General features: G+C 73.8%; 37 protein-coding genes and 1 pseudogene (2 of these 38 cut by a window edge). 18 read left to right on the plus strand and 20 right to left on the minus strand.

What is annotated here, in order from left to right; all coding sequences use genetic code 11:
* The 5 genes and pseudogenes from AOM46_RS17580 to AOM46_RS17600 form a co-directional block, all read left to right on the plus strand.
* Positions 1-1,909, plus strand: the final stretch of a protein-coding gene (locus tag AOM46_RS17580; protein ID WP_370592742.1) for a type I polyketide synthase. The gene continues 8,168 nt to the left of window position 1, outside the view; the window shows 1,909 of its 10,077 coding nt (coding positions 8,169-10,077); its start codon lies beyond the left edge, outside the window; its stop codon occupies positions 1,907-1,909.
* 75 nt (positions 1,910-1,984) lie between these two features.
* Entirely contained in the window at positions 1,985-8,569 is a 6,585-nt protein-coding gene (locus tag AOM46_RS17585) for an SDR family NAD(P)-dependent oxidoreductase (protein WP_370592733.1), read from the plus strand.
* A gap of 57 nt (positions 8,570-8,626) precedes the next feature.
* A pseudogene (locus AOM46_RS17590) lies at positions 8,627-15,862 on the plus strand (SDR family NAD(P)-dependent oxidoreductase); the annotation flags it as partial.
* A gap of 82 nt (positions 15,863-15,944) precedes the next feature.
* Positions 15,945-16,868 (plus strand): SDR family NAD(P)-dependent oxidoreductase, encoded by a 924-nt coding sequence (locus AOM46_RS17595; RefSeq protein ID WP_062212869.1) that lies wholly within the window; start codon positions 15,945-15,947, stop codon positions 16,866-16,868.
* 220 nt (positions 16,869-17,088) lie between these two features.
* Complete coding sequence (locus AOM46_RS17600; protein ID WP_062212872.1) at positions 17,089-17,532, plus strand: nitroreductase/quinone reductase family protein; 444 nt, start codon at positions 17,089-17,091, stop codon at positions 17,530-17,532.
* A gap of 28 nt (positions 17,533-17,560) precedes the next feature.
* Here the strand turns inward: AOM46_RS17600 and AOM46_RS17605 are convergent, their stop codons facing one another.
* From AOM46_RS17605 to AOM46_RS17615, 3 genes are read right to left on the minus strand one after another with little or no spacing between them, the layout of a single operon-like run.
* Positions 17,561-19,045, minus strand: coding sequence for a hypothetical protein (locus AOM46_RS17605; RefSeq protein WP_062212875.1), 1,485 nt, complete (start codon positions 19,043-19,045; stop codon positions 17,561-17,563).
* Positions 19,020-19,784: a hypothetical protein gene (locus AOM46_RS17610; RefSeq protein WP_062212879.1), complete on the minus strand. Its 765-nt coding sequence runs from the start codon at positions 19,782-19,784 to the stop codon at positions 19,020-19,022. Before AOM46_RS17610 ends, AOM46_RS17605 begins: the two co-directional genes overlap by 26 nt.
* Before the next feature lies 1 nt (position 19,785).
* Positions 19,786-20,427: a hypothetical protein gene (locus tag AOM46_RS17615; protein WP_062212882.1), complete on the minus strand. Its 642-nt coding sequence runs from the start codon at positions 20,425-20,427 to the stop codon at positions 19,786-19,788.
* 301 nt (positions 20,428-20,728) lie between these two features.
* Here AOM46_RS17615 and AOM46_RS17620 point away from each other — a divergent pair, with 301 nt between their 5' ends.
* The gene (locus AOM46_RS17620; RefSeq protein ID WP_067226320.1) at positions 20,729-21,862 is read left to right on the plus strand and encodes a macro domain-containing protein; all 1,134 of its coding nucleotides are present in this window, start codon (positions 20,729-20,731) and stop codon (positions 21,860-21,862) included.
* Between the two features lie 16 nt (positions 21,863-21,878).
* Here AOM46_RS17620 and AOM46_RS17625 read toward each other — a convergent pair whose 3' ends face one another.
* Positions 21,879-22,586, minus strand: coding sequence for a 4Fe-4S single cluster domain-containing protein (locus tag AOM46_RS17625; protein ID WP_062213698.1), 708 nt, complete (start codon positions 22,584-22,586; stop codon positions 21,879-21,881).
* 152 nt (positions 22,587-22,738) lie between these two features.
* Here AOM46_RS17625 and AOM46_RS17630 point away from each other — a divergent pair, with 152 nt between their 5' ends.
* From AOM46_RS17630 to AOM46_RS32070, 4 genes are read left to right on the plus strand one after another with little or no spacing between them, the layout of a single operon-like run.
* On the plus strand, positions 22,739-24,997 hold the full coding sequence (locus AOM46_RS17630; RefSeq protein ID WP_062212887.1) for a hypothetical protein: 2,259 nt from the start codon (positions 22,739-22,741) through the stop codon (positions 24,995-24,997).
* Complete coding sequence (locus tag AOM46_RS33250; RefSeq protein WP_062212890.1) at positions 24,994-26,622, plus strand: hypothetical protein; 1,629 nt, start codon at positions 24,994-24,996, stop codon at positions 26,620-26,622. The genes AOM46_RS17630 and AOM46_RS33250 overlap by 4 nt, the downstream gene beginning before the upstream one ends.
* Complete coding sequence (locus AOM46_RS17640) at positions 26,619-28,637, plus strand: AAA family ATPase (RefSeq protein WP_062212894.1); 2,019 nt, start codon at positions 26,619-26,621, stop codon at positions 28,635-28,637. Before AOM46_RS33250 ends, AOM46_RS17640 begins: the two co-directional genes overlap by 4 nt.
* The gene (locus AOM46_RS32070) at positions 28,634-29,200 is read left to right on the plus strand and encodes an FHA domain-containing protein (protein ID WP_062212897.1); all 567 of its coding nucleotides are present in this window, start codon (positions 28,634-28,636) and stop codon (positions 29,198-29,200) included. Before AOM46_RS17640 ends, AOM46_RS32070 begins: the two co-directional genes overlap by 4 nt.
* Here the strand turns inward: AOM46_RS32070 and AOM46_RS17650 are convergent.
* The 8 genes from AOM46_RS17650 to AOM46_RS17685 form a co-directional block, all read right to left on the minus strand.
* A complete protein-coding gene (locus tag AOM46_RS17650; RefSeq protein ID WP_199823994.1) occupies positions 29,191-29,835 on the minus strand; it encodes an RES family NAD+ phosphorylase in 645 nt (214 codons plus the stop codon). The two genes, AOM46_RS32070 and AOM46_RS17650, sit on opposite strands and share 10 nt — an antisense overlap.
* Entirely contained in the window at positions 29,835-30,485 is a 651-nt protein-coding gene (locus AOM46_RS17655) for a hypothetical protein (RefSeq protein ID WP_062212900.1), read from the minus strand. Before AOM46_RS17655 ends, AOM46_RS17650 begins: the two co-directional genes overlap by 1 nt.
* Positions 30,486-30,489: 4 nt before the next feature.
* Complete coding sequence (locus tag AOM46_RS17660) at positions 30,490-34,107, minus strand: CHAT domain-containing protein (protein ID WP_062212903.1); 3,618 nt, start codon at positions 34,105-34,107, stop codon at positions 30,490-30,492.
* A gap of 265 nt (positions 34,108-34,372) precedes the next feature.
* Complete coding sequence (locus AOM46_RS17665) at positions 34,373-35,041, minus strand: lytic polysaccharide monooxygenase (RefSeq protein WP_062212906.1); 669 nt, start codon at positions 35,039-35,041, stop codon at positions 34,373-34,375.
* A gap of 228 nt (positions 35,042-35,269) precedes the next feature.
* Entirely contained in the window at positions 35,270-35,533 is a 264-nt protein-coding gene (locus tag AOM46_RS17670; RefSeq protein ID WP_062212910.1) for a hypothetical protein, read from the minus strand.
* A 196-nt stretch (positions 35,534-35,729) separates the two neighbouring features.
* Complete coding sequence (locus AOM46_RS17675) at positions 35,730-36,452, minus strand: hypothetical protein (RefSeq protein ID WP_062212913.1); 723 nt, start codon at positions 36,450-36,452, stop codon at positions 35,730-35,732.
* On the minus strand, positions 36,418-37,005 hold the full coding sequence (locus AOM46_RS17680; protein ID WP_062212916.1) for a SigE family RNA polymerase sigma factor: 588 nt from the start codon (positions 37,003-37,005) through the stop codon (positions 36,418-36,420). Before AOM46_RS17680 ends, AOM46_RS17675 begins: the two co-directional genes overlap by 35 nt.
* Positions 37,006-37,025: 20 nt before the next feature.
* Complete coding sequence (locus AOM46_RS17685; protein ID WP_062212919.1) at positions 37,026-37,571, minus strand: hypothetical protein; 546 nt, start codon at positions 37,569-37,571, stop codon at positions 37,026-37,028.
* A 222-nt stretch (positions 37,572-37,793) separates the two neighbouring features.
* Between AOM46_RS17685 and AOM46_RS17690 the strand changes: the two genes are divergently transcribed.
* Positions 37,794-39,395, plus strand: a complete 1,602-nt coding sequence (locus AOM46_RS17690) for a serine/threonine-protein kinase (protein WP_267887811.1) — start codon at positions 37,794-37,796, stop codon at positions 39,393-39,395.
* Between the two features lie 16 nt (positions 39,396-39,411).
* Here AOM46_RS17690 and AOM46_RS17695 read toward each other — a convergent pair whose 3' ends face one another.
* From AOM46_RS17695 to AOM46_RS17705, 3 genes are all read right to left on the minus strand, one after another.
* The gene (locus AOM46_RS17695) at positions 39,412-40,380 is read right to left on the minus strand and encodes a D-alanine--D-alanine ligase (protein WP_062212925.1); all 969 of its coding nucleotides are present in this window, start codon (positions 40,378-40,380) and stop codon (positions 39,412-39,414) included.
* Between the two features lie 32 nt (positions 40,381-40,412).
* Entirely contained in the window at positions 40,413-41,672 is a 1,260-nt protein-coding gene (locus AOM46_RS17700) for a PLP-dependent aminotransferase family protein (protein WP_062212928.1), read from the minus strand.
* A 149-nt stretch (positions 41,673-41,821) separates the two neighbouring features.
* The gene (locus tag AOM46_RS17705) at positions 41,822-42,250 is read right to left on the minus strand and encodes a nucleoside deaminase (RefSeq protein ID WP_062212931.1); all 429 of its coding nucleotides are present in this window, start codon (positions 42,248-42,250) and stop codon (positions 41,822-41,824) included.
* A 142-nt stretch (positions 42,251-42,392) separates the two neighbouring features.
* Here AOM46_RS17705 and AOM46_RS17710 point away from each other — a divergent pair, with 142 nt between their 5' ends.
* Positions 42,393-42,848 (plus strand): Lrp/AsnC family transcriptional regulator, encoded by a 456-nt coding sequence (locus AOM46_RS17710; protein ID WP_062212934.1) that lies wholly within the window; start codon positions 42,393-42,395, stop codon positions 42,846-42,848.
* Between the two features lie 335 nt (positions 42,849-43,183).
* Here AOM46_RS17710 and AOM46_RS17715 read toward each other — a convergent pair whose 3' ends face one another.
* The 4 genes from AOM46_RS17715 to AOM46_RS17730 are packed head-to-tail and all read right to left on the minus strand — an operon-like array spanning position 43,184 to position 50,536.
* Complete coding sequence (locus AOM46_RS17715) at positions 43,184-45,391, minus strand: PQQ-binding-like beta-propeller repeat protein (RefSeq protein ID WP_062212937.1); 2,208 nt, start codon at positions 45,389-45,391, stop codon at positions 43,184-43,186.
* Between the two features lie 5 nt (positions 45,392-45,396).
* Positions 45,397-47,634, minus strand: coding sequence for a PQQ-binding-like beta-propeller repeat protein (locus AOM46_RS17720; protein ID WP_062212940.1), 2,238 nt, complete (start codon positions 47,632-47,634; stop codon positions 45,397-45,399).
* 55 nt (positions 47,635-47,689) lie between these two features.
* Positions 47,690-49,726 (minus strand): protein kinase, encoded by a 2,037-nt coding sequence (locus AOM46_RS17725; RefSeq protein WP_067226370.1) that lies wholly within the window; start codon positions 49,724-49,726, stop codon positions 47,690-47,692.
* Positions 49,727-49,762: 36 nt separating this feature from the next.
* Positions 49,763-50,536 carry a helix-turn-helix transcriptional regulator gene (locus AOM46_RS17730; protein WP_062212946.1) on the minus strand — a complete coding sequence of 258 codons (774 nt, stop codon included), beginning with the start codon at positions 50,534-50,536 and terminating at the stop codon, positions 49,763-49,765.
* Between the two features lie 53 nt (positions 50,537-50,589).
* Between AOM46_RS17730 and AOM46_RS17735 the strand changes: the two genes are divergently transcribed.
* From AOM46_RS17735 to AOM46_RS17745, 3 genes are all read left to right on the plus strand, one after another.
* Positions 50,590-51,843 carry an MFS transporter gene (locus tag AOM46_RS17735; RefSeq protein WP_370592734.1) on the plus strand — a complete coding sequence of 418 codons (1,254 nt, stop codon included), beginning with the start codon at positions 50,590-50,592 and terminating at the stop codon, positions 51,841-51,843.
* A gap of 92 nt (positions 51,844-51,935) precedes the next feature.
* A complete protein-coding gene (locus AOM46_RS17740) occupies positions 51,936-52,760 on the plus strand; it encodes an arylamine N-acetyltransferase (RefSeq protein ID WP_062212948.1) in 825 nt (274 codons plus the stop codon).
* Between the two features lie 97 nt (positions 52,761-52,857).
* Positions 52,858-53,964 (plus strand): DUF5954 family protein, encoded by a 1,107-nt coding sequence (locus AOM46_RS17745; protein ID WP_067226323.1) that lies wholly within the window; start codon positions 52,858-52,860, stop codon positions 53,962-53,964.
* Positions 53,965-54,030: 66 nt separating this feature from the next.
* Here AOM46_RS17745 and AOM46_RS17750 read toward each other — a convergent pair whose 3' ends face one another.
* Positions 54,031-55,509, minus strand: coding sequence for a ketol-acid reductoisomerase (locus tag AOM46_RS17750; RefSeq protein ID WP_062212951.1), 1,479 nt, complete (start codon positions 55,507-55,509; stop codon positions 54,031-54,033).
* An 88-nt stretch (positions 55,510-55,597) separates the two neighbouring features.
* On the opposite strand from AOM46_RS17750, the gene ilvY reads away from it, so the two are divergent.
* The 3 genes from ilvY to AOM46_RS17765 form a co-directional block, all read left to right on the plus strand.
* Positions 55,598-56,476: an HTH-type transcriptional activator IlvY gene (gene ilvY, locus AOM46_RS17755; protein WP_062212954.1), complete on the plus strand. Its 879-nt coding sequence runs from the start codon at positions 55,598-55,600 to the stop codon at positions 56,474-56,476.
* A 198-nt stretch (positions 56,477-56,674) separates the two neighbouring features.
* Complete coding sequence (locus AOM46_RS17760) at positions 56,675-57,199, plus strand: hypothetical protein (protein WP_158920465.1); 525 nt, start codon at positions 56,675-56,677, stop codon at positions 57,197-57,199.
* On the plus strand, positions 57,189-57,671 hold the 5' portion of the coding sequence (locus tag AOM46_RS17765; RefSeq protein ID WP_158920467.1) for an AAA family ATPase. 342 nt of this gene lie beyond the right edge of the window; 483 of the gene's 825 nt are visible here — the first part of the coding sequence; the start codon lies at positions 57,189-57,191; the stop codon falls past the right edge of the window. Before AOM46_RS17760 ends, AOM46_RS17765 begins: the two co-directional genes overlap by 11 nt.

A 57,671-nucleotide genomic window follows, 5' to 3' on the forward strand; every position in this document is an offset into this window, starting at 1 on the left:
ACTCCGTGTCCGCCTCACCCCGGTGGGCGACGACGGGCTGGCCATCCTCCTCGCCGACCCGGCGGGCGCGCCGGTCGCCACCGTCGAGACCCTGGTGCAGCGCACCGTGTCCGCCGACCAACTCGCCCGCACCGTCACGGCGGCGGCCGGCGCCGGCGCCGAACTCCTCACCCGCGCCTGGCAGTCGCTGCCCGACCGGCCCGATGCGGACGAGGAACCCGCCGGGCTCCGCTGGGCCGTGCTCGGCCAGGACGGGCTCGGCGCCGGCGCCGCCGTCCAGGACGCCGGGCACGCCGTCGACGCCTACGGCGACCTGGCCGCGCTGCGCGCCGTTCTGGACGCCGGCGTGCCGGCCCCCGACGTCGTCCTCGCCGTCCGGCCACCCGCCGCCAACACCCCGGAACTGCTGGACGGTTGGCACGCCGAGAGGCGGCTGGCCGGCTCGCTGCTGACGGTGGTGACCTGCGGCGCCGTGGCCACCACCCCGGGCGACCAGGTCACCGACCCCGAAGGGGCCGAGGTGCACCAGCTCGTCCGCACCGCGCCGGGCCGGGCGCTCCTCGTCGACCTCGACGACGAGTTCGCCGCCGACCAGCTGCCGCGCGCGGTGGCGGCCGCCGTCACCGGCGAACCGCGACTCGCCATCCGCAGCGAGGAGTTGCTGGCGCCCAGGATCACCGCGCAGCCCGCGCCCGCCCCGACGGCCGACCGGCTCACCGCCGACGCCACCGTGCTGGTGGTCGGCAGCGGACCGCTGGCCGCCGCCCTGGTCCACCGGCTGGCGCCCACCGGAGCCAGGCTGGTCGTCGCGGGGCCGGAGGCCGACCAACTCGTCGCCCAGGCAGCCGAGTCCACCGCCGAAACCACCGCTCCGGTCGCCGCGCCCGGCGACCCGGGCGATGGCGACCTCCTCGCCGAACTCGTCGCCGCCACCCCCGCCGACCGGCCACTGACCGCGATCGTCGACACCACCGGAAGCCGGGCGACCGTCGACCGGCTGGACCGGCTCACCGCCGAAACCCCGGACGTCACTCTCGTCTGCTGCGCCGAACTCCCCGACGCCGAACTGGACTTCATCGCCCATCGGCGCCACGCCCGTGGCCTGCCGGCCGCCGTCGTGACCGGCGCGGACTGGCCGGGGACGGCCGCCGCCCAGGGCGACCCCAGGTCGACCCAGTGGCTGGCCGACGGCGCCGCCCAGGCCATCAGGCACGACCGGACGCTCGCCGTCGCCACCCGCCTCGACCCGGGCGCCCTGCGCCGCGCCGCCGCCGAGGGCACCCTCCCCGCCGAACTCCGCGAGCTGGCCGCCGCGACCGCCGCCCCCGCCGGGCGCCGCGTCGCCGCCGGCACCACCGCCGACGCCCAGGCGGGCGCCGCGCTCACCCAGCGGCTCGCCGGACTGGACGACGCCGAACGGGAACGCGCCCTGACCCTGCTGGTACGCCAGCAGATCGCCGCCGTGCTCGGCCACTCCTCCGCGCGCGACGTCGAACCCGACCGGCTGGTAAAGGAGTTGGGCTTCGACTCCATGATGTCCGTGCAACTCCGCAACCGCCTGGTCGCCGAGACGGGGCTTGACCTGCCGACCACGCTGGCGTTCGCCCATCCGACGCCCGCCGCGCTCGCCCGCTATCTCGACAGCCGCCTCGCACCGGCCGACACCACGGGCAGCCGCATCCTCGACGAGATCGAACGGCTGGACAGCGCCCTGGCCGAACTCGACGCGGCGCACGAGGACCGCGCCCGCATCGCCAAACGCCTCCAGAACCTCGCCTGGCGCCTCGGCAACGAAGCCGCCCCGTCGGACGGAACCCCCGAGAGCACCGTCCTCACCGACGAGGTCCTCGACTCCGTCTCGGACGACGAGATGTTCGACCTGATCGACCGGGAGCTGGGTGAGCCCTGACGGGCGTGTCGGGCGCCGCGCCCCGGCGCCCGACCTTCCCTCCTGACCCCAGACGTTCCGCCCCGTTCCGTAGGAGTGCCGACCATGGCGACCACCGAAGACAAGCTTCGTGACTATTTGAAGCGGGTCACCGCCGACTTCAGCAAACTCCGCCGTCACACGGCCGAGTTGGAGGCGCGCCAGCACGAGCCGATCGCCATCGTCGGCATGGCGTGCCGCTTCCCCGGCGGCGCCGAATCGCCCGAGGACCTGTGGCGCCTGGTCGCCGACGGCATCGACGCCATCAGCCCGTTCCCCACCGACCGGGCCTGGCCCGACGACCTCTACGACGCCGAGGCCGACGGCCCCGGCAAGAGCTATGTGCTGGAGGGCGGCTTCCTTCACGACGCCGGCCACTTCGACCCCGAGGCGTTCGGCATCTCCCCGAACGAGGCCCTGGCCATGGACCCGCAGCAACGGCTGCTGCTCGAAGCCTCCTGGGAGGCGTTCGAACGGGCCGGCATCGCGCCGACCGCGCTGCGCGGCAGCCGCACCGGGGTCTTCGCCGGCGCCGTCTCCTCCGACTACGCCACCGGACGCGCCGTGCCCCCCGGAGTCGACGGGTTTGTCGCCACCGGCACCATGGCCAGCGTGATCTCCGGCCGGGTCGCCTTCGCGCTCGGCCTCCAGGGACCCGCCGTCACCATCGACACCGCCTGCTCGTCCTCGCTGGTGGCGCTGCACCTCGCGGTGCAGTCACTACGCCAGGGCGACTGCGATCTCGCCCTGGCCGGCGGCGTCAACGTGATGCCGACGCCCGCCCCCTTCACCGCCTTCAGCCAGCAGCGCGGCCTGGCCCGCGACGGCCGCTGCAAGACGTTCTCCGCCGCCGCTGACGGCACCATCTGGTCCGAGGGCGTCGGGATGCTCCTCGTGGAACGCCTCTCCGACGCCCAGCGCAACGGACACCGCGTCCTCGCCCTCGTCCGTGGCTCCGCCACCAACCAGGACGGCGCCAGCAACGGCCTGAGCGCCCCCAACGAACTGGCGCAACGCCAGGTCATCCAGGACGCGTTGGCCAACGCCGGGATCTCCGCCACCGAGGTGGACATCGTCGAGGCCCATGGCACCGGCACCACGCTCGGCGATCCGATCGAGGCCCAGGCGCTGCTGGCCACCTATGGCCAGGACCGGCCCGAGGGCCGGCCGCTGTGGCTGGGCTCCATCAAGTCCAACCTGGGCCACGGCGGCGCCGCCGCCGGCGTCGCCGGGGTGATCAAGATGGTTCTCGCCATGCGCGCGGGGACCATGCCGCGCAGCCTCCATATCGACGAGCCGACGCCCCATGTCGACTGGTCGAGCGGCGCGGTGGAACTCCTCACCGAGGCCAGGGAGTGGACGGAGAACGGTCACCCCCGCCGGGCCGGCGTCTCCTCGTTCGGCGTCAGCGGCACCAACGCGCACATCATCGTCGAACAGGCCCCGGCCGAGGACGCCCAGGGCCCGGTGGTTGTCGCCGCCGACCGCGAGCCGGTGTGGCGGACGCCCATGCTGCCCTGGGTGATCTCGGCCCGTGGCCCCGAGGCGCTGACCGGCCAGGCGGAACGCCTCGCGGCGGCGACGGCCGGCAGCGACCTCGAAGTGGCCGATGCGGGCTGGTCGTTGCTCTCCACACGGGCCGTGCTGGAGCACCGCGCCGTGGTCTGGGGCGACACCGTCGAAACCCTGGCCGCCGGGCTGCGCGCCCCGATCGTCTCGGGCGCCGTCGGCTCCGACGCGGCGGCCGGCACGGTGTTTGTGTTCCCGGGTCAGGGTGCGCAGTGGGTTGGTATGGGGCGTGGGTTGTTGGTGTCGTCGCCGGTGTTCGCGGCGCGGTTGGGTGAGTGTGAGGTGGCGTTGGCGCCGTTTGTGGAGTGGTCGTTGGTCGGGGTGTTGGAGGGGGAGGACGAGGGGTGGTTGGAGCAGGTTGATGTGGTGCAGCCGGTGTTGTGGGCGGTGATGGTGTCGCTGGCGGCGGTGTGGGAGTCGATTGGTGTGCGGCCGTCTGCTGTGGTGGGGCATTCGCAGGGTGAGATTGCGGCTGCTGTGGTGGCGGGTGGGTTGTCGTTGGAGGATGGTGCGCGGGTGGTGGCGTTGCGGTCGGCGGCGATCCGTGATCTTGCCGGGTCGGGTGGGATGGTGTCGGTCGCGGCTGGGCCGGAGCGGGTCGCCGAACTTCTCGGTTCTGTTGAGGGTGTGTCGGTCGCCGCGTTCAATGGGCCTTCGGCGACGGTGGTGGCGGGTGAGGTGGCCGGGCTTGAGAGGTTGATGGCGGCTGCTGAGGCGGCCGGTGTCAGGGCGCGTCGGGTTCCGGTGGACTATGCGTCGCATTCCGCTCATGTGGCGGCGATCGAGGATCGGATTCTGGCGGATCTTGCCCCGATCAGCCCGCGGACGGGCAGCATTCCGTTGATTTCGGCGGTGACCGGGGAGCCGTTGGACACGTCCGGGATGGACGCGGCGTACTGGTATCGCAACCTTCGCCAGCCCGTCCGCTTCGCGGATGCGATGAACCACGCGGTCGGTCAGGGCTTCCGTCGGATCGTCGAGGTCTCCCCGCATCCGGTGCTCACGGTGCCGGTGCAGGAGATCCTGGAGACTGCGGATGTCGCCGGTGTGGTCGTGGGCACGTTGCGCCGCAACGAGGATGAGGCGGCTCGACTGATCGCGTCGGCCGGCGAGTTGTGGGTGAACGGCACCTCGGTCGACTGGACCGCGTTCTACGCCGGCCGCGCCGTGCGCCGCGTCGATCTGCCGACCTATGCCTTCCAGCGCAAGCGCTACTGGCTGGAGCCGCAGCCGCTCGCCGGCGACGCCGCCGGGCTCGGCCTCGGCTCCACCGAGCACCCGCTGTTGGGCGCCGCCGTGACCCTCGCCGCCGACGGCGGAGTGCTGCTGACCGGCCGTCTCTCGCTGCGCAGCCACCCGTGGCTGGCCGACCACGCGGTGCGCGGCACCGTGCTGCTGCCCGGCACCGGCTTCGTCGAGCTGGCGCTGCGCGCCGGCGACCAGGTCGGCTGCGGTCAGCTGCGTGAACTGACACTGCAGGCACCCCTGTTGCTGCCCGAGCAGGGCGGCGTTCAGCTTCAGGTCGTGGTGGGTTCCCCGGACGAGACGGGGAGCCGTTCGGTGCGGGTGTACTCCCGCGCCGAGGACGCCGATCCCGAACTGCCCTGGACCAGCCATGGCGAGGGCGTGCTGACGAACGAGGCGCCCGTCCTGCCGGACGACGCGGATCTGGTGGTCTGGCCGCCGCAGGGCGCCGAGCCGGTCGATGTGGCCCCGTTCTACCCGGCCGCCGCCGAGGTCGGCTACGAGTACGGCCCCGTGTTCCAGGGGCTGCGCGCGGTCTGGCGGCGCGGCGACGAGGTCTTCGCCGAGGTCGCGCTGCCCGAGTCCGCCCAGACCGACGCCGCGCGCTTCGGGATCCACCCGGCCCTGCTGGACGCCGCCCTGCACGCCAACGGCCTGGGCGCCTTCGGCACCACCGACGAGGGCCTGTCGCTGCCGTTCGCCTGGACGGGCGTCTCCCTGCACGCCACCGGCGCCCACGCCCTGCGGGTGCGGATCGGCCGCGCCGGCAGCGGCGGCCTGGCCGTCCTGGTCGCCGATCTGACGGGCCAACCCGTCGCCCACGCCGAGTCGTTGGTGCTGCGCCCGGTGACGGCGGGACAGCTCGCCGCCGCCGGCCAGGTGCGGGACGGGCTCTTCCGCGTCGTCTGGACGCCCGCCGAACCGGACGCCGCCACCGCCGCCTCGGATGTGCCGCCGTTCGCCGACTGGGCCGTGCTGGACGAGGACCGGTTCGGCCTCGGCCTGGCCGCCTTCGACCCGACGGCCGACCGGGCGGGAGCCGCGCCGCCGCCGCTGGTCGTGTTCGCCCCCGCCCTCCCGACCGCGCGGGCCGACGAGTCGGCCGGCGCGGCGACCCGTTCCGTCCTGGACGTTCTCCACACCGTCCGGGAGTGGCTGGCCGACGAGGGGACAGCCAACGCGCGGCTGGCCGTGGTGACCAGGGGAGCCGTCGCCGCCGACGCCTCCCACGCCGACCCCGACCTCGCGCTGTCGGCGGTCTGGGGCCTGGTCAGGTCGGCCCAGTCGGAGAACCCCGACCGGCTGCTGCTGGTGGACCTCGACCCCGCCACCGAGGGCCCCGCCGCCGAAGACACCGAGGGCCCCGCCGCCGAAGACGCCGCCGCCGAACTGGCGCGGGCCGTCGAGGTGGCGCTGCGGAACGCCGAAACGCAGACCGTGGTACGTGCCGGCGTGGTGCTGGTGCCCCGGATGAACCGTCTCGGCGAGGGCGGCGGGCTGGTGCCCCCGCCGGAGAGCGCGGCCTGGCGCCTCGACGCGCTGGGCGGAGGCACCCTGGAATCGCTGGCGCTGGTGCCGGCCCCCGAGGCCGAGGCGCCGCTGCCGCCGGGACAGGTGCGGGTCGCCGTGCGCGCCGCGGGACTGAACTTCCTTGACGTGCTGCTCGGCCTCGGCATGGCGCCGGCCGATCGCGAGATGGGCATCGAGGCCGCCGGAGTGGTCGTCGAGATCGGTGAGGGAGTCACCCGACTCGCCGTCGGGGACCGGGTGATGGGCCTGGTCCCCAAGGGCTTCGGCTCCCTCGCGGTGACCGACTCCCGGGTTCTCGCCCCGGTCCCCGACGGCTGGACGTTCGAGCAGGCGGCCTCAGTGCCGGTCGCGTTCCTCACCGCCTACTACGGGCTGGTCGACCTGGCCGGGCTGCGCGCCGGCGAGTCCGTGCTGGTGCACGCCGCCGCCGGCGGCGTGGGGATGGCCGCCGTCCAACTGGCCAGGCACCTGGGCGCCGAGGTCTTCGCCACCGCCAGCGAACCCAAGCAGTCGGCCGTCCGCGCCCTGGGCGTGCCGGCCGAACGGATCGCGTCCTCCCGCGATCTGGACTTCCGCGACACCTTCCTGGCCGCGACCGACGGCGCCGGAATGGATGTCGTACTCGACTCCCTGGCCCGGGAGTTCGTCGACGCGACCCTCGAACTCCTGCCGCGCGGCGGCCGGTTCCTCGAGATGGGCAAGACCGATATCCGCGACCCCGAGCAGGTCGCGGCCGACCACCCCCATGTCCGCTACCGCGCCTTCGACATGGGTGAGGCAGGCCCGGACCGCATCGGGGAGATCCTGGCCGAGATCGTGCGGCTCTTCGAGGCCGGCGTGCTGCGGCCGCTGCCGGTCACCGGCTGGGACGTGCGGCGGGCGCCCGAGGCGTTCCGCTTCATGAGCCAGGCCAGGCACACGGGCAAGATCGTGCTGACCGTCCCGGCCGGCCCGGACCCGAACGGCACGGTGCTGATCACCGGCGGCACCGGCACGCTGGGCGCGATGCTGGCCCGCCATCTGGTGGCCGAGCGCGGCGTCACCTCGCTGCTGCTGACCAGCCGCACCGGGTTCGACGCGCCGGGGGCCGTTGAACTCGCCGCCGAACTCATCGCGTTGGGCGCCAGGGTGGAGATCGCCGCCTGTGACGCGGCGGAACGCGAACAGCTCGCCAAGGTCATCGACGCCATCCCGGCCGACCGTCCGCTGACCGGCGTGGTGCACGCCGCCGGCGTGCTGGACGACGGCGTTCTCGGCTCGCTCACCGAGGACCAGGTCCAACGGGTGCTGCGGCCGAAGATCGACGCCGCCGTCAACCTGCACGAGCTGACCCGCGACGCCGACCTCGCCCTGTTCGCGCTCTACTCGTCCGTGGCCGGCCTCTTCGGCGCCCCGGGACAGGGCAACTACGCGGCGGCCAACGCCTTCCTCGACGCGCTGGCCCAGCACCGGCACGCGCTGGGGCTGCCCGCCACCTCGCTGGTGTGGGGCTTCTGGGCCGACGCCAGCGGAATGACCGGCCACCTCGACGGGCGCGACCGGGCCAGGATCTCCGGCAACGGCCTGGTGCCGCTGACCCCCGACGAGGGCCATGCGCTCTTCGACGCGGCCGTGCGCACCGACGAACCGCTGCTGGTCACCGCGCGCCTCGACCTCGGCTCGGGGGCCGCCCCCACGGACCCGGCGCTGCTGCCGCCGCTGATGCGGGCCCTGGTCCGCACCGGCCCCGCCCGGCGCACCGCCCAGTCGACGGCCGCCACCGGCGGCGGCACGGCGCTGGCCGCCCGCCTCGCCACCCTCGGCGAGGCCGAACGGGACAAGGTCGTCCTCGACCTGATCCGCGGTCATGTCGCCACCGTGCTGGGACACACCAACGCCCAGGCGGTCGGCGCCGAACGGCCGTTCAAGGAGATGGGGTTCGACTCGCTGACCGCCGTCGAACTGCGCAACCGGCTCAACACCGCGACCGGGCTCAGCCTCCCCGCGACGCTGATCTTCGACCATCCTTCGCCGCAGGCGCTCGCCCGGCTGATCCGCTCCGAGCTCGTGGTGACCGACGCCGACACCACGCCGCCCCTCGTCGCCCAACTGGACCGGCTCGACGCGTCGTTGGACGCCGCCAGCCCCGACGACATCGCGCGCGACCGGATCGTCGACCGGCTGCGTGCCACCCTCGCCCGGCTCAACGACGCCTCGTCCGCGTCCACGCCGCTCCCCGACGACAACGACGACGATCTGGCGACGGCCACCGACGACGAACTCTTCGACCTCCTCGAAGACGAACTCGGCACTCCTTGATCCCCCTCTCACGACACGGCCTGAATAGGTGACCTAGGGATGAACAACGAAGAGAAGCTTCGGGATTACCTCAAGCGGGCGACGGCCGACCTGCGCCAAGTCCGGCGGAGGGTCAAGGAGCTGGAGGAGCACCAGCCGATCGCCATCATCGGCATGGCCTGCCGGTTCCCCGGCGGCGTCGAGTCGCCCGAGGACCTGTGGCGGGTGGTGCGCGACGGGGTCGACACGGTCGAGAAGTTCCCCACCGACCGGGACTGGGACCTGGACGGCCTCTACGACCCGGATCCCGACCAGCCGGGCAAGAGCTATGTGGTCGAGGGCGGGTTCCTACGGGACGCCACCTCGTTCGACCCGGCCCCGTTCGGGATAGCGCCGCGCGAGGCGCTGGCCATGGACCCGCAGCAGCGGCTGCTCCTCGAAACCTCGTGGGAGACCTTCGAACGCGCCGGCATCGCGCCCACCGCGCTGCGCGGCAGCCAGATCGGCGTCTTCACCGGCACCCTGCCGTCCGAGTACACCAGCCGGATCGTCAAGGCGCCCGACGAGATCGAGATATTCCTCGGCACCGGCAACTCGCCCAGCGTGGTGTCCGGCCGGATCGCCTACAGCCTGGGCCTTGAGGGCCCGGCCGTCTCCGTCGACACGGCGTGCTCCTCCTCGCTGGTGGCCATGCACCTGGCCGCGCAGGCGCTGCGCGGCGGCGAGTGCTCGCTGGCGCTGGCCGGCGGTGTCACCGTGATGTCGACGCCGACCAGCTTCGTGCTGCAGAGCCGGCTCAAGGGCGCCTCGTCCGACGGGCGCTGTCGGGCGTTCTCGGCGGCGGCCGACGGCTTCGGTCCTGGCGAGGGCGTCGGCATGCTGCTCCTCGAACGGCTCTCCGACGCGCGCCGCAACGGACACCGGGTGCTGGCCGTCATCCGCGGCTCCGCCGTCAACCAGGACGGCGCATCCAACGGGCTCACCGCGCCCAACGGTCCCTCCCAACAGCGGGTGATCCGGCAGGCGTTGGCCAACGCGGGGCTGTCGGCCGCCGAGGTTGACGTCGTCGAGGCCCATGGCACCGGCACCACGCTCGGCGATCCGATCGAGGCCCAGGCGCTGCTCGCCACCTATGGCCAGGACCGGCCCGAGGGCCGGCCGCTGTGGCTGGGCTCCGTCAAGTCCAACATCGGCCACGCGCAGGCCGCCGCCGGAGTCGCCGGCGTCATCAAGATGGTGATGGCGCTGCGCGCCGGCACCCTGCCGCGCACCCTCCATGTCGACGAGCCCACGCCCAAGGTCGACTGGACGGCCGGCTCCGTGGAACTCCTCACCGAGGCCAGGGAGTGGCCGGCCGACGGCCACCCCCGCCGGGCCGGCGTCTCCTCGTTCGGCATCAGCGGCACCAACGCGCATCTGATCGTGGAGGAGGCACCGGCCGAGGCGGCCGTCGACGAACCCCTGGTCCCCGGCGCGGGCGAGGGGCCGCGCGCCTGGACCGCGCCCACCCTGCCCTGGCCCGTCTCGGCCAGGGGCGCCGCCGCGCTGACCGCCCAGGCGGAACGGATCGCCGACCTCGCCGAACGCGCCGACGACACCGCGCCCGCCGACATCGGCTGGAGCCTGCTCTCCGGTCGCGCCACCCTCGAACACCGGGCCGTCGTCTGGGGCCGGGACGGCGACGAACTGACGGCGGGGCTGCGCGCCGTCGCCGGCGACAGCCCGGCGATCAACGCGACCCGCGGCGTCAGCGCCGACGACACCGATGTCGCGTTCCTCTTCCCCGGACAGGGCGGCCAGTGGATCGGCATGGGACGTGGGCTGCTCGCCTCCTCGCCGGTGTTCGCCGCGCGGCTGGGGGAGTGCGAGGCGGCGCTGGCGCCGTTGGTCGACTGGTCGTTGGCGGACGTGCTGCGGGGCGAGGACGAGGGCTGGCTGGAACGCGTCGACGTGGTGCAGCCGGTGCTGTGGGGGGTGATGGTGTCCCTGGCCGCCCTCTGGGAGTCGGTGGGCGTGTCCCCCTCGGTCGTGGTGGGCCACTCCCAGGGGGAGATCGCCGCCGCCGTGGTGGCCGGCGCGCTGACGCTGGAGGACGGCGCGCGGGTGGTGGCGCTGCGGTCGGCCGCGATCCGTGAACTCGCCGGCAGCGGCGGGATGGTGTCGCTGGCCGCCGGCCCGGAGAAGGTCACCGAACTGCTGTCCGACACGGACGGGGTGTCGATCGCGGCGTTCAACGGTCCTTCGGCGACGGTGGTGGCCGGCGATGTGGACGAGCTGGAGACGCTGATGGCGACCGCCGAGGCCGCCGGGGTGCGGGCCCGTCGGGTTCCGGTGGACTACGCCTCGCACTCCGTCCATGTCGCGGCCATCGAGGACCGGATCCTGACCGATCTCGCCCCGATCAGCCCACGCGCCGGAAACGTGCCGCTGGTCTCCGCCGTGACCGGGGAAACCCTCGACACCACGGGCCTTGACGCGGCCTACTGGTACCGCAACCTCCGCCAACCGGTGCGCTTCGCCGACGCGTTGACGACCGTGCTGGAGCAGGGCTACCGACGGCTGGTCGAGGTCTCCCCGCATCCGGTGCTCACCATGGGCGTCCAGGAGGTGGCCGAGGAACGCGACGCCGGGGGGCTGGTCGTCGTCGGCACGCTGCGCCGCGACGAGGACGAGACGGCCCGACTGATCGCCTCGGCCGCCGAACTCTGGGTGGCCGGCGGCCCCGTCGACTGGGCCGCGTTCTACGCCGGCCGCGCCGTGCGCCGCGTCGACCTGCCGACCTACCCGTTCCAGCGCCAGCGCTACTGGCTGGACAGCGGCGCCGACGACGCCGATGTCAGCGGCGCCGGCCTCACCGCCGCCGGCCACCCGCTGCTGGGCGCCGCCGTCACCCTCGCCGTCGACGGCGGGGTGCTGCTGACCGGCCGTCTCTCGCTGCGCAGCCACCCCTGGCTGGCCGACCACGCCGTGCAGGGCAGCGTGCTGCTGCCCGGCACCGGATTTGTCGAGCTGGCGCTGCGCGCCGGCGACGAGGTCGGCTGCGGGCAGCTGCGCGAACTGACCCTGCAGGCACCGTTGTTGCTCTCCGAACACGGCGGGGTTCAGCTTCAGGTCGTGGTGGGCCTGCCGGACGAGGTCGGGCGACGCTCGGTGCGGATCCACTCCCGCGCCGAGGACGCCGACCCCGAGCTGCCCTGGACCTGCCACGGCGAGGGCGTGCTGAGCGCCGAGACGCCCACCCCGGAGGCGGAGAGCGACCTGGCGGCCTGGCCACCGGCGGACGCGGAGCCGGTGGATGTGACCGCGTTCTACCCGACCGCTGCCGAGGCCGGATACGAGTACGGTCCGGTGTTCCAGGGCCTGCGCGCGGTCTGGCGGCGCGGCGACGAGATCTTCGCCGAGGTCGCGCTCCCCGAGTCGGCCCAGGCGGACGCCGGCCGGTTCGGCCTCCACCCCGCGCTGCTGGACGCCGCCCTGCACGCCAACGCGGTCGCCGCCACCGAGGCCGACCGTGGCACCCTGCTGCTGCCGTTCGCCTGGAGCGGCGTCTCCCTGCACGCCGGCGGCGCCGCCGCGCTGCGGGTGCGCATCCGCTCCGCCGGGCCCGAGGAGGTCTCGCTGGTCGCGGCCGACGCCTCGGGACAGACCGTGGCCCGGGCCGAGTCCCTGGTGCTGCGCCCGGTCACCCCGGGACAGCTCGCCACCGACGACCAGGCCGGCTCCGACTCGCTGTTCCGCGTCGACTGGACGCCGCTGGCCATCGACACCGACAGCGTCCCGTTCGGCGTGTGGGCGGTCCTCGGCGATGAGGCGTTCGGCATCGGCGCCGCCGTGCACGCCGCCGGCATGGCGGTGGACGCCTACCCCGATCTGGACTCCCTGCGCGCCGTGTTGGACGCCGGCGTCCCCGCGCCCGCCGTGATGCTGCTGCCCTGCGCGCCGGGCGGCCCCGACGCCGATGCGACCCCCGACGTCGTCGTGGAGCTGCTGCGCACCGCCCAGGAGTGGCTGGCCGACGACCGGCTCACCGCGTCCCGGCTGGTCGTGGTGACCCAGGGCGCGGTGGCCACCGGCCAGGGACAGGACGTCACCGATCTGCGCAACGCCCCGGTCTGGGGGCTGCTGCGCACCGCGCAGGCCGAACACCCCGAGCGTTTCGTCCTGGTGGACGTCGACCAGGACGCCGGCGCCCAACAGGAGCTGGTCGCCGCCGTGCTCGCCGCCATGGCCGGCGCCGAGCCGCAGGTCGCGCTGCGCGCCGAACAGGCCCTGGTGCCCCGGCTGGTACGGGCGTCCGGCGGTGGTGGCCTGGTGCCGCCGGTCGGCGTCGCCGAATGGGGGCTGCGCGGCACCGGCTCCGGCACCCTGGAGGATCTGGCGCTGGTCGCGACCCCGGAGGCCGCCGAGCCGCTGGGACCCGACGAGGTGCGGGTCGCGGTGCGCGCCGCCGGCCTCAACTTCCGCGATGTGCTGCTGGGCCTGGGCATGTACCCGGAGGAGGCACCGCTCGGCAGCGAGGCCGCCGGCGTGGTGGTCGAGATCGGCGCCGAGGTGACCCGACTCGCCGTCGGCGACCGGGTGATGGGCCTGATTCCGCGGAGCTTCGGCCCGCTGGCCAGCACCCCGGCCCTCGCCGTGGTCCGCATCCCCGACGGCTGGACGTTCGAGCAGGCCGCCGCCGTGCCGGTCGCGTTCCTCACCGCCTACTACGGGCTGGTCGACCTGGCCGATCTGCGGCCGGGCGAGTCGGTGCTGATCCACGCCGCCGCCGGCGGGGTGGGGATGGCCGCCGTCCAGCTGGCCCAGCACCTGGGCGCGACGGTCTACGCCACCGCCAGCGAACCCAAGCAGCGGGCCGTCGCCGAGCTGGGCGTGGCGCCGGAACGGATCGCGTCCTCCCGCGATCTGGACTTCCGCGACACCTTCCTGGCCGCGACCGACGGCGCGGGCGTGGATGTCGTCCTCGACTCGCTGGCCCGCGAGTTCGTCGACGCCTCCCTCGAACTCCTGCCGCGCGGCGGGCGGTTCACCTCCATGGGCAAGACGGACATCCGCGATCCCGAACAGGTCGCCGCCGACCACCCCGGCGTCGTCTACCGCGCCTACGACCTCGGGGAGGCCGGTGAACAGCGGGTCTTCGAGATCCTCACCGAGATCGTGCGGCTCTTCGAGGCCGGCGTGCTGCGGCCGCTGCCGCTCACCACCTGGGATGTGCGCCGCGCCCCCGAGGCGTTCCGCTTCATGAGCCAGGCCAGGCACACGGGCAAGATCGTGCTCACCGTGCCGGCCGCGCTCAGGCCCGATGGCACCGTGCTGATCACCGGCGGCACCGGGACCCTGGGCGCGCTGCTGGCCCGCCATCTGGTCGCCGCCCACGGCGTGACCTCCCTGGTGCTGACCAGCCGCACCGGTCTCGCCGCCCCCGGCGCGACCGAACTCGCGGCGGAACTCACCGAGTTGGGCGCGCGGGTGCAGATCGTCGCCTGTGACACGGCGGAACGTGACCAGATCGCGACCGTACTGGCCGGCATCCCCGCCGCGCACCCGCTGACCGGCGTCGTGCACGCCGCCGGCGTGCTGGACGACGGCGTGCTCGACTCGCTCACCGAGGAACAGGTGCGCCGGGTGTGGCGGCCCAAGGTGGACGCGGCCGTCAACCTGCACGAGCTGACCCGCGACGCGGATCTGGCCATGTTCGCGCTCTACTCCTCGGCCTCCGGCGTCTTCGGCTCCCCCGGCCAGGCCAACTACGCGGCCACCAACGTCTATCTGGACGCCCTGGCCCACCACCGGCGCGCCCGGGGGCTGCCCGCCACCTCCCTGGTGTGGGGCTTCTGGGCGGACGCCAGCGGAATGACCGGCCACCTCGGCGGCCGCGACCGGGCCAGGATCTCGGGCAACGGCCTGGTGCCGCTGACCGCGCAGGAGGGCAACGCGCTCTTCGACGCCGCCGTCCGCACCGACGAGCCGCTGCTGGTCGCCGCCCGCCTGGACCTCGCCGCCATCAGGGGGCTGGCCGCCGCGGCCGGCTCGACCAGCGCGCTGCCCGCGATGATGCGGGTGCTGATCCGGCCCCCGGCGCAGCGTCGCACCGTCGAACGGGCCGCCGTCGGCGCGGCGCCCGCCGGCGATCCCGGCTCGTTGGCCGGCCGGCTCGCCGGCCTGGGCGACGCCGAACGCGAGCAGGCCCTGCTCGCCCTGGTGCGCGACCATATCGCGGTCGTGCTCGGCTTCCCCGACGCCGAAGGCATCGACACCGGACGGGAGTTCCTGGCCCTGGGCTTCGACTCGCTGACCGCCGTCGAACTCCGCAACCGGCTCAACGCGGCCACCGGTCTCGAACTCGCCCCCACGCTGATCTTCGAGCACCCCACGCCGGTGGCGCTCGCCCGGCATCTGACGGAGCAGCTGCGCGACACCCTCGGCGCCGGGGTCGCGCCCAGCGCGCCGGCCCAGGCCGCGCCGCCGAAGCCGGAGTCGATCAGCGCGCTCTGGCAGAGCCAGTTCGCCATCGGCAAGGGCCCTCAGCTCCACGAGGTGATGCTGCGGCTCGCCGACTTCCGGCCGCACTTCACCTCGGCCCAGGACATCGAGGAGCTGCCCGGGCTGACCACGCTGTCCCGTGGCCCGCGCCGGCCACGGCTGGTCTGCGTGCCCACCTTCGCCTGGAAGCCCAGCCCCTACCAGTACTCCTCGTTCGCCGCCGGCTTCACGGAGAGCCGCACGCTCTCCGTGCTGGCGCTGCCCGGATTCAAGAGCGGGGAGCAACTGCCCACCGGGATAGACGCGTTGGTCGACGCCCAGGCGGAGGCGATCCGCCGCGCGGTCGGCGAGGAACCGTTCGTGGTGGTCGGCTACTCCATCGGCGGGTTCCTCGCCAACGCCGTCACCCACCGCCTGGAGCAGCTGGGCGCCGGCCCGTCGGCGCTGGTGATGATCGACACCCACTGGATGGACCTCGGCGACTACAACGAGGAGAACTCCTGGGTGAAGAACATCTCCAGCGGCGTCCTCGACCGGGGCGGCCAGCAGGACCAGCTCGGCGAGGACTGGGGCGACGCCTGGGTCACCGCCCGCGCCCGCTACATGGACCTGCGGTTCGAGGCCAGGGAGGTGGCCGCCGAGACGCTGGTGCTGCGGGCCGGCGACCGAATCGACCCCACCTCCGAGGGCGAGGACTCCATCGCCGACTGGAAGTTCCCGCACACGTCGATCGCCGTCCCCGGCAACCACTTCTCCGTGATGGAGGGCACCGGCGGCGCCAACACCGCCGGCGTCCTGGACGAGTGGCTGCGCGAACGGTTCGAGGCGTGAGCCGCCCGGGCCGGCCCGGCCGGGGCCCCGGCCCGTTCCGTCGACAGCAGCACAGCGACACAGCAGCAGAGAGGGGCACACCGTGCTCGACCTAGCCGGGCGCACCGCGTTCATCACCGGCGCCGCCCAGGGGATCGGCCTGGGCATCGCCCGCGCCTTCGCCCGGGAGGGCGTGAAACTCGCGATCACCGACATCGAACAGGAGGCGTTGGACAAGGCCGAGGCCGAGCTGTCCGCGCTCACCTCGGTGGCGGCGTTCGTCCTCGACGTGCGGGACCGCCCCGCGTTCGCCCGGATCGCCGACGAGGCGGAGGAACGCCTCGGCCCGGTCACCCTGGTGATCAACAACGCCGGCATCGGCGGGCCGCTCTCGCTGGCCGAGATGTCCTACGAGCTGTGGGACCTCTACCTGGGGATCAACATCGGCGGCGTGGTCAACGGGGTGCAGACCTTCCTGCCCCGGCTGATGGCGCGCGGCGAGCCCGCCCATCTGGTGAACACCGCGTCCGGTGTGGGGCTCGCCCCGGCCGGCGGCTCCACCATCTACGAGGCGTCCAAGGCCGGCGTCGTCGGCCTCTCCGAGGCCCTGGGCAAACAACTCGCTCTGGAGGGCCACCCCATCGGCGTCACCGTGCTCTGCCCGGGCGCGGTGGCGACCAACCTGGCCGCCACCTCACGCGCCGCCCGCGACCTCGCCGCCCCACGGCCGGACGCCACCGACGAGGACCGGGAACGCGACGACCGGCGCGAGCGGGACGAGACCAGCTTCCTGCGCAACCTCGGCGCCGACCCGGACGAGGCCGGGCCCGTCGTCGTCGAGGCGGTGCGAAACGGCGCCACGTACGCCATCACCGACCGCTCGACCGCCGGCCAACTCGCGCAGCGCGCGAAGGCGTTGTTCAGCGCTCTGCCGCCGGCCACCGAACGCGACCACAGGCTCGACGTGTTCATGGCCGCCCAGCGGCGCCGGATGGCCCAGGACGGCGACGGCCCAGGCGCCGGCTGACCCCACCGCACGGTGCGCGCCGGACCCTCGGGGCCCGGCGCGCACCGTGCGGGCCGAGCGGGACTTCGCGGACACGGACTGGCCAAAACGGATCGGTTCGGGCAACGTTCCGCAACTGAGCGGGCGGCCCGGGCGCGTTGACCGGAAAACGCCCGGGTCCCGCCGGCGGCATGACACCGTGAACGCCGACCGGCCCGCCGCCCGATGGGAGAGAGCCCCGATGACCAGCGTCCCGGACACCGTCAACAACAACCCGTTCAACCGGAACGTCATCCGGGAGTTCCGCGAACGAGGCGGCCAGGTAAGCGACTTCGGCGCCGTCTCGCTGCTGCTGCTCACCACCCGTGGCGCGCGCACCGGGCTGGAGCGGACCACCCCGCTGGTCTATCTGCCGGACGGTGACCGGCTGGTCGTCTTCGCCTCCAACGGCGGCTCGCCCACGGCCCCCGGCTGGTACCACAACCTGCGCGCCTCGACCGAGGTCGTGGTCGAGCTGGGCACCGAACGCTTCACCGCCCGGCACGCGTTGGTGCCGGAGGAGGAGCACGAGACGTTCTGGCAGCGGGCCATCGCGCAGGACGCCAACTTCGCCGGCTTCCGCCGGCGCACCAGCCGCTCCATCCCCCTCGTCGCCCTCACCCGCGTCCCGGCCGACGCCGCCTGACGCCGACCGGGCGCGGCTGGCGCGCCGTTCAGGCGGTGGTCGCCGGGCGGGGGAGGAGCGGCCAGGTGCCGGAGAGACGGATGGCTGCCTCGGTGACCGCCGGATCGCGGGCCGCCGAGGCCAACCCGTCGAGATAGGCGTGCGCCGCCGCCTCGTACAGGTCGTCCACCTCGCGCAGCGCGGCGTCCAACGCGTCCTGCCGCGCCGTCTCCTCGGCCGGTCGGGCGCTGGCCCGCGCTGCGGCGCGATGCGCCGTGGCCGCCGCCGTCCGCTCCGCGTCGGCCAGCCGCCGCCGCGCCTCGGCCGTCCGGCGGTAGGCCGCCAGATACGGGTGCGAGACGCCGAGGCCCAGCAGAAACGCCACCCCGCCGGAGAGCAGCAGCAGCGCGAAGAACATCAGGCTCATCGTCTGCTCGCCGATGTTCAACTGGGCCAGCACACTGGACGGTTCGCGCAGCTCCGGCGGGAGGAACGCGGCCTCGTCCGGATCGACGACCAGCGGCGCCCGCTCCTCCGCCAGCAGGCTGCCGCGCAGGCTGCCCAGCACCCAGCAGGCATAGGCCCAGACGGCGAGGAGCGCCAGCGCCGGCGCGGCCAGCAGCCGGTTGGCGCCGGTGGCCGGCAGCGTGCGCAGCAGCCGCCCGAGGATATGCGGGACGGCGATCATCACCGCGCCGACGGCCAGCGTGAAGGTCGCGGTGAGCAGGTTGGACGCCGCGTCCCCGGTGCCGTGCAGCCGCCGGAACGCCGTCCAGTAGATGGGGAGTTCCACCAGCGTCAGACAGACCAGCAGCGCGAGGGTGCCGCGCCGGGAGAGACCGCTGCGGCTCTCGCCCTCCCACTGGACCGGCGTCGGCTCGCCCCCGGCCGCCGGGGCCGCGTCCGCGTCCCGGTGCGGGTCCGGGTCCAGGTCCCGCTCCCCGTCGGGATCCGGCGGCAGGTCCCTGGCGTCGGCGTCGTCCCCGGCGGGCGGTTCGCGGGTGCCGCGCCGCTCCAGCCAGCGGGCCGCCGCCTCCCTGGCCGCGCGCCGACCCGCCGCCTCCCTGGCCAGCCGGTCCAACTGGGCCCGGGTGACCGTCAGATGGGCGTCGCGCTCGGCCCGCTCCTCCGCCGTATGCCGCGCGGCGTCCTGGGCCGCCTCCGCCTCGGCCCTGGCGCCGGCGGAGGCCCGTTCGGCCGCGCCCCGCCGCTCGGCGGCCCGCCGCAGCAGCGCCTGCCGCCGCCGGTCGCGCTCCGCCGCCAGCGACGCCAGCCGGGGCAGCAGCCCGTCGGCCGACAGCACCCACGGGTCGTACAGCCGCCGGCGCGCCGCCCGCCGGCCCTCGCGTCGGCAGCGGGCCAACAGCGCGGACCCGTCGAGCGCGTCGCGCCCCCCGCGCTCGCGGCGCTCGCCGCCCGGCAGCGGCGCGCGCCGCTCCCCGCGGCCGTCGCCCGGGGCGCGCGCCCGGCCGGGCAGCGGGCGGCGGAGGCGTCGTCCGCCGCCCGGATCAGTGTTGGTAGCCGGTGTCGACATCGGCGCCCACCCGCCCTTCCAGCAGCTCCGTCCAGAACGCGTCGAAGTCCTCGTAGGCGTCGGAGTCCTGGCTCAGCCGCATGCCGTACCCGGTCGGGTAGACGGTGGTCGCGGGCAGCTCCGGCAGCCGGCCGCGGTCGCCGAGACCGTCGATCACCTCGGCGCGGGACTCCGGCGTCGTCAGATCCTCCCCCGGCAGCACGAACGAGCCGTCGCGCTGCACGAAGTCGCTGACCACCAGGACATGGAACGGTTCGCCGTCGTCCGGCGCCGACCGGGAGACACGGTCCAGGGCGCCCAGCACATCGGAGCCCGGGCTGTGCTCCCTTGCGCAGTCCAGCAGTTCGACCGCGCGGCCCCCGGCCACCGCCCGCTGGGCGGCCCGCACATCGTCCCGCTCCAGCGTCGAGTCGGCGTCCGGATCCAGATCGATGGGCTCGGCCTGGCAGATCGAGCCCTCCGAGGCGCGGGTGATGGGCGCGTACGCCAGGGTGCGGCACTCCAGGTCGGCCAGGAAGGCCGGCAGCGCCGTCTCCAACTTGGCCAGCGCGTCGAACCCGTCGGGCGCGTCGCCTCCGGACCCCGAGCCGTCGACCAGCAGCGCGCAGGCCGTGTCATAGCGGTCCACCCTGGTGCCCAGGGCCTCGCCGACGGCCCCGCAGCCGCCGACGCCGACGATCGCCGTCGCGGCGAGCGCGCCGGCCAGCAGTCGGCGCCTTCCGTGCTCGATCCCGGCCATCTCAACGACCCCCCTTCGGATCGGTGCCGCCGTGCGTGTCCAGCAGCCACAGCGCGCGGCCGGTGGCGGACGCCGAGGTGCCGTCCGCCGTGGTCAACCAGCTGTCGGGGCGCAGCCAGCCGGCGTCCAACTCGACGGGGGCCGGGGCCCAGTGCGCCAGATAGGCGGGCGCCGGATCGGGTACGTCCCGGTGGTTGTGGCGCACCGCGTCCCAGTAGCAGGCGATCCGCTGGTTGAAGTGCTCGGTCACGGCGGTGGCCCGGTAGCGGCACAGATCCGCCTTGGTGCGCCACTCGCCGACCCGCTGCCCGAACCTGGCCAGCGCCGCCGGCGCGGTGAGCCCGCGCTCGTCGTAGTGCGTCACCACCTGCACGGCCTGGTATCTGATCTCGGTCACCAGCCGCCACTCCCGGCGCAACAGCCGGGACCGCAGCTGCTCCACCGCGCGCTGCGCGGTCGCCCGCTGCTCGGTCACATAGGCGCTGACCGCGCTCCCCGGCGACACCGACCGGGGCTCGGGCGCCGGAACATGCGGCAGCCCGCGCGCCCCGTCGCGCAGCCCCTGGGCGCGCGCCTTCCGCAGCGCCCTGTGGCCCGCCGCGGCCTGCCGGGCGACCCGGTTGACATTCTCCGTTCTGATCATGGTGCCTCCCCCTCTCTCGTTTCCCTCGTTCACATAAAGGCTCCGACGGATATGCCACGACGGCGGATTTCGCCGCCCGCATTCATGTCTGCTAATGAAGCCTTAACACGGTTGGGCCCGGCGGAATTCGGAGAACGGAAAGAGCCCGGTAATCGACCGGGGTTCGCCCCGAAGGCGGCCGCCCCGGGCGCCGGGGACGGCCCGGAGCGGGCTTCGAAGCGGCGCCGGGGCGGGGCGCCGAGCCACCGGGATCGCGTCCGGTGACGCGCCGGAGGCGCGCATACGCTCTATGTTGGTACGCATGGGTCAGGAAACGGTGTCCGATGTCCCCGCGCACGCCGAACTCGTCGACGATCTCCGCGCGTTACGCCGCCCCGGGCTCGCCGGGCTGCGCAGCCTCCCGCTGCCCGCGCTACGCGCCTCCGCCGTGGCCTGCGGCCTCTCCACCGGCCCTGACGACGCGCCGGCCGGCGTCGAGGCACTGCTGCGGCAGGCCGCGCGGCGCCTCGGCGACCAGGACGCGCTCGGCCGGGCGGCGGCCCGCACCTATGGCCTCGTCCCCGGATACCGGGGCGCGACCGCCTTCGACCGCAGGAAGGCCGCCGCCGAGGTGTACCGGGTGAGCACCGAGACCTTCCGCAAACGGCAGGAGAGCCAGGTCTTCGACCAACTGGCGGAGGCGGTCCTCGCGCTCTGCCGGGAGCACGGGCGACGTTCCGCCGCCGGGGCGACCCCCGCCGCCGGGCCGCCCGCGCGGCGGCCGTCCGAATCCCAACGGGACGACGCCGCACCGCCGTTCACCGTCGAGACCACCATCGCCGACGCGCCGGTGCCGTTTGTGCTGCATGTCTCCCCGGTCGACCTGCTGCGGAACGTGGACATCATCGTCTCCTCCGAGAACGTCTATCTGGAGATGTCCAAGACCTTCTGGCCCAACGTCTCCGCCGCGCTGCGCCGCGCCTGCGCCCTGCGGAACGCGTCCGGCGAGATCGTGGACGATGTCCTGGTGCGCGAACTGAGCGCCTGGGTACGGAAGTTCGGACGACCCGGGCTGCCGGTCAGGCCCGGCACGGTCGCCGCCACCTCGTCCGGGGCGATGGCCGGGCAGGGCGTCCGTCGGATCTACCACGCGGCCGTGGCCGTCCCGATGGCCGACCGGGAGGGCTACGAGGTGGCGCCCGGCGATATCGCCCGCGCCGTACGGGAGGCGTTCGCGCTGGCCAGGGCCGAACGCGCCGCGTTCGACCCGCCGTTGTCCTCGATCTGCTTCCCGCTGATGGGCGCCGGCCGGGGCGGCGTCTCCGCCGCGACCAGCGCCAGCTGGATCGGCTGGGCGGTGCACGAGGAGCTGACCCGCGACCCGTCCTGGACGGTGCACCTGGTCGTCCGCAACCGCGCCACGGCCGAGTCGATCGCCGAACTGGACCCCGACTAGGTTCACGTCCGGCCGATCATCCCGCGCGCCAGCTGGGATCGGTCAGCTCCACGCCCGCGTTCCGCAAGTCCGTTTCCAGGGCGGCCAGTTCGCCCGGACGTGGCACCCCGTACAGGGCGAGGGCCGCGCCCCGCCCGGCCGTCTGCAGGGTGCGCCCCGTGGCGCGGCGCTCCAGATGCGGGGCGTAGCGGGCGGTGCCCAGCGGGGTGCGGGGGACCAGCCGCTGGTTCGCCGAACCGCGCCAGACCAGATCGGTGGCCCTGGCGGCGACATAGCGGCCGGTGACCAGCGCGTCCGCGTGCCGGACGGCCCGCGCCCTGGCCTCGTCCGCCGCCACCTCCGCCTCCGTATAGCCGGTGTAGAGCAACAGATCCGCCTCGGCCGCCCCCCTGGTCCTGGCCGCGCCCGCCAACAGGCGGGCCAGCGCCTCCGGTTGGGCCAGCGGTTCACCGCCGCTGACCGTCAGCCCCTCGGCGCCGGCGGCCAGCGCCTCGCGCCACAGCGCCAACAGCTCGGCCACCGGCCACTGCTGGCCGCCCGCCGCGTCCCAGGTGTGCCGGGACATGCAGCCGGCGCACGCCAACGGGCAGCCCTGGAACCAGATGCCAAGACGCCGCCCCGGGCCCAGCACCGTCAACGGCCAGTGGCTGCCGCTGATCCGCGCCACCCGCCCGGGCCCCTCGTCTCCCTCGTCCGTTTCCGCTTCCGTTTCCTCGCCCCTCATGGCCGTCAGCATTTCCGCCCACCCCCGGAATCAACGCGAGCCGCCCCGTAATCCGACGGTCAACGACCGGGAATTCACCGGAGAGCGCGCGGAATTCGCCGTTACGCTGCGATTCCCTTGCCACCGTCATGGGCAATGAGGGAGGGGCCAGCATGACCGATCCCACGGAATACGAGGCGCCGCCGGACGGCGAGACCCGGGGCGACGTGACCCGGCTGCCACGTCCGCTCCGGGGGCGGTTCCGGCTCACCGAGGTGCTGCGGGCCCCCACCCGGCCGGGGCAGGCCGCCGTGTTCCGCGTGCTGCGCACCGGCGGGGGCGCCGAGGAGGCACAGGGCGGCGGCGATCACGTGGTCAAGTGGTACGACCGCGCCCTGCCGCCGGACCCGGAGGTCCTGCGGCTGCTGCGCACCCGGAGCCTGCCGCACACCACCCGGCTGATCGAGACCGGCGAGGCGGAAGGACACCCCTACGAGATCGCGCCGTCCTTCGGCGACACCGATCTCGACCAGTACCGCAGGGCGCGCCCGGGCCCCGCGCCCGCCCCGCTGGTGCGCGCGGTCGTCGAGCAACTGCACGCGGCCCTGCGCGCGTTCCACGCCCGGGGCTTCGTGCACCGCGACATCACCCCGGCCAATATCGTGCTCGGCTCCCTCGACCCGGCCGACCCCAGGCTGACCCTCGTCGACTTCTCCCTCGCCGCCCGGCCGACCGGACCCGGCGGCGCCCGGCCGCCGGGGGCGGCGCCCACCTCCCCCTGGCTCACCGAACACGCGCCCTGGGGCGGCACCTACCCGTATCTCTCCCCGCAGGCCGCCCTCCACCACCAGCTGATCCACCCGTCCGACGACTGGTGGTCCCTGGGCATGGTGGTCGCCGAACTCGCCGGCGGCGCCCATCCGGTGCGCCACACCCACGGCGCGTATGTCCCCATCGAGCTGTCCGCCCGGCCCCCCGAGCTGTCCCTGGTCACCGACCCCAGGCTGCACGACCTCTGCCGGGGCCTGCTCACCCGCGACCCCGACACCCGCTGGGGCAGCGTCCAGGTCGCCGAATGGCTGGCCGGCGGCTCCCCGCCCATCGACCTGCGGGACTGGCCGCCACCCGCCCGGGCCAGGGCCGACGACCGGCCGGCGTTCCCCTTCATGGGGCAGGGGTTCACCGAACCCGCCGAGCTCGGCATGGCGTTCGACACCTACTGGGCAGGGACCGAACGCGCCCTCGGCCGGCGCCGCACCCGGCACGCGTTCACCGACTGGCTGCGTCAGTTCACCACCTCGCCCCGCTACGACGAGGCCGCCAGGGAGGAACTCGACGCGCTTCTCGTCCTGTTGGAGCGGGCGCCGGCGCCCACCACCCTGGTCCGGCTGATCGGCTGGCTGGCGCCGCCCCTCGAACCGACCTTCCGAGGCGAGGCCGTCGCCCCCGACGGGCCCCTGGCCGACCTCGCCGCCCGTGCCGAGGACGACGACGAACGGGCCCGAGCCGTCGTCGACGAACTGGCGCGCCACCCGATCCTCCCGCTGCTGGAAACCCGCCCCGGCGGCCAGGGCCTGACCGCCGTCGACCGGGCGTGGCGGGAGGCGCTGCGGCGCTGGCGGCCCACCGTGGACGCGCTGGCCGCCGAGTTCCCCGAGCTGCGCCGCCGGCTGCGCGAGCACCCCGCGCTCACCGCGAACGACGCGCGCCTCACCGCGCGGCTGCTGCACACGGCGGCCGCGCCCGAGCGCTGCCGCGCGCTGCTGGACGAACGCGCCACCCGCCGGCTGCGGCGGCTGCCGGAACCCGTCCGCTGGTACGGCTGGCTGGTCGCCGACCGGCGCGATCCGCTGCGGCTGGTGCTGGCCGACCAACTCGCCGGACTGGCCGAGGAGGAGGCGTGGGCGGCCAGAACCGAACGGCGCGCGCGGGCGGAGGGGCGCCGGCGCGACGCGGACTATCTGCGCGCCGTCGCCTGGCTCGACGCCCAGCAGCTGCCCGTCGCCCTCGGCTGGGCGGTGGCCGGGGCGATCGGGGTGACCTTCCCCTGGATCTTCCTCATCGGTGTCGCCGATGTCGCAGGACTCGCCGACCAGGAGAGCGTCGTCCTCGCCTGGGCGGGCGCCGTACCGGGGTTCACCGTGGTGCTGGCCCTCGAACTGCTGGTCGCCGTCCGGATCGGCGCCCTCGTCTACCATCCGCGGCACTCCCTCGCCGGGCGGCTGATCGAGGGCGGGGCGCGGCTGGGGCGGCTCGCCCGCCGCAACCGGCTGCTGGGCGCCGCCGCCCTCGTCGGCGTGGTCGCGCTCCTCGTCGCGACCCTGACCGTGGTCGCCTGGGTCTGGCCGGTCGCCACGGTGCTCGCCGTCGGCTGGTGGACCTGGCGCCGCCGCCATGTCCCGTCCGCCACCGCGCTCGGGAGGCCGCGATGAGCTTTGGAGTCGCCGTACCCGATATCGCCTTTGTGGCGCCCGATGTCGCCTATCCGCCGCCGGTCGGCATCACCCTGCCGTCCATCGGTGTGCCGCCCGTCGAGCTGCCCTCGGCGGGCGAGATCGGCGAGGCGGTCGCCGACCAGCTGCTCGAACTGGCCGGCGCCGCGCTGATCGGCCTGGGCGCGCTCAGCGGCGCCCTGCTCGCCGCCCGGGCCGCGATGACCGGCACCAGGATGCTCGCCGACGCCGCCGAGCGCGCCGACCAGGCCCGCCGCGCGCTGCTCGCCGACCGCGAACAGGCGTGCCGTGTCGAGGAGTTGTGGCGGGACGCCACCTTCGCCGTGGCCCGGGCCAACGCGCGCATCGACACCCTCAGGGCCAGGACCGCCGCCGAGCCCGCCCCCGACCCCGACAGCGGCGGCGGGGGACCGACGCCCCCGCCGCTGCCCACCCCCCTCGACCCCACCGGGCTGCGGCTGCCCCAGGTGTACGCCTGGCTCGCCGACACCGACCGCACCGTGCGGGCAGCCGAGGCCGCACTCGCCCACCGGACGCTGCGCGCCGCCTCCTCCGGGCCGCTCACCATCGGCGGGGCCCGCGAGGAGGAGGCCGCGCGCCGGGCCGAGCGACTGCGCGAGCGCCGCGAACGCGCCCTCGCCGCCTATGCGGCCGCCGACACCGAGGCGGCGGCCGTGGCCGCGCTGCCGGCCTACACCGCCACGCCCCCGGACGCCGAGGTGGTGACCGCCGAACGCGCCACCGAGCTGGGCGCCGAACTGCTGGCCGGTCTCGACCTGGACGTGCCGCCGACCGAGTACACCCGGGTCGAGACGGCGATCGGCCACGCCGTCGAACTCGCCCCCACCCGCCCCGTCTCGGCGTCCCGGCATCTCGCCGAGGCGCGCGATCTGGCCTATGCCGCCAACTGGCGCGCCCAGGACCGCCGCGAGACCGCCGACTGGGCCGCCCAGCAACTCCGGGTGCTGCGCGAGCCGTTGCCGGAACTGCCGGACGGCGCCGCGCCGCCGCCCGTGTCACCGTCCGAACTCGCCGTGCTGGAGGCGGCGGTGGCCGGCCGCGCCGGGGTGACCCCACGGCAGCGCGCCGAGATCGCCAGCCGGGTCGCCGAACGGGAGACCGCGCTCACCCGCCTCTACGTCGGCCAACTCCTGCACCGCACCCTGAACCAACAGGCCGGCGTGGACAGCGGGTTGACGGTCACTCAGGTGGCGCCCGGGATCCGGCACATCGAATGGGCCCCGCACGACTGGGGCGACGAGCACTGGCTGCGCCTGGTCGTCGACCAGGCCGGGGTGCTCCGGATGCTGACCATGCACCGGATCAGGGAGCAGCACGAGGACACCGACGCGGCCCGCGCCCTCGACCACACGCGCTGCCGGGAGGCCGGCACCCACCTCGCCGCGCTCGCCGAAGCCGCCGAGGCGGCCGGCTTCCCCCTGGACCTCAGCTACGACGAGGCCCGCCCCGTCGCCGGCACCCGCCACCCCGACCCCGGGGGACGCGACCGGCGGCGCCCCGCCGGCCAGGACCGGGCCCGCGACGACCGGCCGGCCCCGAAGGCCAGATACCGCACCCACGGTGAGGGGAACGAGCGCCCATGACCCGGACCGGCGAAGCACCCGACCGGCGCCTTCCCGCCTTCGCCGAGGAGGTGGACGCGACCCTCGCCGTCCACGCCCAGTTCGTGCTGCACGGCAATGTCCGCGACGAATACCTCGTCGTCCACCGGGGCCGCGACCGCACCGCCGACATGGCCGGGCTGCTCTGGCATGTCCTCCGCCACCGGGGCTATGACGCCCTGGTGCGCTACGACGCCGTCGACGGCTTCACCGTCCACCCCGGCAGCGCCCTGCCCGATGTCGAGCGGCTGCTCGGCCGGGGCCGGGTCGGCCGCCGCTACCGGGGCCGGCTGCTGCGCGCCGACCGCAGCCCCCGGCTGGACGAACTCGGCCCGCTGCTGCGCGCCGTTGCCACCGGCGCCGAACCACCACGCCGCGCCCGACAGGGCGCCGACCGTACCGAACCCACGGCGCTGGAGAACGAACCCCCGCAGCGGCTGGCCCTGTTGATCGACTACGCCGCGCGGATCGCCACCGATGTCAACCGACTCAGCGACGCCGAACGGGACTTCTTCCTCGGCTGCCTCAAACTGGCCGACGACGTGGCCCCGTTGACCCACCCCCGCACCGGACGCGACCTCTACAACCCGGTGATCTGGCTGGCCGACGGCGAACGCGATCTGCCCACCTGGCTGGTCTCCGGCAGCGACCGGATCCGCACCATCGGCGTGCCGCTGCCCGATCTGGAGGAACGCGGCCGGCTGGCCCGCCTCCGGATCGCCGAGGCGGCGCCCGCCGCCGAACCGCTCCCACCGCGCCTGCGCAAACCGACCGACCCGCCGCCGCACGAGCCCGTCCTCGGACCCGAAGCGGCGCGCGCCGCCGAGGAGTTCGCCAAGTCGGCGGATGGGCTCTCGCTGCGCGCCATGCGGGAGTGCGAGCGGCTGGCCGCCGACCGGGGCTGGCCGCCGACCCGGATGCCGGACGCCGTCCGTGTCTACCGGCTCGGCGTCGAGGACAACCCCTGGCGCCGAGGCCATGTCAGGGAACGGATCCGCGCGGGGGAGGAGTTCATCCGCTCCCGGGTGAAGGGCCAGGAGCCGGCCGTCGTCAAGACCACCGACATCCTCAAACGGGCCGCCCTCGGCCTCTCCGGCGCCCAGGCGGCCAATCCCGGACACCGGCCACGCGGCGTCCTCTTCTTCGCCGGCCCCACCGGGACCGGCAAGACCGAACTGGCCAAGTCCGTGGCCACCGTACTCTTCGGCAGCCCGGAGGCGTGTCTGCGGTTCGACATGAGCGAGTTCTCCGCGCCGCACTCCGCCGACCGGCTGGTCGGCGCACCGCCCGGCTATGTCGGGTACGAGGCCGGCGGCGAACTGACCAGCGCGGTGCGCACCGACCCGTTCCGCGTTGTCCTCTTCGACGAGATCGAGAAGGCGGACAAGGGGGTCCTCGACAAGTTCCTCCAGGTGCTGGAGGACGGCCGGCTCACCGACGGACAGGGCATCACCACGCACTTCAGCGAGTGCGTCATCATCTTCACCTCCAACCTCGGCGTGCTGACCGAGGACCCGGCGACCGGCCTGAAACGGCGCGTCGTCGAACCCGGCACGCCCTACGAGGCGTTGGCGGCGACCGTGCACGCCAATGTCGAGCGGCACTTCACCGAGGTGGTGGGCCGCCCCGAGCTGCTGAACCGACTCGGCGGCAATGTGGTGGTCTTCGACTTCATCGGCGCCGATGTCGCCCACCGCATCTTCGATCTGCAGCTCGGCAATATCGCCGCCCGGCTCCGCGACGACCAACGGCTCGAACTGCGCCTCGACCCCGAGGCGCGACAACGGCTCACCCGGCGCTGCACCGCCCAGCTGGACAACGGCGGCCGCGGCATCGGCAACGAGCTGGAGACCGCGCTGGTCAACCCGCTGGCCAGGGCCCTGTTCGACGCGGGCGACCTGCCGGAGCGCAGCGTCGTCACGGTGACCTCGGTCGACGAGCGACCGGACGGCACCGTACGGCTCCAACTGGACATCCAACACCCAACCGCCCCATGACCGCCGACGGGAACCACGGGAACCACGAGAACCACGAAAATGAATGGGACGACGACGACTGGGACGAGCCGTTCTCGGACGACGACGAGCCGTTGCCGGACGACGACGGGCCGCCGGACGAGGCGCCGCCCGTGGCCGTGCCCGAGGCCGTCCCCTGCTGGAACTGCGGCCACCCCGTCCCGCCGACCGTGGACCCCTGCCCGACCTGCACCAGCCCAGGCGTTCATCTGGTGCTGACCCTGCACACCCCCGGACTGCGCGCGGTCGCGGGCCCCGGACGACCGCTACGGCTGGGCCGCGACCCCGGCTGGGCCCCCGCCACCGCGCCCGACCTCACCGGCGCGCCCGGCGTCTCCCGCCGCCACGCCACCATCACCGTCGACCACGACGGCACCGCCTGGGTGGCCGACGGCACCGAAACCGGCAGCCTCAACGGCACCTGGATCAACGGCCGCCGGATCGAACCCACCGTGCCCCGACGCCTCAACGACCAGGACGAGTTGGGCCTCGGCCGCCGGGTGCGCGGCACCGTCCGCCTGCACGGCCGGAGGCGTCAGGGGTGAATCGCGGCCCGCAGCGGGGCCAGCCAACCGTTCACCGCGCGCCGGCCGACCGCCGTGGACAGGTCATGGCTCGCCACCGGCTCCGCCTTGACCGCGCTCTCGTCACAGCGGTCGCCGAAGAACACATAGGCCAGCCCGGACCGGCGACGGCGCGACTGCCACACCATGCCCTGCGCACCCGGCGCGTCCCGGCGCAACGCCCGCGCCCAGTAACGGGTCTGCGGGGCGCCGGCCCCCTCCGCCTCCAACAGCCAGACATCCTGGCCGATACGCGCCAGATCCTCCTCCGAGACCAGCCGGATCAGCCCCAGCGGCGCCGTGGTGGTCAGCCGCGACAGCACATAGCCGTCCGCCTGCGCCCGGGGGATCAGCCGCTCGCCACGCGGGCCGTCGAACTCCCGGGACCGCAGAAACACCTCGGCCAGCGCGGTGGCGGGACAGTCCGCCACATAGAGATAGGGGTAGGGATCGTCGGTGGTGCCGTCGAAGCGGTTGCCGCCGAAGTGGGTGTGCACACTCACCGGGTTGAAGGCGGTGGCCCGGTACCGGCCACGGTGACAGCGCCACAGCTCCGTGCCGGCGGGCAGCTCCGTCAGCTGCGGGGCCAGGCCCGTGGGCGGCGGATAGGCCGGCATCAGTCGCCCTCCACCAGCGCGCGGGCCGCCTCGATCAGCCGGGTGTCCGGGACCTCCCCGATGAGCTGCGCCGGGACCCCCGCCAGCCAGCGGTTCCCGCCCAACCACCAGTCGGCCGCCCCCCACGGATCCTCGTCCGCCAGCAGCAGCGCGTTGACCCGCCGCACCACCGGACGAAGCCGGTCGTCCGCCCCGAACTGGAACTCAGGGCAACGCGCGCCGCGTTCCGGATCGGGCAGCCGGATCAGCCCCTCGTCCGCGCCGGGCGCCGGGCGGGACGGCGCGGCCAACAGCCGCCGGCGCGCCGCCCGCAGGATCTCCCGCGTCGCTTCCTCCGCCGCCTCCTCCTCGTCCGGCTCCCGCGCCAGCAGCCGCAGCAGCTCGTCCACCCGCGCCAGATCCACCACCGTGCTGCCCGGATCCAGCCGCACCCGGTTCTCCACGGCCTCCCGCACCTGGCTGTCCAACGGCAGCGCCCGCAGCACCCGCCGCACGCCGAGCAGCGCCCGCCGCCGCTCCCGTTCGTCGCCCCCGGCCCGCCGCAACGCCCCGACCGCGTCCAGCAGTTGGCCCTGCGCCTCAGGCGTCAGATGCTCCCTCAGATGGTCCCGTCGGCGTGCCAGCAGGCCGATCAGCTCCTCGGCGTCCACTCGTTCACTCCCTCTCCTCGCCGCTGCCCCCGAGCCCCGCCACCCCGGCCGGACGCGGGTTTCCCTGGTGGATGAACGCCGCCCAGATCGGCACCCGGTCCAGAAACGGCTGACGCGCCTCGCGCGCCAACTCCCCCTCGACACCCGGCGGTGGGCGTCGCGCCGGATCCAACATCCACAGCTGCGTCTCGCGCAGCGCGTCCGCCGGGGCCAACCCGACCACCGTCAACTGATGGTGGAACACGGCCATCATCAGCGCGGAGGCGCTGTCCCTGGTGGTCCAGCGGGAACCGACCGCGTCCGTGGCCCCCCGTGCCACAAACGCGGTGGTCAACGTCAGCGCCTCGTCGTGATCCCGCCGGCTGAGATCCGTCTCGCAGGCGCTCAGCACCACCAACGGCCCCGGCTCGCCGGCCGCGACCCCACCGGGCCGGTCCAGCAGCCGGGTGACCGTGAGCAGCCCCTCGTCCTGCGCCGCCCCGTCCTGGTCCGCCAGCGCCAGCGCCGACACGGTGGGACGCGCGCCGGCCTCGCCGTGCGAGGCGATATGCAGCAACGACGCCGGCTCGCCCGCCGACGCCCCCGGCAGCACCGCGAGCAGTTCCTCGGGCGTGCCGGCGCCACGCGGCACCGAGCCCGGCTCGGTCACGAACTCGCCGTAGAGAGTGGCCCGTTGGTAGTAGGTCGTATGCAGCGTGGTGACCTCGTCGGATGCCCACGCCAGATCCAGCCGGGGATCGGCCACCAGCACCGGACGCGCCCCCGGGGGCGTCCGCTGCCGCCCGGCCGCGTCCAGAAACTGTGCCCCGGAGGCGGCATAGCTGAACACCGCGACCTGGCAGGCATACCGCGACGCCAACCGCGCCGCATGCCAGGGCACCACACCCAGATTCCCGCACGGCACCAACACCACCCGGGTCGGCGCGCCCCCCACACCGTCCGCCGTCAGCCGATCCAGCAGCGGCGCCACCACCGCGGGGCCCGCCCAGGCGCACAGATCCTCAAGCGCCGCCTCCCAGGCCCGGTCGGCATCCGGCGAAGGCTCCGCCGAACGCCGCGCCGCCACCTGGAGATACGTGTCCAACGGCCGCCGCCCGGCGGCGGAGAGCCCGGGCAGCGGGAGGACCCCCGCGCCCCCCGCGCCCCCGTCCCCCGACCGCCGGACCAGCAGCGCCACACCGTCCTCCTCGGCCCGGCCCGGCACCAGATACACCAGCGCGTCGGCGCCCGATGCCTCCACCCCGGCGACCAACTTCGGCAGCTCCGGCACCGAGAGCAGCGTCCAGCGCCCCTCACGGCCTGGCCGCAGCGCGTCCAGCGCCCGCCGGCGCAGCCGGCTCGGCACCGGCCCCGCCGTCCCGGCCTCGGCGAGCAGCGCCGCCGAAAGCCCCCCGTCGACCGGCGTGCCGCCGGCGCCAGGCGGCACATCACGCCGCCACTCCTCGGCCAGATCCTCCCGACCCAGGGCCGCCAACTGCTCCGGCACACCCACCGAGGCGGCCGCCGCCCGCAACACCAGCGCCCGGCCGACCTCAAGGGCCCGCACCGCCCCCGCCGGATCGCCCTCGGCGACGGCCCACATCGCCACCCGCAGCGCCTGGTCGGCGCCGCCCCGCGCCATCTCAAGACCGTGCTCGGCACCCAACTGCATCAGCACATCGTCCGCCGTCACCTGGAGCGCGGCCAGCCCCGCCTCGATCGCCGCCCGGCGATCCCCGGCCGCCACATCACCGCGCTTCGCGTGCAGCCGCGCCAGCGACCCGAGCAACAGCCGCGCGGCCTGGTTGTCGGTGTCCTCGGCCAGATCCTCCCTGGCCCGCCGCAGCTCGGCGATCGCCTCGTCAAGGCTCCGCCGGTCCCCGGTCAACTCATGGTGAACGCCCAGCACTTCGGCGAGCACTGCCCGGCTTCTCGCCAGCTGGTTCGCCGCCGAAGGCGTCGCCACCTCCAACGCGGGCCGGGCGCTTTCCACCACGCCGAGCAGCCGGTCCGGATCCCGCTCAAGCACCGCGCAGACCGCCATCGCCAGGGGCCACACGATTCCCACCATCTCATGCACCACGCGTGGCGCGGCGGGGTTCTCCTGCAGCTGCTCGACGAGCCGGATCGCCGCCCGCGCGTCCTCGACGCCGCGCCGGGCGGCGGCCCGCGACAGATGGGCGAAGACGAGTTGGACGACGACCGGCCCGAAGATCTCGTCCCGCTCATCGATCCCTTCGACCAGGCCGCGCAGCTCGGCCAGGGCCTCGTCCACCTCGGCCGGCCGCTCGTTCTCGTTCACCGAGATCCGCCCGAGGCGCAGCGTGAGGAGCATGGCCCTGGCCATCACCGTCAGCCGGCGGACATCGCCCGTGCCGGGCACCGAGTCGACGTCGCGGATCGGCTCGGGGGCGAGCGCGGCGAGCCTGCGCATCGATTCGGCCTCGTCCTGGAGGTTCCCGCGGGTGAGCGCGGTGACCGACGGCAGGGCCCCCTGCATGGCGCGCACCAGCATGCCCAGATCGTGGCCTTCGGGCAGGCCCTTGCCGAACCGGCCCAGCAGCTCATGCGCATGGTCGACGAGGTCGCTGTCCCCGGTGCGCACCGCCATCGTCGCCTCGCCCAGGGCGGCCAGCACCATATCGAGGTTCGCGCCCGCCGGATCGGCCTCGGCCCGGGGCGACGACTGCAACGACGCGATCAGCTCGCTCAACCGCTCCGTGCCCACCAGCCCGGGGGCGGTCATCTCGCCCAGCATCGAGAGCGCCGCCGCCTCCATCGCCAACGCCGCCTCGCTCTCCGGCTTCTGGGGCGTCTCCGGCGTCCGCGGCATCTCCGTCTTCTCCGCCGGCGGTTCGCTCTCCACAGCGGCCGGCGGCCGCGCCGACTCCGTCGGCCGCGCCGGTCGCTTCGGCTTCGCCGGCGCGGGGGGCAGGGCCGGCAGTCCGCGCAGCATGCCCAGGGCGGCCCGCATCATGTCGCCCCCCTTGCCGAGCCCCGGCTGGTCCCGCAGCAGCTGGTCGCCGAAGCCGACCAGCCCCGGCACATCGCCAAGAAAGGCCAACGAGGAGACGGTGCGGAGCACCGTGCGCAGCCGCGCGATCTCGTTCGGCAGAGGCGCCGGGAGCCGAGCCGCCTCCAACTCGGCGAGCAGCCGATCCGCCTCGGCGATCTCCGACCGGAGCTGGGGGGAGCGGCGCTCGGCGCGCAACCCCCAGTCCACCACCTGGTCGAACCCGGGGATCCCACCGCCAGGGCCTGGCCGTGGCATCGGGAGCAGCAGCGTGGTCAGCACCAACGCCGCCCGCAGCCGCTCCCGTTCGACCAGCCGGCCGGCCCCGGCCGCCGCCCGCGCGGCACGGAGCAGCCGGATCCCCTCCGCCTGGTCCTCGGCCGGCCCGACCCCCCGCAGATACCGCTTGCCGTAGAGGCAGCCCAGCCGAGCCCTGACCAGCGGCCTGTCGTCCGAGTTCTCCGGCAACTTTGGCTCGGCCAGGGCCAGTTCATCTATGGTGCGGTCCAGTTGGGCGTCCGTCGACGCGCCGCCCACGGGGCGGAGAGCCCCGTCGTGGTCCGCCGAGAGGCCCATCGAGGGCAGCATCTCGTCCGCGCGCGCCAGTGCCCTCTTCAGCTCGGCGTCCATCGGATCCTCCCCCCTCCGGTGCCTCGTTCGTCCTGGCGTTCCGTGCCCCCGCGTCGTGCGGAGCGTCACCGGTCGCGTACACATCCTGACCACTTCTCAGGGCTTTCACCCGCGAGTTCGTGGAATCGGACGGACAACTCCCGATCAACGCCCAGCCAATGACCAGTTCGGCCGCCGGCCCGCGCCCGTCCCGGAACGCGCGAACGCCCGCCGGGACCCGGGGCCCGGCGGGCGTGCTGGTCAGCTTCGCGCAACCGCGGTGCGATCAGGTGAAGTTGACGTCACTGCAGATGAAGTACGTCTGGTCCAGGTGCGACGCCTGCCAGATCGTGTAGACGATGTGGTGGCCGCTGCGCCCCGGGGCGCTCACATTGAAGGTGATGTCGGAGGCGGGCGGGTAGGCCCCGGTCGTCTCCACCAGTTCGAGGTCACCCCAGCCGAGGGACTGGGTGGCCGGATTGAAGCCCTGCTTGGTGACATACACCTCGAAGAAGTCCGCGCCATGGCTGGCCGTGTCGTAGAGGTGCACGCTGAAGTTGCTGCCGACGTTCGTCGTGGTCCAGGGGCCCGGGTTGTCGAGCGAGGTGGCCAGGCCGCTCTGCGCGTCACCGGCGCTGCACAGCTTGCCGTTGGGGATCGCCGACCAGTTCCCGGCCAGGTTCTCCCGGTACAGGCTCATCCAGTTCCACATGGTGTTGGGGTTGGCCTGGAACGCCTGCCAACACATGGGGTCTTCCTGCTCCATGGCCGGGTTCATGTGGTCGCTGCCCCAGCGGTCCCAGCAGCTGTAGGCGCGGCCGGCCGGGTCCACGATCGAGCCATGGGCGTTGGCCGTGCCGGGGCTGAGGAACAGCGCGATCAGGCCGACGATGGCGGCCATCACCGGCGTGATCACGCGCAACTTCCAGCGGTGAGTGGGGGGTTCTGCGTACATCGTTGCGGTCTCCGTCTTCCGGAAGGGATGTGGGGAAGGTGCTGCGTTTCCGGGTTGGGAGCGCTCCCAAAGTAATCGGACCTTACCCGCCGACACACCGCTGAAACAGACCGCAGGTCGCGGATGCCGACGGACGGGACGGCGCCGGGTCCCGACGGTGGGTCAGGCACGGGCCCCTGCCGGCAACTCGCGGCGATCCGCCACCGGATCGGCGATCCGCGATCGCGATCAGCGGTCGACGGGCCCGGTGTCCGTCACAAACCGGCTCAGCCGGTAGGCGCTCAGCTCCACCGGGCGGCGGCAGAGCGTCTCGATCCGGATCAGTGACGCGTCGACCCGGGCCTCCCTGAGACGGCGCAGCCGCGTGTGCAACTCCGCCTGATCGCCCGTCTCAAGGAGGACTTCCCACCGTCCGGCGTCCGGTGCGGTGCGGGCGGCCAGCCGCCGCCGCCCGGCCTCCTGCCGTCGTCTTCTCCTCCGTTGTCCTGGCACCGGCCCAGAATCGCCGGCCGAGGTCGGGCATGGCAAGCGCCGATGCCGGGCGGGGCCCGGCGGCTGGAAGGCGCCCCGTGGGGTCCCCTCGGACGCGGTCCGGTGGGACCCCACGGGGCGGTCACGGGCGAGGCTCCCCCGGGCCCCCGAAGATCCGGGGGAGACAACGGGCCCGCGACGGTCCGGAAGGCGCGACCTAGTAGAAGCTGCTCACCGCCGCCTCGGCCAGGATCTCGCCGCCGGTGGCGTAGGCGATCACTCGGAAGTCGGTGGGGAAGTCCGGGTGGTGGCCGGTGTCGAGGTAGAAGACACCCCAGTCGGTCTCCCCGGCCAGCCGTACCAGGGTCGCCGGATAGGACTCGTCCCCGCCGTCGGGCACGACCACGATCCGGGCCGGCGTCTCGGCCAGCCGCCAGGCGCCGTCGATCATCCAGACGTCGTCGTCCTCGGCCTGGAAGCCGACGCTGACGCTGCCCGGCCTGATGTTCGCGCCCGGATAGCCCCTGGCCTGTTCCATGTTCTCGTCGAAGTGCGCGGGAGAGGACAGCACATAGTTCTGCTCGCCCTCCGGCAGCAGCCCCAGCACCTGGGCCTCGTTGATCACCACCCGCTCGTAGGGCCGCACCTCCAGCACCGGGTCGCGGTCGTCGGGTCCCGGGAGGGGCGGCGTGGACGACTGGGCGGCGGGCGGCACGGGGTCGGCGCCCGGGTCGGTGCGTGGCCAGGCCAGGCCGGCGGCCAGCCCAGCCGCCAACACGGCGGCCGACGCGGCGCCGGCCACCGCCACCCTGCGGCGGCGGGCCCGCAGTGCCCGCCCCTGCTGGATCATCTCGTCGACCGGCGCCGGTCCGGCCACCAAGTCCTCGCCGGCCCAGCGCAGTTGGTCAACGAACTCCGGTTCGTTCCCCCGATGCGGCATGGTTGGTCACCTCCTGTTGATGGGTGGGTTCAGGTCCTCTCGTGGGCGCGCGCAGATCCTGGACCGTCGGATCGGCGCGCAGTTTCTCCAGGCCGCGCGAGGTCCGGCTGCGCACCGTGCCCACCCGGGTGCCGAGCAGCGCGGCGACCTCGGTCTCGGTGCGGTCCTCGACATGGCGCAGCACGACGGCCGCCCGCTGCCGGGGCGGCAGCCGTTGCAGCGCGGCCGCCAAAACGTCCCTGACGAGGAACTGGTCGACCCGGTCCCCGCCGGCGCGTTCGGGGAACCGGGTCGTCAGCCATTCGAGCACCCGTGTCCCACGGATCCGGTCACGATGGGCGTTGATCATGATCCGCCACACATAGGCGTCCGGATCGGTCGCCCGCATGACGCGGTCCCACCGCGCGTACGCCTTGACCAAAGCCACCTGGGCCAGGTCCTCGGCGTCGTGGTGGTGGCCGGTCAGCAGGTACGCGGTGCGCAGCAGCCGGGGCCACCGGGCGAGCGCGAAGGCCCTGAAGTCGGCGTCCCGGGCTTCGGGTGCGGGAGTCATCGGGTGTGTCGGCGGTCGCGTCAGAAGTCGAGGGAGACCTCGACCTCGTCGAAGACCCTGCCGTCGGTGTCGGTCGCGGTGATCGTGTAGGCGCTGACGCCCTCGATGTCCCAGGCGGACGGGTCGAAGTAGAAGGTGCCCCAGCCGTCCTCGTCCTCCAACGCCACCGGCTGCGCGCCGTAGCCCCAGTCCTGGCCCTCGGGGACGACGGCTATGAACGGCACGCCCTCGTCGAGCCGCCAGACGCCCTCCACCAGGACGATCTCGCCGTCCTCGCCGTGGACGCCGACGCCGATGCTGTTGGGCAGGATGCTGCTGCCCGGGTAGCCCTTGGCCGCCTCGATGTCCTCGTCGAACCACTCGGGCGACGACACCACGTAGTTCTGGTCGCCCTCGGGCAGCAGGCCCATCACATAGGCGTCGTTGATCTCCACCCGCTCGTAGGGCTCGACCTCGATCAGGTCCATCCCGCCGGCCTGGGCGCCCTGCGGCAGCAGCACCACCATCGCGGCGGCGGCAGCGGCGCCGGTGAGCAGGGCGCGCCTGAGCGTGGCATGTCCGGTCATGAACCCTCCAAGGGCTTCGCGTTGTGCGGTCATGACTCAGACGTGGGCCGGCGGCGAAATCTATCCACGCTTTCCGAACTTCCTGGTTCCGCTGGTCGGCGGGCGGGCCGGTGCGTCGGGTCCGCTCTATGCTTGCCTCCCATGATTGCTTGACAACAGTCTGTTCTCCGGTGGGAGTTGGCTTTGAGCGTGCAGCCGCTGACGGGGGCCGATCCGCGACAGGTGGGGCCGTATCGTCTCCTGTTCCGGCTGGGGGCCGGGGGCATGGGCCGGGTCTATCTGGGGCGGTCGCCCGGGAGTCGGACGGTGGCCGTGAAGCTGGTGAACGCCGAGATGCTGGGCGTGCCGGGCTTCCGGGAGCGGTTCGCGCGCGAGGTGGCGGCGTCCCGGAGCGTTTCGGGTGCGGGCACCGTGCCGGTGCTGGCGGCCGATGTGTATGCCGAGGTGCCGTGGTCGGCGTCCGCCTATGTGCCCGGTCCCTCGCTCGCCGAGGCGGTGCACGAACACGGTCCGCTCCCGTTGCCCGCCCTGTGGCGGCTGTTGGCCGGGCTGGCGGAGGCACTGGACTCGGTGCACGCGGCGGGGCTGGTGCACCGGGATCTGAAGCCGTCGAACGTGCTGCTCTCCCTGGACCGGCCGCGCGTGATCGACTTCGGCATCGCCCGGGCCGCCGACGAGACCGGGCTCACCAGGACGGGCACCGTGGTGGGATCCCCCGGTTTCATGTCGCCCGAGCAGGCGCGGGGGACGCGACTGAGCGCGGCCAGCGACTGTTTCTCGCTCGGTGCGGTGCTCGCCTTCGCGGCCACCGGGCGTTCCCCGTTCGGTGAGGGGTCGGCGCCCGAGCTGCTGTACCGACTGGTGCACGATGCCCCGGATCTGGGTGGCGTGCCCGGGGAGCTCGCCGGGGTGCTGGCCGGCTGCCTGGCCAAGGAGCCGGGCGGCCGCCCCTCGCTGGCCGAACTGCGCGCCCGTGCGGCGGCCGCGGGCGCCGGGGCGGACGCGGACTGGCTGCCCGCGCCGATCGCCCGGTCCATCGCCCGCCGGGCGGAGGAACTGCTCGCTCTCGAAGGGGCCGAGGAGGCGCGCGAGCAGGCGGCGGCCCCGACGGCCGCCGGCCTGCCGGTCGTCTCGCCGCCCTATGCCGCGACGCCCGCCCCGGCGCCCTGGGCCCAGCCGGTCCAGCCCTATGGCGCGGTGCCCTCGATGCACCTTCCCTCGACCGGGGTGACGCCACCCCCGCGGCAGGGGCGCGGCGGGGTGCTGGTGGCGCTTGTGCTCGGCGTGGTGCTGCTGGCCTCGACGGTGCTGCTGCTGGTCAACCTGGGGAGTGGGGACGGGGGTTCGGACGACGAGGCGCTTTCCACCGAGCAGCCGAAGGCGTCCCGGTCCGCCGAGAACGAGCCGATCGAGCTGGTACCTACGCAGGAGGAGACCCAGGAGGAGACCCTGGAGGAGACGGAGACCGAGGAGAGCGGGAGCGCCTCCGTCGTGGGGGAGTGGCGCGGCAGCTACTTCTGCACCCAGGGCGAGACGGGCCTCACCCTGACGATCGCCCCGGACGGCGACGACGGCCGCCTCGCGGCGACCTTCACCTTCTTCCCGCTCTCCAGCGACTCCAACGCCCAACGCGGTTCGTTCGCCATGAGCGGCTTCCAGGACGGGTCACATGTGGAGCTGGAGGGCGACCACTGGATCGATCGGCCGGGCAGCTATCTGATGGTCGATCTCTCCGGGGACGTCCGGGCGTCCGATCCGGACGCCATGGACGGAAGGGTGCTCTCCACCCAGTCCGGTTGCAGCACCTTCTCCGTGTCCCGCTGAACGTTGCCCCCGCCGGTCACCGTTCCCGTCCGTCGGGTCGTCGCGACCGGGCCGCGTGGGCGGCCAGATCACGGCAGAAGAGCCCGAAGTCCAGCCCGGCGGCCTCGACCGCGATGGGGTAGGTGCTGGTGTCCGTCAACCCCGGGGCGACATTGGTCTCCAGCACCTGGATCCCGCCGCTCGCCGTGACGATGGCGTCCGTGCGGGAGAGATGCCGCAGGCCCAGCGCCCGGTGCGCGAGCACGGCGACCCGGGCGGCCTCGGCCGCCACGGCCGGCTCGATGCGGGCGGGGGCGTGGAAGCGGACGGCGCCGGCGGTGTAACGGGCCGCGTAGTCGTAGAGGCCGGTGGCCGCGATCTCGACCGCCGGCAGCGCCCGGGGTCCTTCGCCGAGGTCGGCGACGGCGACGGCGATCTCCGTGCCGGCCACGGCCTGTTCGACCAGCGCCTCGTCATGGTGCCCGAAGCAGGTCATCAGCGCCTCGGGCAGGCCCTCGGCCCGCTCGACAAACGTGACGCCGAACGCGGAACCCCCGACCCTCGGCTTGACGAACAGGGGCAGCCCAAGACGCTCGACGATCCGCGCCATCAGGGCCCTGGCGCCCAGATCGTGGAACGCCGCCTTGGGCAAGGTGACGGACGCCGGGGTGCTGATCCCCCGACGGGCGACGATCTCCTTGGCCACCGACTTGTCGAACGCGGTCCGGCAGGCCCCGGGCGCCGCGCCCACATAGGGCGTCCCGACGAGTTCCAGCACCTCCTTGATGGTGCCGTCCTCCCCGGCGACCCCGTGCAACAGCGGAAAGACCACCTCGGGAGGGAAGGCGCCCAACTCCTCGATCAGCGCGTCGTCGACATCGCGCACCGTGACGTCGACCCCGACCCGCCGCAGGGCCTCGCTCACCCGGGCCCCCGACCGCAACGAGACCTCGCGTTCGTTGCTCAGGCCGCCGGAGAGGACGACCACTCGCTCCAGATCGCTCACCGTTCCCGCTCCCTCCATCGGTGGACGCGCCATCATCCGTCGTCACGGGGCGACGGGGCCAGTCCCAGGGTGTCCCGCAGCGCCAACTCCTCGGCGATCACCGCCGCCAGGCGCTGCACGCCCTCCTCGACGCGCTCCACCGGCGGATAGCAGAACGACAGCCGCATATGGGAACGGCCCGCACCGTTGGCGTAGAACCCGGTGCCCGGAACGTAGGCCACCCGCGCGCCGACGGCCCTGGGCAGCATGGTCTTGCTGTCCAGGCCCTCGGGCAGCGAGGCCCAGACGAAGAACCCGCCGCCCGGCGAGGTCCACCGCACCCCCGGCGGCATATGCGCCGCCAGCGCCCGCAGCATCGCGTCCCGGCGGGCCCGGTACATCTCCCGGAACTCCTTGAGCTGTTCGGCCCAGGGCTGGGTGCGGAGATAGCGGTCGACGACGAGTTGCGCGAAGACGGAGTGCGAGAGCATCGCCGACTCGGCGGCCAGCACCAGCTTGTCCCGCACCGGCCCGGGGGCCAGCGCCCAGCCCCCCCGAAGGCCGGGGGCCAGGATCTTGGAGAACGAGCCCAGATAGATCACCCCGGCGGGATCGTCCGCCCGCAGGGCCCGCATCGGCTCCCCACGGTCGTAGTGGAGCAGCCCGTACGGGTTGTCCTCCACCACCAGCACCCCCGCCCGCCGGCAGACCTCGATGACGGCCGCGCGCCGCTCGGCGGAGAGCGTGACGCCCGCCGGGTTCTGGAAGGTCGGCACGGTGTAGAACAGCTTGGCCGGGCGCCGCTCGGCGGCCAGCCTGGTGAACGTCTCCGCCAACGCCCGCGGGTCGACGCCCTCGTCGTCCAGCTCCACATGCGCCACCCGCGCCTGGTACGCGGCGAACACCCCCAACGCCGTGACATAGGTGGGGGCTTCGGCGACCACCGTGTCACCGGGATCGAGGAACACCCGGGCGACCAGATCCAGCGCCTGCTGCGATCCGACCGTCACCAGCACATCGTCCGGATGCGCGTCGATGCCCTCCAGGGACATCACCTCGCAGATGGACTCCCGTATCCCGGGATCGCCCTGCGCCGAGCCGTACTGCAGCGCCACCGTGCCGCGCTCCCTGGTCAGCTCGGCCATCAGGGCCCCGAGCGTGTCCAGCGGGAGCGCGTCGACATTGGGCATGCCGCCGGCCAGTGACACCACCTCGGGCCGGGACGCGACGGCGAACAGCGCCCGCACCTCCGAGGCGACCATGCCGGCGGCGCGCAGAGCGTAGTGACCGTGCCAGGGATCCAGATCCATCATGTCTCGGTCTCCTCGGGCCGTGCACACCTCTGCCCGAGCGTGCGTCCGGGTGCGGCTCCAACTCCCCGAGGGTACAACCGCCCGTTCCGGAACACTCCGGGCGTCCACACACCGGGACGAACTCCCGTTCCGGCGACGGATATAGGCCCTCAGCCGTAGTAGCCGTCGACGGGCACCCTGGCCTCGTCCAGCAGATGCGGTCCCTCCGTCGCCGGCGCCCGGGGGGTGGACGGGGGCTTGATGGACTCCAGCTGTTCGCCCGAGAGGGCGTAGACGATCCGGCCGAGGCCCGAGCGCTGGATCGCGCCGGTGCACATCTGGCACGGCTCGCAGCTGGTGTACATCGTGGTGGCCGCCGCCGTCGTCGGGTCCAGTTCGCGGGCGGCGAAGACGGCCAGCTTCAGCTCGGGATGGAGGCTGATGTCCCGTTCGGTGACGGTGGTGTTCCGTTCCTCGGCCAACACCGTGCCCTCCGGGCCCACCAGCAGCGAGCCGAACGGCGGGTTGCCGCCGGCCCTGGCCTCGGCGGCCAGCTCCACGGCCCGGCGGAGAAAGGCCGTCTCATACGCGTCGATCATCGGTGAACGCTCCGGGGAGAGAGAGGCAAGGGGAAGGGGCGCGAACGCCCGGCTCAATCCTGGCCGGCGGACGGCCGGAGGTGAAGGCGGCTCTCCCGGCGTTCACGCCCGAACGCCGTGCATCTGCCGGTACTTTCAACGGATGACCGAGCATTCCGAGAATCTTGACGCCACGGACTGGGCGATACTCGCCGAGCTCCAGGACGACGGCCGGCTGCCGTTGACCGAACTGGGCCGGCGGGTGAGCCTCAGCGCCTCCGCCACCACCGAACGCGTCCGGCGGCTGGAGGCGATCGGCGTGATCACCGGCTACCACGCCCGGGTGGACCTGGCCGGCGTCGGCCGCCCGATCCTCGCGGTGATCCGGCTGAAGTACCCCGGCAGCCGGCACGAACCGCTGCACCGCCTGCTGGCGGAGCGCGGCGAGATCCTGGAGTGCCTGCGGACCACCGGCGACGACTGCTATCTCCTGAAGGTGGCCGCGACCTCGATGCCGCATCTGGAACAGGTCGTGGACGTCCTGGCCCACTTCGGCAGCACCACCACCCATGTCGTCTACAGCGAACCGCTGCCCTATCGGGGCCCCAAGGCACCCTGAACGTCCGGCGATGTGGGCCGATATGCACGGTGGTGGGCGTAACGGCACAGAAGCAACCGGTCAAAGCCATCGGAACCGCGGCTGCCTGGTGTCCCCGCCAGGGACGCAGCCGTGCATACTCCGATGTCGACACAGCCGCCCGGGGCCGCCGAGCCCCGGCGGGCCCGACGTCCTCCACGAGCTGCGGGTCACCGTCGAACCGCGCGGTATCGCCCGGGCGTTGGAGTCCGACTCGGTACGGCACGACGCCGCACATCTCCAGGCCCCCGACGCCTTCGCGGAACTGCTCCTCGCCCACGCGTCGGCCTGACCGGCCGCCACCGGGGTCTCGGCGCTCACAGCGAAAGCGCGCGCAGGCGGTCGTTGCGCAGCAGGTACACCCCCGTGTCGTCGGCGAGGAGTTGGGGGTCGCTGCCGGTGGCCTCGCCGTCCCGCAGCTGCCAGGCGACCTCACCGGTGGCCGCGTCCAACGCCGTCACCGCCTTGTCGAGCCAGCCGGCCGGCGGGAACACCAGCCCGCCGGCGGTCAGGCAGCCGGCCGGCGGGGCGACAAAGGCATCCTCGGCGTCCCACTCCCAGAGCGTCGCGCGTTCCGCCGTCGCGACCGCGCGCACCCCCCAGCGCGCCTCGGCGAGGAACAGCGAATCGCCGGCGAACGCCGCCGCACCGTACACGGCCAGCCCGTCGAGGTCGTTCTGCTCGCTGGACTCGGCGAAGTCCGGGTCGGAGTCGGGCTCGACGGACCAGATCGTCGTGCCGTCGGCGACGTTCAGCAGCAGAATCCCCCGGCCGGTGACCGCCGCCCGGCCGGCGCCGTCGGCCGCCACGCGCCGCGCCGGCATCCCGGTCCAGTAGTCGTCCACCAGCTCCGCGCCCAGCTCCCGCGCCCACAACTCCGCGCCGGTGTCGGCGTCGAAGCCGTGCACGGAGTCCGCCGCCAGCACCAGGACCACCCCGTCCGCGAACGCGCCGGCCACCTCGTTCCCCGGGACGGCGGGGAAGGTGCTGCTCCAGAGCACCTCGTCGCGCGCCGTGTCGTAGGCCACCAGCGGACGGCGGGCGGTCGCCTCGTCGTCCGGACCCGTCCCCGGATCGAGGCCGGTCACAAACACCACCGTGCCGCTGCTCGCCACCACCGGGGTCTCGGTCATCGTGCGCAGCGCGACCCCCAACGGCCGGGAGGCCCAACTCCGGCCGGTCCGCGTCTCGGTGAGCCCCAGCTGCTGCGGGCCGCCGCCCACGATCTGGTAGTGCGCCAACAGCCGCCCACCGTCGACGGACGTCGGCGCATGGCCCGTCAACCCCCGGCGCGACCACAGGAGTTGACCGTCGCGCCCGTCGAAGGCGCTGCTGAGCAGGCCCGGGACGAAGATCACGCCGTCGGCCAGCACCGCCCGGCCGAGGACCGGCATCGTCGCCGGCCTGGCCCACCGTTCCCTGGCGCTCCTATCGGACGCCGCCGCCGGGACGAACGACGGCGGGGGAGCGGCCGCCGACCTCGCCCGCCGCCCCAGCGCATGCCCGGCGAACCCGGCCACGGCCACACCGCCCAGCGCGGCCGCGCCCGCCACCCCGCGCAGCAGCGCGCGCCGCCGGGGGCCGGCCGGCGCCTCGCGCCAGGGCGGCAGCCGCGTCCAGTCGGTGTCGGCGAGCGCCCGCAGCCGCTGCCGCAGCTCCGCCGGCAGCACCTCGCCCGGCGGGCCCGCCTCGCCCAGCAGCGACCCCAGCTCGGCCAGGGAGGGACGCGCCGCCGGCTCCGGCGCGAGCCCGGCCGCCAGCACGGCGCGCAACGCGGCCGGCGCCGCCGCCAGATCGGGCGCCATATGCCGTACGCGATACGCCAGTTCGTCACGGGTGCCGTTGCCGAACGGATCCCGTCCGGTCGCCGCGAACGCCAGCGTGGCGGCGCAGCCGAAGACGTCCTCCGCCTCGTCGGTCGCCACCTCGGCGCGCTCCGGCGGGGTGTAGCCGGGGGATCCGACGGGCCCCGGGGGCGCCGTGGTGGGCGCCGTGCCGCTGGGGCGCGCGATCCCGAAGTCGACCAGCCAGGGCCCCTCGGCGGTGAGTAGCACATTGGACGGCTTGATGTCCCGGTGGACGACTCCCGCCGCGTGCAGCCCCAGGACGGTGTCGACCAGCGACACCGCGCAGCGTCGCACGGCGGCCTCCGGCAGCGGGCCCGCGCTCTCCACGCAGTGCCGCAGCGTGGGCCCGGGCAGATAGGTGGTGGCGAGGTGCGGGGTGGGCCCGTCGACCGCCGCGTCGAGCCGTGCCGGCACCCCGTGGAGCGGCGCGCCGGCGGCGGCCAGCAGCTCCAGCGTCCCCACCTCGGAGGCGAACCGGTGCGGCGACTCCGTGTCGTCCCGGTGCGGAACCTTCAACGCCGCCAGCCGCCGCCTTTCGTCCCTGGCCAGATAGACGACCCCGGCGCCGCCGGCGCCCAGCCGGGCCAGCGGCGTCCAGGCACCGATCAGAGCCGGGTCCTTCGAGGTCAGCGGGCGCGGGCCGCCGGCGACGGGCTCGGGTGCTGGGGATCGTCGCATGCCGCTCACTCCACCGGGAGACCGAAGGCCGTGGTGCCGTCCCAGACCAACATCGTGTCCCGACCGGCGAACACGTCGTAGGTGGCCAGCTCGGCGCGTTCCGCGTGCCGGAACGCCCACTTGAGCATGCCGGTCCTGGCGTCGAGCGCCATCACCTCAAGCCCGCCGACCAGCAGGGTCGACCCGGAGGGGCTGAGCGCGACCCGTGGATGGACGATGCCGTCGTAGACGCTCTCGTCCCGCAGCACACCGCGCCACAGCTCCTCCCCGGTGGCGAGGTCCAGCGCGACCACCTGCGTGTCCCGGTCGTTGAGGAACAGCACCCGACGGTCCTCCCCCTCCCAACGCAACGTCTCCACCACGGGGTTGCCGAACCGCGACTCCGAGGTGCCGACGGAACGTTCCCACAGCGGGTCCAGCGTGACCGCGTCATGGACCTGGAGATCGCCCTCGGTGCCGCTGACCAGCAGCCCCTCGGCGCCCAGCACGCTCAACCAGCCGAATGTCAGCGTCTCGTCGAGCACCCGCGTCCACTCCTCCTGCCCGTCCCGCGACCGGTAGGACGACTGCCGGAACCCGCCGTCGACGCCGCTGATGGTGTGGACCGAGTCGCCGTGGGCGAAGAACACCGCGTCCGACCCGTCCATCGGCACCGGCACATGCCAGCGCTCCTCCCGCGCGACCGCGTCGTACAGCGCGACGCCGTTGCCGGTGTCGCCGTCGTCCCCCTCCACCCGGGTCCACAGCAGAAGCGCCGTCCGGTCCTCGACGTCCTGGTAGACATGGTCGATCCGATGCCCCCGGTAGTCGGGATCCTCCGGCAGATAGCGGGTGTCGGTCCACACCTGGGCCCCGGTCTCGGCGTCGATCACCACCAGCTCGCCCAGGTGCAGAAACGCCATCCGGGAGCCCTCCAGCGGAAAGGGCGCCACATCCTGCAGCAGGCTGGGCGCCACCCCGATATCGCCGCGCGTCCACAACTCCTCGCCGGTGCCGAGGTCGAGCCCCGTCATCCGGTTGGTGTGCGACACCAGCACCGTGCCGCCCTCCGGGATCCTGGGGATCACCGGGGAGTCGCCCGGCGAGTCGTAGCGCCAGATCGGTGTCGGCGCGATGCCGGGGGGAACGGGACGTGGCTCGGGATAGGGCGAGAGCAACGCCCGGTTCCCGCCGCCGCGTCCGACCACCCAGCCCGCCACGCCGGCGGCGCCCGTCAACGCGCCCACCAGGCCGGCCGCCGCGGCGACCCCGAGCAACCGGCGACGGGACGGCGCCCCGCCCCGGGCGGGGTCGGGGTCGGGGGTGGGGTCGGGCGGCGTGGCATCGGGTTCTGGGGCTGGGGTGGGGGCGGGGGCGGGGGCGAACGTGGGGCTCTGGGTGGTCCGTTGGTCGGGGCCCGGCGGCCCCTCCGGTATCGCCGGACGGGGCTGCGGGGCGGCCAGCCGATAGCTGGTGGCGGCGTCGGGATCGTCGGGATCGTCCGCCCCCGGGTCCGGCGGTCCACCGGCCGTGCCGGCCGCGCCGGCCGTCTCCGGCCAGACGAACTCCCCGGGCAGCGCCGCCACGAGCCGGCCCGTCAGCTCGTCGATCCCGGGCGGCGCGCCGCCCGCCTCATCGGCACAGCCCGCCAGAAACGCCGCGACATCCGGGGGAAGCGCGTCCGCGCCGCCGGCCGCCGTCAGCAACAGGGCCGCGAGATCCCTGACGTCCTCGTCGGGCGTCGGCGGATCACCGGCGGGGCGCAGCAGACCGCAGCCCGTGTGCGGGAGCGGGCCCTCGTCCGTCAGCTCCACCGTGGCCGTCGACAGCGCCCCGTGCCCCAACCCCCGGTCGTGGAGCGGCCGCAAGACCCGCGCGAGCGCCACCGCGAGGTCCCGCACCCCGGCCGCCGGCAGCGGCCCGCGGCCCTCGACCGCCTCCGCCAACGAGGGGCCCGTCGCCGGGGCCGTCACCAGCCAGGGCAACGGGGCGTCGGGATCGTCCGCGACCAGAGCGCGCCGCGCCGCCGGGCCGATCGCCCTGGCCACCCGCGCCTCGTGCCGAACCCACTGCCGATGGGCCTCCAGCACCGTCGTTCCCGGGGTCACCGCCGTCAGGCCCACCGTCGCCCCGGTCGTCAACTGCCGCGCCCAGTGGCGCCGCATGCCGGCCGGCGCCCCCTCGGGACCGTCCGCCGACAGTCGGTAGCCCGCCGGGACGCCGATCCCGTCACCGACCCGGCCGCCGTCGCCGTCCTCCGTCATGGCCGCCCCCCTTCGCCGTTCCGCTCCTCATCGGGGAGGCCCCCGTTTCCCAAGCTCAGGGCACCGGCATGGCCGTCAACCGCCCCGCGTGCAACAGGAAAACACGATAGCCCGAGGCCGCCAGCCGCCACTGGCCGCGTCGTCCGTCGGAGACGGCCCACAGCGAGGTGCCGTTGTCCGCCAGCCAGGTCGAAACGCCCCTCGCTCCCGAACCACCCAGCGTCGTCCAGACACTTGAGCCCTCCCACACCGGCGGCTCGGGGGGCAGCTCGTCCTCCACATCCACCCGCGCCGACCACAGCTGCCGGCCGTCGGCCACCGCGACCAGGACCAGATCGGTGCCGTGGACGGCACACACCCCTTCGGGCCCCGCGACCGGCTGCCGCCACTCCCCACCCTGCCCGGGAAGGGACCACTCCTCACCACCCGCCGCGACATCCAGCGCCAGCAGGCTCTCCCCGCCGACCACCACCCGCCCGTCGAGCACCGCCGGCGGGCCGGCCGTATCGGGGAAGCGTCCGTCCCGGCTCCAGCGGGCGGCGCCGTCGGCCAGGGCGAAGGCGGCCAGCCGTTCCCGGGTGCCCAGGAGCACCGTGCCGTCGTGGATCGTCGCCCCCGGGCGCCCGCCGGCCGGACCGGTCGCCACCCGCCACCGTTCCTCGCCGGTCCCCAGATCCAGCGCGGTCACCGTGCCGTCGGCGGTGAGGACCAGCCCGGTGTCCCGGTCGGCGGCGAGGATCGCGTCCACCGCGAGGGAACGCGTCCAGTGGCTCCCGCCGTCGGCCGAACGCAGCGCCCGCACCTCGTCGTTCGCGGTGGCGACGAGCACCAGCTCGGCGAGGTCGGTGCCGCCGGCCGCCATCCCCGCCTCGGCCCTGGCGGACTCCGCCGACCACACGGTCGCGCCGTCCGCCACCCCGAACGCCGTCAGGCCCCCGCCGCCGGCGGCGGCGGCCAGGACGAGATCCCCGGCGGGCAGCGGGGCGGGCCCGTCCTCCGCCAGTTCCTCCCTGGTCCAGTAGGGCTCGGGCGCCAACCCCGGCTGGTAGCCCGTCAACGGGGCCGCGTCCGACGCCCGGCCGGCGCCGTCCTGGCCGTCGTCGCCCCCGCCGCGCCACCACCAGGCGCCGCCGCCGGCCGCCAGCAGTCCGGCGCCCGCCACCGCCAGGGCGCGGCGCCTGCTCGGCCCGCCGCCGCCACGGATCGCGGCCCGCGCCGCCCGGGTCCTGGCGGCTATCTCCCCGGCCGCCGGATCCCGGGACCAGAACGGGGGAACGTCCAACCCGTCGGCAAGGCCCCGCAGTTCACCCGGCGTCGGTCGGTCGGCCGGGTCCTTGGCCAGGCACGCGGCGACGACCGCACGCAGCTCGGCCGGGACCCCGGCCAACTCCGGTTCGCCATGGACCACCTGGTAGTTCGTCCAGTGCGCCTCCCCGGCGGGGAACGCGGGACGCCCGCTGCCGGCGACCACCAGCACCGCGCCCAACGCGAACAGATCGGCCGCCGGCCCGACCCGACGTCCCGTCAGCTGCTCGGGTGCCCCGTATCCCGGGGTGGCCGGAACGCCGCCGGTGGTCAGGGTCATCCCGTACTCGGGCCGGGCGATACCGAAGTCGATCAGCCGGGGTCCGGTCGCGGTCACCACGATGTTGGCGGGCTTGAGGTCCCGATGCACCAGGCTCGCGCGGTGCACCTCGTCGAGGCCCGCCGCGAGTTCGGCGGCGAGCTGCCGCAGGGCGGGCGTGGACAGCGGCCCGTGCGCCCGCAGTTGCTCCGCGAGCGAGGGGCCGGCCAGATACTCGGTCGCGATCCACGGCTGCCCGTCCGTGCCATGGCCGACGACCCGCGCGACCCGGGGCCCGCGCACCGCCGAGGCCGCGACCGCCTCGCGCGCGAACCGGCGCACCAGATCCTCGTCGTGTGCCACCTCGGGCAGCAGCACCTTGACCGCCACCGGACGCGGACGCGCCGCCGCACGGCGCCGCGCGAGATACACCTTTCCCATCCCGCCGGCCCCCAGGACCCCCACCAGCCGATAGGGCCCGAGGTCGGTGGGATCGTCGGGCGCGGTCGGAGCGATGTGGTCGGCCATGGACCGCATGGTAGGAACCGGCCGGCACGCCCGGTCTCAGCGGGGGGACCGGTGTCGGCCCGGGGTGTGGCCGTAGGACTGCCGGAAGACGTCGATAAAGGCGCTGGCCGACGACCAGCCGCAGCGGTGCGCCACCGTGGTCACCGGCAGGTCCTCAGCCAGCAGCACCAGCGCCTGGTAGAGCCGTAGTTGGGTGCGCCACTGGGGGAACGTCATGCCGAGGTCGGAGGTGAAGAGACGGGAGAGCGTGCGGGCGCTGACGCCGGCCTCCTTGCCGAGCGCCGCCAGGGTCCGCTGCTCGGCGGGGTTCGCCCGCAGGGCGTCACAGACCGCCCTGAGGCGGCTGTCGGTGGGGGTCGGCAGATGCAGTGCCTGCTGGGGGGACGCCGCGAGCCGGTCCAGCAGAACGGCCCGCAGCCGGTGACGTTCGGCGCTGTCGTCGTCCGGATCACGGGTGTAGGCGAGGATCAGCTCCCGCAGCAGCGGCTCCACCGTCAGCACGGTCGGCGCGTCCAGCCGCAGCGGGTTGACCGTCGCCGGCAGACCGACGAGATGGAGGTCGATCGCCCCGTGGGCGTGGTGCGCGTGCACCGTGCCCGCCGGCACCCAGATCGCCCGGGTCGCGGGGGCGATCCAGGTCCCCACGTCCGTGGTGATGGCCAGCACGCCGCGCGCGGCATAGACGATCTGGTGGCCGTCGTGGCGGTGGGCGTCGATCTCCGCTCCCGGCGCCAGCCACCGGACGCGCGTCGGAGCGACGGACTCATGGCGGATGTGGTGGGTGTGGCAGGGTTGGCTAGTAGTCGACATTGCCTGTCTTTTTATCGGAAGCGCGCCGCCGGGTCCAGGATGACGATGGTCGGGTGGCGGACAACCGAGCAGAGAAGCGCGTGCGGAAGCGGGCACGGCGAGGGACAGGAAACCGGGCGATCAGGCTGCTGTCCCTCGGGCATGCCTGTGTCGACGTCTACCAGGGCGCGGTGGCCGCCCTGGTCCCGTACTTCGTGGCCGAACGCGCGTACACCTATGCCGCCGCCTCGGGTCTGGTGCTCGCCGCTTCGCTGCTGTCCTCGGTGGCACAACCCCTGTTCGGGCTGCTGACCGACCGGCGGGCGATGCCCTGGCTGCTCCCGGTGAGCACGATCGTCGGCGGTCTCGGCATCGCGCTGAGCGGCCTCGGCGGCTCCTATGCCCTGACGCTCGTCTTCGTCGCCGTCGGCGGGATCGGCGTCGCCGCCTACCATCCGGAGTCGGCCCGGGTGGCGCGTGTCGCGAGCGGGGGCAGCAACACCGCCATGGGCTGGTTCTCCCTGGGCGGCAACCTCGGTTTCGCCTTCGCCCCGATCCTGGTCGCCGTCGTGGTGGGCGTCGGCGGTCTGCGGTTCTCCCCGCTGCTCGTCCTGCCCGCCCTGGTCGGCAGCCTGCTGTGCCTTCCCGTGCTGCGGGGGATGCGACGCGCGGCCGTCACCACGGGCGCCCCGGCGCCCCCACCCGCCCGGCGCGACGACTGGCCGTCCTTCGTCAGGCTGGCCCTGGCCGTGGTCTGCCGGTCGATCGTCTTTGTCGGCCTGAGCACCTTTGTCTCGTTCCATGTTCGCGAACGCACCGGCGGTGGCATGGCCGCCGGGACGGCCGCGCTGGTCGTGCTCTATCTCGGCGGCGCGGTCGGCACCGTCCTCGGCGGTCGGTTGGCGGATCGCCGGGACCGGGTCACCGTGGTGCGCCGCTCGTATCTTCTGACCGTCCTCGCGGTGGCGGGGCTGGTCCTTGTGCCAGGACCGGGCATCTACCTGTTTGTGGCGCTGACCTCCGCCGGGCTCTATATCCCCTTCTCCCTTCAGGTGACCCTCGGTCAGGACTATCTGCCCAACCGCGTCGGCACCGCCAGCGGCATCACCCTGGGGCTGACGATCAGCGTCGGCGGCCTGTTCAGTCCGTTGATCGGACGCCTGGCCGACGCCACCTCCCTGGGGACCGCCCTCGCGCCGCTGATCGCCCTGCCGGCCGTGGCCTGGCTGCTGTTCCGGACCCTCGCGGAGCCGGCGCCGCCCGCGCGGCCAGCCCCGGCGGCCGTTCCTCCGGCCGTTCCTCCGGCCGGCGAGGAGGCGAAGGGCTGAGGTCTGGTCCCAGCGGACGAGGGCCAACCGCCGAGGCCGGTTCGGCCCCTGGGCCGGGGACGGCGCACCGGCCGGCTGACTACCGTCACCCCATGTCCTACGAAAAGCAGTTCGAACTCGAAGCCTATCTGCGCCGCATCGGCTGGCGGGAGGAACCGGCCGCCGATCTGGCGACCCTGCGCGGCGTGCACCGCGCCCATCTCCTCTCCCTCCCCTTCGAGAACCTGGACGCCCTGCGCGGCACCGCGCCGTCGCTCGAAGTCGACGATCTGCTGGCCAAGTTGGTGCACGAGCGGCGCGGCGGCTACTGCTTCGAACACAACACCCTGCTGGCCGCCGCGTTGGAGGCGCTGGGCTTCGGGGTGACCGCGCTGACCGGGTGGGTGGCGCTGGGCGCCGAGCGGCTGACCGGCCGGCCGCGTTCGCACCAGCTGCTGCTGGTCTCGGTCCCCGGGGACCCACAGCCCCAGCTCGCTGATGTCGGCTTCGGGGCGGCCGGAGGACTGCTGGAGCCGGTGCCGTTGGTCACCGGTGCGGAGTTCAGGACCGATGCGCGGCGGCACCGTCTCGTCCACGCCCCCCATCCCGGCCCGTTGCCCCTGTGGGTCCTTGAGGCATGGGTCGACGGCTCCTGGCAGCCCCAGGTCGGATTCACCCTGGAGCCCTTCGAACCGGTGCACATGGTGACCCAGAACTGGTATGTGGCCACCCATCCGCGCTCCCCGTTCGCCCAACGCCTCTTCGCACAGCGGACCCTGGCCGATCACCACCTCGCCCTGGACGGCCGGGAACTGGTCGAGACCCGGGCCGACGGAACCGTCACCAAGCGGCAGTTGGCCGATGACGCGGAGGTGCGTCAGATGCTGGCCGAACGGTTCGGGATAGCCGTCCCCGAGGACACACCCCCGCTGGGCTGACGGTCCTTCGACGGCCTGACTCCGGCGGGCCGCACCAAAGCGGATGGATTCGACGGAATACGCATACGGGGCCCGCCGCTCTCGGCAGAATGGGCCCATGGACCTTGACGAGACGGGACCGGACGAGGTGCGGCCGGTGGTGGTGCGGGTTCCGGTGGAGCCGGTGGAGGCCGCCATGGAAGCCGACGCGGTGGACGCCGCGCTGGACGCGGCCGACGTGGCGGTGCGTGGCCCGCTGTTCGGCGCCGCCGTGCAGGGCCCGGAGGACGGGGCGCGGTGGCGGGTGCTGGTCTCGGTGTCGAACAACTGCCCACAGTTGGCGCGCGACGGCCTGAACTCCCTGCTGTGGTTCCGCGCGAAGGACGAGGCCAAGAACCGGGCCGAGCGTCGCGCCCTGCTGGCGGCGGTCGCCCGGCTGGAGACCGAACGGGTCGACGATCTCACCGTTCTCGACACCCGCTACCGGATCGTCCGCGCCGACGAGTACGCCGGCATGGGGCCCGACGGCTTCGAAGGGCCCCGGCCGACCGATCCGGAGCCCGTCACCCCCGACTGGAGCCGGGGCACGCTGGACGCGAAGATCGATGACGGGCTGGTCCTGGACCCGGACGCGCCGGTCACCCCCACCCAGGCCATGGAACGGCTGACGCTGCGCGGCATGGTCTACGCCGGCTCCCGGTTCCCCGACGAGGTGCTGCGGGATTCGCGCCGCGCCCTGACCACCCACCCCGACATCGTGTTGCTGCCCGCGACGTTCAAGGTCGTGGAGCGGACCGGCTCCGCGTGGTCATCGAGCGGTGGCCTGCACTCCACCCCGCAGGAGGCCCGCAAATCGCTGGACTTCTCCCTGCGGTACTGGGAGCCGCGCACGCGCGGACTCATCCCCATGGGGTCCGACTGGGATGTCGACGCCCGTACCCAGGCCGCCAGGGACGCCGACGCGGCGGGGGAGTTGACCGCGTTCGCCGACGCCGCCGACCGGCTGCGCGCCGGGCGGGTCGACGAACTGGAGGTCCTGGGCACCCTCTTCCGCATCGGCCGCACCCGCCGCCTGGTGCGCTGGGGGCCCGAAGGCCCCGAAGGCCCCCGCCCCTCCGACGTCAACCGTCAGGACCCCAACCCCCTCCACCCCGTGATGGACGAGGACGGCCGGATCCACTACGAGGAAGACCCCGACGATCCCGACGAGTTCGACCACACCTGAGCCGTCCCGCGCCGCCCGGTGTCCGGAAGTGCCCCCTCCTTGAGCGGAGCTGCCGCGGCGGTCCCGTCAGCCGACGAAGACATCCACCGAGGGGCGCAGCCGGGCCGCCGAGGCGAGCGCTTCATGCACCGGATGCTCGGTGAAGGCGTCGATGAGCGCGGGGTCGGCGGCCCGCTCGGCGGCGGGGAACGCGATCTGCTCATAGGCCGACTGGAAGCGCGGCCCCCAGCGCCGGGAGCCGAGCCGGGCGGTCTGGGAGCAGTTGTCCACCATGTGCGCGACATCGCGGGCGTGCATATACGGCAGCAGCGAGTCCACGGCCTCGATGACCGACTCGTTGACGATCTCCGACCAGGGGTGGCCGCGCTCGGCGAACTCGTCGATCTGGCCGACCATGGTGGCGACGAAGAGGCCGGCCGTGAACGGGTCGACGGACAGCTCCCGTTCACCCCGCCGGGCGCGCACGGCCTCGGCCTGCCGCCACATCGGGGACCCGCTGATCCCGGCCATGGGCCGGGTCACCAGCCGCTGTTCGGCGAGGACGACACCGCGCAGCTCGGTGCCGTCGGCGACCTCGTCGTAGATCTCGGCCACGAGATCGCGCGCCGGCCGGTAGGCAGCGCCATAGGCCCGGTCGAAGATCTCCCGGTCGGCCGGGGCCAGTCGCTGGCGTACGGCGCGGAGCCCCTCGCGGGAGATGGCGTGCGCGATGGGGCCGGTGACGTTCTCGCAGGAACGCTCGTAGGCAGTGATCGGATCGTCGCCGGCGAGCCGGTGGTGCCGGTACAGCGCCTCGACCAGGCCATGGACGGCGCCCAGGAGGATGGCGCGTTCACCGACGATATCGGACCGGTACTCGCTCTCCAGCGTGGTGCGGAAGGTGTACGGCGATCCCAGCGCCACCGACCAGCCGAGCGCGCGGTCCACGGCCTTGCCGTCGGGGTCGGCGTGCACCGCGAAGCTGCTGTTGATCCCGGCGCCGTTGATCTCGGCCCCCTGCTCGTACAGCCGGCGCACCGAGTCTCCCATGCCCTTCGGGCAGACGGCGATCACCCCGTGTCCCGCCGGGAAGTCGCCTGCGACGGACCGGAGATGGCCGAGCAGGAAGCCGTGCGAGAGCCCGATCGTGGCACCGGGCTTGAGGGCGTCGAAGAGCTTCTGGTGGTGGTTGGCCAGTGCGGCGTCCGCGATGAGCAGGACCAGCAGATCGCTGCCGCCGGCGACGTCGATCCAGTCACCAAGCGTTCCGTTCTCCTCGGTGAAGCCGTGGGCGCGCGCGTCGGCCGCCGACGCGGAGTTCGGCCGGAGCCCCACCGTGACTCCGATGTCCGTGCCCGCCAGGGAATCGCGCAGGTTGCGCGCCTGGGCGCGCCCCTGGGGCCCCCAGCCGATGACGCCGATCCGCTCGATGCCCGCCAGCGCCCTCGGCAACAGGGGGAAGAGATGTCGGCCGCCTCGCAGGATCGTCTCCCTGCCGCCGGGAACGTCCATCGTCTCGGGGGAGAAGATTGCGGAGGTGAAGGTGTTGGTGGGTGTGGATGTCATGACTGAACTTCTATTTCCATGCCGGGAGACCGGGCAAGCGCAGGATCCGCAGCGGGGCGTTGCGATCGGTGAAAGGCTGAGGTGAGGCGTGTTCGGCGACCAGCGGGACGTACGGTTGTTCCTCCATTTGACGCGGACGTTGAACTTCGGCCGCACCAGCCTGGAGTGCCATGTCAGCCCGGCCACCCTGACCAGATCGGTGCAGCGTCTGGAGGCGGAGCTGGGCCGGCCGCTGTTCGACCGGACTCCGCACGGGGTCACCCTGACGGTGGAGGGCCACCGGTTCCGCGCCTACGCCCTTGAGGCGCTTGACCGTTGGCAGGAGTACCGGCAGGGCCACGACAAGCCCTCGGGACTGGTGGGCCAACTCGCGGTGTTCGCGACCGTGACCGCCTGTCAGGTGCTGTTGCCCGCCCTGCTGGCCCCGTTCCGCGCCGCGCATCCGCAGGTCCGGATCGATCTGCGCACCGGCGACGCGGCCGCCGCGCTCGCCAGACTGGACGAGGGCGAAGTGGACGTGGCGGTGGCCGGCGTCCCGGCTCGGCTCCCCGAGTCCCTGCTGAGCAGAACGGTGGCAACCACCGAGCTGGTGTTGGTGACCTCGCGGAACCGGGCGGAGCACGTACTGGACGGCCCCTTCGTACTGCCCCACCGGGGCCTGGTCCGTGAGGCGGCCGAACGCTGGTTCCGCGCGCGGCACCGCGCCCCCGAGGTGGTGGCCGAGCCGGAGGGCCACGAGGCGCTGCTGACCCTGGTCGCCCTCGGCTATGGAACGGGAGTCGTGCCCAAGCTCGTCCTGGACACCAGCGCCGCGCGCGAAACGCTGACCACCGTCCCCGTCGCCCCACCCCCGGCGGCCCTCACCATCGGCCTGTGCGTCCGCCGCGCCAACCTCCGCCGCCCCCTGGTCGCCACCTTGTGGAGCCTCACCACGACGGCCAACTCCCCGCCGCCCGAGGGCAGGTAGCGTTCAAGAGCGTTCAGGGCCGTGCCACAGGCGTCCGAAAAGGGCATGCCGCGCCAAGAGGGCTCTTTCCAGAAGACTCCGCCGATGCCAACATTGACGACCTGTCTGCGGAATTGGTGCTTCTTTGCCCGGACCGACCCGGTCCTTTCTCCCGCTCTTCCTCGCGCCGACTCCGCACGCTCGACACGGGGGTCACATGTGATCGAAACCATTGTGCTCAGCGTGATCACCAACGTGCTCGGCGACTACATCACGGGGCTCCTGACCGACAGACGCGACGCACGGGATCGTGACGAGCTCGTCTCGCTCATCGCGACGCAGGTCAGGGATTCCGACCCGGAGAGCAGCGATGCCCAGGCACGGCGCCTCGCGGCAAGGGAACTGGACACGGTCGTCAAATTGGACCGCAGTCTCTCCTGGCAGGACGACCGCCTGACCGTCAGCCCCGCCGGAGACCCCAGTCAGCCCGCGGCGTCGGTCGGTCAGGTGCTGGACGAGCTGACGGCCAGCGTGACCGCTCGCCGCCGTGAGTTGGGGCTCCCCATGGCCGACGACGCCACGGTGCACCACGCCCACCCCAAATCCGCCGAGGACGATCTGCTTCCGCCAGTCCCGGCCCCTCCCGGCGTCACCGTCCAGGATCTCCGGACGGGGATCCTGGCTCTGTATACCGATGTGCTCCGCGAGAAGGAGCGGCGCCGAAGGAGTTCGGATGCCGACTAACGCGATTGCTGAGCGATTCCGTGAAGTGGTCTCCCTCCATCTCGTGGGAAATTTCCAGCCAGATGTGGCGCCGGGGTTTCCGTTGCTCCTGGGAATTCAGGGACCTCCTGGCGAGGGGAAGACCTATCAGGTCGAGCGGATCCTTGAGGAGGCGGGGGTCGTCCCGCTGTTGCTCTCCGGAGGCGAGTTGGAGAGCCCGAACGCGGGCGCGCCGGCGGCACGGATCCGTGCTGTCTACCGGGACGCGGGAGTCCACCTGGATGCCGGCACCCCCGCGGTGGTGCTGCTCAACGACGCGGACGCGGCGATCGGTAGTTGGGGCGAGCTGACCCAGTACACCGTCAACACCCAGAACCTGATCACCGAACTCATGCATCTTGCGGACTATCCGACCCGAGTGGAGGGCCAAGGGACCCGTCGGGTGCCGATCATCCTGACGGGCAACGACTTCACCCGCCTCTACGCGCCCCTC

The sequence above is a fragment of the Streptomyces sp. NBRC 109706 genome, from assembly GCF_000974485.1.
In the GTDB taxonomy this organism is placed as follows: Bacteria; Actinomycetota; Actinomycetes; order Streptomycetales; family Streptomycetaceae; genus Streptomyces.

Excerpts from the sequence above, each read along its gene's own strand:
- AOM46_RS32070 (WP_062212897.1), top strand. The coding sequence starts at position 28,634 with ATGACCGCCGACGGGAACCACGGGAACCACGAGAACCACGAAAATGAA.
- AOM46_RS17730 (WP_062212946.1), bottom strand. The coding sequence starts at position 50,536 with ATGTCGACTACTAGCCAACCCTGCCACACCCACCACATCCGCCATGAG.
- AOM46_RS17750 (WP_062212951.1), bottom strand. The coding sequence starts at position 55,509 with ATGACATCCACACCCACCAACACCTTCACCTCCGCAATCTTCTCCCCC.
- AOM46_RS17665 (WP_062212906.1), bottom strand. The coding sequence starts at position 35,041 with ATGTACGCAGAACCCCCCACTCACCGCTGGAAGTTGCGCGTGATCACG.
- AOM46_RS17600 (WP_062212872.1), top strand. The coding sequence starts at position 17,089 with ATGACCAGCGTCCCGGACACCGTCAACAACAACCCGTTCAACCGGAAC.
- AOM46_RS17680 (WP_062212916.1), bottom strand. The coding sequence starts at position 37,005 with ATGACTCCCGCACCCGAAGCCCGGGACGCCGACTTCAGGGCCTTCGCG.
- AOM46_RS17615 (WP_062212882.1), bottom strand. The coding sequence starts at position 20,427 with ATGATCAGAACGGAGAATGTCAACCGGGTCGCCCGGCAGGCCGCGGCG.
- AOM46_RS17700 (WP_062212928.1), bottom strand. The coding sequence starts at position 41,672 with ATGATGGATCTGGATCCCTGGCACGGTCACTACGCTCTGCGCGCCGCC.
- AOM46_RS17620 (WP_067226320.1), top strand. The coding sequence starts at position 20,729 with ATGGGTCAGGAAACGGTGTCCGATGTCCCCGCGCACGCCGAACTCGTC.
- AOM46_RS17720 (WP_062212940.1), bottom strand. The coding sequence starts at position 47,634 with ATGACGGAGGACGGCGACGGCGGCCGGGTCGGTGACGGGATCGGCGTC.
- AOM46_RS17650 (WP_199823994.1), bottom strand. The coding sequence starts at position 29,835 with ATGCCGGCCTATCCGCCGCCCACGGGCCTGGCCCCGCAGCTGACGGAG.
- AOM46_RS17605 (WP_062212875.1), bottom strand. The coding sequence starts at position 19,045 with ATGTCGACACCGGCTACCAACACTGATCCGGGCGGCGGACGACGCCTC.
- AOM46_RS17610 (WP_062212879.1), bottom strand. The coding sequence starts at position 19,784 with ATGGCCGGGATCGAGCACGGAAGGCGCCGACTGCTGGCCGGCGCGCTC.
- AOM46_RS17710 (WP_062212934.1), top strand. The coding sequence starts at position 42,393 with ATGACCGAGCATTCCGAGAATCTTGACGCCACGGACTGGGCGATACTC.
- AOM46_RS17745 (WP_067226323.1), top strand. The coding sequence starts at position 52,858 with ATGGACCTTGACGAGACGGGACCGGACGAGGTGCGGCCGGTGGTGGTG.
- AOM46_RS17625 (WP_062213698.1), bottom strand. The coding sequence starts at position 22,586 with ATGAGGGGCGAGGAAACGGAAGCGGAAACGGACGAGGGAGACGAGGGG.
- AOM46_RS17725 (WP_067226370.1), bottom strand. The coding sequence starts at position 49,726 with ATGGCCGACCACATCGCTCCGACCGCGCCCGACGATCCCACCGACCTC.
- AOM46_RS17685 (WP_062212919.1), bottom strand. The coding sequence starts at position 37,571 with ATGACCGGACATGCCACGCTCAGGCGCGCCCTGCTCACCGGCGCCGCT.
- AOM46_RS17705 (WP_062212931.1), bottom strand. The coding sequence starts at position 42,250 with ATGATCGACGCGTATGAGACGGCCTTTCTCCGCCGGGCCGTGGAGCTG.
- AOM46_RS17660 (WP_062212903.1), bottom strand. The coding sequence starts at position 34,107 with ATGGACGCCGAGCTGAAGAGGGCACTGGCGCGCGCGGACGAGATGCTG.
- AOM46_RS17740 (WP_062212948.1), top strand. The coding sequence starts at position 51,936 with ATGTCCTACGAAAAGCAGTTCGAACTCGAAGCCTATCTGCGCCGCATC.
- AOM46_RS17675 (WP_062212913.1), bottom strand. The coding sequence starts at position 36,452 with ATGCCGCATCGGGGGAACGAACCGGAGTTCGTTGACCAACTGCGCTGG.
- AOM46_RS33250 (WP_062212890.1), top strand. The coding sequence starts at position 24,994 with ATGAGCTTTGGAGTCGCCGTACCCGATATCGCCTTTGTGGCGCCCGAT.
- AOM46_RS17640 (WP_062212894.1), top strand. The coding sequence starts at position 26,619 with ATGACCCGGACCGGCGAAGCACCCGACCGGCGCCTTCCCGCCTTCGCC.
- AOM46_RS17715 (WP_062212937.1), bottom strand. The coding sequence starts at position 45,391 with ATGCGACGATCCCCAGCACCCGAGCCCGTCGCCGGCGGCCCGCGCCCG.
- AOM46_RS17630 (WP_062212887.1), top strand. The coding sequence starts at position 22,739 with ATGACCGATCCCACGGAATACGAGGCGCCGCCGGACGGCGAGACCCGG.